We start from the raw sequence: 56169 nt of genomic DNA on the forward strand, positions 1-56169 counted from the left end.
CCGGCGGCCCGGCGGGCCGCTCGCGGTCGGCCAGGGTCAGCCGGGCGCGGCCGGCCAGCGTGGTGATCTCGCTGGTCAGTGGCACCGCGCCGAGCGCCTGGGCCATCTCGTGGGCCTGCCGCAGCAGGGTGCCCGCGGTGGCGCTGCGGCTGCGCCGGGCCAGCAGCGCCTCCGCCTGCCGCAGCCGGGAGTACGCGGCCGGGTAGGGGTGCTGCCGCCGGTCCCACTCCGCGGCCGCGTGCGCCCACAGCTGCGGGTCGCCCCGACCGTCCAACCGGCTCAGCTCCGCGGTGCACAGCGCCAGGAAGCCCTCCGCGACGTACCGCACCGGGCCGGCCGCGGTGACGCTCTTGGTGGCCACCCGGTCCACCGCGTCGCGCAGCCGCCGCACCGCCGCCTCGTCGACCGGGACCACCCGACCGGCGTACGCCTCGGCCTCGGCGCGCAGCCCGTGCCAGGCCAGCGTGGCCAGCAGCACCACGTCGTCGGAGCGGCTCTCGGTGAGGCCGCGCTGCACGGCCTGCCGGGCGACGTCGTGCCGCCCCTCCCACATCGCCAGCCCGGCCCGCAGGATCAGCATCGGCAGCACGTGCCGCGGGGCGCCGCCGCCGGCCAGCATCGTCGCCACCGCCTCCAGGTCCCGGTCGGAGGCGGCCACGTCGCCGTACCCGACCGACAGCCGGCACCGGGCCAGCAGCAGCTCGACCGCGTCCGCGCCGGACGGGCGGTGGCGCAGCGCGGCGGCCACCACCTTCTCCGCCTCCGCCCACTGCCCCACCCGGAACAGCCCGTTGGTGGCGATGGCCAGCAGCCGGGTCTCGTACGTGCGGCCCAGCCCCAGCTGCGCCACCCGCTCGGCGCCCCGGCGGGCCACCACGACCCCCTCCTCCAGGATGTTCAGCGGCCCGGTCAGCAGCTCCGCCAGGTGCAGGTACGCGCAGGCGACGTCCTCCGGCCGGCCGGCCCGCTCGGCCACCTCCAGCGCCCGGCGCACCACCGCCAGGCCGGCGTCCGGGTCCTCCAGGAACGCCTCGCTGAAGCCCAGCGCCGAACTGGCCAGCACCACCTCGGTGGTGCTGCCGTCCACCGCGGCGGCCAGCGCCAGCGCGTCCCGGGCCCGCTCGCCGGCGTCGGCGTACCGGCCCAGGTGCAGCAGCAGCTCGGCCAGGTGCGCCGCCGCGGTGGCCCGCTCCCGGTCGGTGCAGGCGGCGGACTCCAGGGCCCGCCGGTACTCGGCCTCGGCCGGCGCCGACCGGCCGGCGGCCGCGAGGTACCGGGCACGCCGGATCAGCAGCGTGCAGGACGGCTCGCCGCCCTGCAGCGCGGCCAGCTCGGCCAGCAGCTCCAGCGCCCGGGCGTGCTCGCCGCACTGGTGGGCGGTCTCCGCGGCGTGGCCGAGCAGCTCCTCCCGGTCGACCCGCACCGGCGCCGCGTCCGGCGACCCGGCGGCCGGGTCGCCGGCCGGGGCGGCGGCCAGCTGCACGGCCACCGACCAGTGCCGGTGCGCCTCGGCGAAACCGTGCAGGCGCTCCGCCTCCCGGGCCGCCGCCACCGCGGCGGGCAGCGCCCGCCCGGGGTCGCCGGCCAGCCGCCAGTGGTACGCCAGCCGGGCCTGGTGCGGCTCCGCCGGCGCCCGGGTGAGCGCCTCGGCGTAGCGGCGGTGCAGGGCCCGCCGCTCGGCCGGCAGCAGCTCGTCGGCGAGGACCTCGGCGACCAGCCGGTGCCGCAGCCGGTACCCGTCGTCCGCCCCGACCAGCAGCCGGTGGGCCACCGCGGCCCGGACCGCCTCGATCAGCTCCTCCTCGGGCAGGCCGAGCGCCTCGGCGAGCAGCCAGTGCCCGACCGGCTCGACCCCGGCGGCCACCGCGTGCACCACCTGGTGCGCGGGCCGGGGCAGCGCGTCCACCCGGGCGAGGAAGATCTCCCGCAGCGTGTCGGACACCCCGTCGCGGCCGTCGCGCAGGTCCCGGGCCAGCTCCTCCACCACGAACGGGTTGCCCCCGCTGCGCCGCCAGACCTGGTCGGCGGCCTCGCCGGGCAGCGGCGCGCCGACGATCGCGGCGGCCAACCGGTCGGTGTCCGCCCGGTCCAGCGGTGCCAGGTCGAGCACCCTGACCGAGCGCAGCCGGCGCAGCTCGGTGAGCACCCGGCGCAGCGGGTGGGCGCCCTGCAGCGACTCGGCCCGGACCGCCGCCAGCACCGACAACTGCAGGTCGCCGAGGCCGGCCAGCAGGTATAGCAGCAGCTGCCGGGTGCTGCGGTCCACCCACTGCAGGTCGTCCAGGACGAGCACCAGCGGGCGGCCCTCGGCGATCCGGCCCAGGCCCCGGGAGACCCGCTCCAGCAGCGCGCCCGCGCCGTCCGTGGCGGCGGTCTCCTCCGCGAACAACCGCAGCAGGTCGGTCACCGCCGGGGCGGCGCCCGACCGGTTGGCGGCGGCGTCGAACCGGCGCAACGCCTGGCGTACCGGGTGCAGCGGGGAGGCGTCGCCGATGTCCAGGCAGGAGCCGGTGAGCACCACGGCGCCCGCGTCCCGCAGCCGGGCCCCCACCTCGTCGAGCAGGCGGGACTTGCCCACCCCGCTCTCGCCGGTGACGAAGACGGCCGCCGTCTGGCCCGGCCCCAGGTCGTCCAGGAGCGCGGCGCGCAGCATCGTCAGCTGGTCGGCCCGGCCGACGAGCGGTGCGGTGTCCACATCGCTGGCCATGACCGCAGCCTAGTCACCGCGCCCGGCCCCCCTCTACGGGCTTGATCCCCCTGCGGTACCTCTCGCGTCGACATTGCGACTAATGGTTGCGGGCCGCCGACATACGTCGTTCGGCAGATCCCCCGACGGCCCGGTGGTGACAGGGTCGGTGACGTCGTCAGGCACCGCTTCGGGGGGAAAGGGTGGTGGGTCCGATGTCACTGTCCATGCTCCGCACCGGTCACGAGGTCGCCGCCGCGACCGGCTGGCCGGTGCCGGAGGAGCGACGCACGGTCAGCGTGCTCTTCGCCGACATCGTCGGCTCGACCGCGCTGACCGAGGCACTCGACCCGGAGGACGTCCGGGCCCTGCAACGCGCCTACTTCGACACCGTCGGCACGGTGCTGCGCCGGTGGCAGGGCGTGGTGGAGAAGTACGTCGGCGACGCGGTGATGGCGTTGTTCGGCGCCCGCCGCTCGGACGGGCTGGACGAGTACCGCGCGGTGCGGGCGGCGCTGGAGATCCAGGCCGCGCTGGACCGCCGGGCGATGCCGGGGGGCGTCGCGCTGCGGGTCCGGGTGGGGGTCGCCACCGGGGAGGCGATGGTCGACCTGGCCGCCGCGCGCGACGGCGGGCACGGCGCGGCCAGCGGGGCGGTCACCACCACCGCGGCCCGGCTCCAGGAGTACGCGCCGGCCGGCGGCGTGGTGGTCTGCGCGGCCACCCACCGTGCCACCGCCGGGTGGATCGAGCAGCACCCGCTCGCCCCGGCCGCGCTGGCCGGCAAGGCGGCGCCGGTACGGGTCTGGCGGCCCGTCCGTCCCGTCCGGCCGCGGCCGGCGCCGCACGTCGGCCCGCTCGTCGGCCGGCGGCGGGAACTCGCCGTCGCGGCGGACCAGATCGCCCGGGCCACCCGGGAACGGCGGCCGCGCTGGGTGGCGCTGATCGGGCCGGACGGGATCGGGCGCAGCCGGCTGCTGCACGAGCTCCGCCGGTCCACCCGGCTGGTGGACGGCGCTCCGGTGCGCTGGTGCGTGGCCTACTGCCCGCCGTACGCCGAGGACGTGCGCGGGCCGATCGCCGAGCTGCTGCGCGACCTGGCCGGGGTGCCGGACGACGCCGGCGACCCGACCGTGCGCCGCCGGCTGGCCGCCCTGGTCCACGACCTGGTGCCCGCCGACCGGGCCGCCCCGACCGTCGACGCGCTGGCCGCGCTGCTGCGGGCGCCGGACCGGTCGCTGCCGGCGGTGCGCGGCGCCACCGCGTTCCGGCAGGTGCTGCTGGCGTCGGCGGCCCGGCGACCGCTGGTGGTGGCGGTCGACGACCTGGACCGCGCGGCACCGGAGCTGCGCCGGTTCCTGCACACCCTGTTCACCCTGGCCACGGTGCGCGGGCTGCCGCTCACGGTGGTCGGCACGCACCGCCCGGCGCCGACCGACCCGCCGCCCGCCCCGGCCGACCGGTACGCCCCGGTCGTGCTGCCCCCGCTCGGCACGGTGGACAGCGGCCGGCTGCTGCGCGGACTACTCACCCGCGCCGGCCGGCCGGCGGCGGCCGCCGCCCGGCTGCTGCCGCTGGTCGCCGGCGTCCCCGGGTACGCGGCCGCCTACGCCACCACGGTGGACCTCGGCCCGGCGGAGCCGGCGCTGCCCGAGACGCCGCGCCGCGCCGCGGCGGCCCGGCTGGACCGGCGCGACGGCCGGGAGCGCGCGGTGCTGATGGCCACGGCGACGCTCGACCGGGCCACCGGCGCGACGGTGGACCGGCTGCTCGACTGGGCGCCCGGCCAGGCGGCGCCGTTGCTGCGCCGGCTCGCCGCCGACGGGCTGGTGCGCCGCTTCGCGCACGGCGGGTACGCCGTGCCGGACCCGGCCCTGCGCCGGGTCGCCCGGGACCGGCTGCCCCGGGCGGTGCGCGCCGAGTTCGCCCGCCGCGCCGCCGAGCAGCCCCGACCGGGGTCGCCGGCACCCGCCCCGTCGCCGGCACCGGCCGCTGGGCTCGTGCCGTCGGCCGCCGGGGCGACGGTGCCGGCGGTCGCCGTGCTGCGGGCCGCCGCGGCGCGGCCGCACCTGGCGGTCCAGGGCGTGGCACGGGAACCCGTCGGGTGGGCCGGCCAGGCGGACCGCGTCGCGGGCCGGCCGGGGCAGCCCATCACCGGCCGGCCGCGGTCCGGCGACCCGCCGGTGCCGCGGGCCGCCTGAGCACCCGACCACCGACCGTCCCCGGGCAACGCCGAGCGGGCGTGGGTCGGTGGCGGTGGTCAGTCGGCCCGGTCGGCGGGGGCCGGGTCGGCCGTCATCGCCCGGACCGCCGTGCCGGCGTACCAGCAGGCGGCGTGCTGCCCGGGGGACACCTCGGCCAGCGGCGGTTCGGCTTCGGCGCAGTTCGGGCGGGCCTGGGGGCAGCGGGTCCGGAACCGGCAGCCGCTCGGGGGTTCCGCCGGGCTCGGCATGTCACCGGCGAGGACGACCCGCCGGCGCTCCCGCTCGACCCGCGGGTCCGCCACCGGGATCGCCGACAGCAGCGCCGCCGTGTACGGGTGCGCGGGCTGCCGCCAGAGCTGCGTCGGGGTGCCGGTCTCCACGATCCGGCCGAGGTACATCACCGCGATCCGGTCGCTCATGTGCTCCACGGCGGCCAGGTCGTGCGCGATGAACAGGTAGGTCAGGCCCAGCTCCCGTTGCAGCCCGCGCAGCAGGTTCATGATCTGGGCCTGCACGCTGAGGTCGAGCGAGGCGATCGGCTCGTCCAGGACGATCAGGTCCGGCTCGCCGGCCAGCGCCCGGGCGATGCCGACCCGCTGGCGCTGCCCGCCGGAGAGCTCGTGCGGGTGCCGGCCGGCCAGCTCGGCCCGGAGCCCGACCATCTCCAGCAGCTCGGCGACCCGGCGCCGGCGGTCCTCGGCGCTCGCCGCCAGCCGGTGCACCACCAGCGGCTCGGCGATGCTCGCGCCGACCGTGCGGCGGGGGTCCAAGGAGGCCTGCGGGTCCTGGAACACCATGGCCACCCGCCGGCGCAGCGCGCGCAGCCGCCGCCGGGACCAGCCCGTCACGTCCTGGTCGCCGACCCGGATCCGGCCGCCGGTCGGCACGACGAGCCGCAGCAGCGCCAGGCCGGTGGTCGACTTGCCGCTGCCGGACTCGCCGACCAACCCCAGCGTCTCGCCTCGGCGGACGGCCAGCGAGACACCGTCCACGGCGCGCACCGGCGGCCCGCCCGGGCCGGGGAACCAGACCTTGAGGTCGTCCAGTTCGGCGACGGTCGCCGTGGTCACCGGGCCTCCCCGAGCGGATAGAAGGTACGCACCAGGTGCCCCGGCGCGACCGGGGCCAGCGGCGGCAGCTCGTGCTCGCAGCGGGCGTCCCCGCGCACCGGGCAGCGCGGCCAGAAGGCGCAGCCCGGCGGCAGGTCGAGCGGGCTGGGCGGGGCGCCCGGGATGGCCGCCAGGTCGTCACCCCCGCCGCCGGGTGTCGGCCGGGCGGCCAGCAGGGCCCGGGTGTACGGGTGCGATGGCGCCCCGAACACCGCGTCGACCGGGCCCTGCTCGACGATCCGGCCGCCGTACATCACCGCCACGGTGTCCGCGATGCCGGCCACCACGCCGAGGTCGTGGGTGATCCAGACGACGGCGGTGCCGAGCCGGCGGCGCAGGTCGTCGACCAGCTCGACGATCTGCGCCTGGGTGGTGACGTCCAGCGCGGTGGTCGGCTCGTCCGCGATCAGCAGGTCCGGCTCGCAGGCCAGCGCCATCGCGATCACCACCCGCTGCCGCATGCCGCCGGAGAACTGGTGCGGGTAGGCGTCCACCCGCCGGTCCGGGGCGGGGATGCCGACCAGGTCCAGCAGCTCGACCGCCCGCGACCGGGCCTGGCGACGGGTCAGGCCGAGGTGCTCCTCGCCGGCCTCGGCGACCTGCCGGCCCACGGTGAGCACCGGGTTGAGCGAGGTCATCGGGTCCTGGAAGACGAAGCCGACGTGCCGGCCGCGCATCCGGCGCCGGTGGGGCTCGGCCATCGTGGTCAGCTCCTCCCCCAGCAGCCTGACCCGACCGGTCACCCGGGCGGTGCGCGGGGCCAGGCCGGTGGCGGCGAGCACCGACATGCTCTTGCCGCTGCCGGACTCGCCAACCAGGGCGAGGGTCTTCCCGGCGGGCACCGACCAGTCGACGCCGGCGACCGCTCGGACCGGGCCCCGCCGGCTGCCCAGCGTCACGGTCAGCTCCTCGACCGCGAGCACCGGTCGCTCGGTGTCAACGCGGTCGGGGTCGGCGCGGTCGGGGTCGGCGCGGGGCGTGGGTACGAGGTGCTCGCTCATCCGGTGCTCCTTCGCGCCTCGCCGACGGTGAGCTGGCGCGGGTCCAGCACGTCCCGCAACGCGTCGCCCACCAGGTTGAAGGCGAGCACGGTCAGGAAGATCGCGGCGCCCGGGAACACCCCGAGCCACCAGGCGTCGGTGACGAAACCGCGCCCGTCGTAGAGCATCCGCCCCCAGGCCGGCGCGGGCGGCTGCACCCCGAGCCCGAGGAAGGACAGCGCCGCCTCGGAGAGGATGGCGAAGGCCAGCGACAGCGAGGTCTGCACGATCAGCGGCGCGGCGATGTTGGGCAGCACGTGCCGCCGGATGATCCGCAGGTCCGAGGCGCCGATCGAGATGGCCGCCCGGATGAAGACCTGCTCCCGCACCGACAGCACCCCGGCCCGGGTGACCCGGGCGAAGATCGGCGTGTAGACCACCCCGATGGCGACCATCGCGGTGACCAGTCCCGGCCCGAGCACCGCCACGATCGCCACCGCGAGCAGCAGCACCGGGAACGCGAACAACACGTCCATCGCCCGCATCAGCACGTTGTCGGCCCAGCCGCGGTACCAGCCGGCGAGCAGGCCGACCGTGACCCCGACCAGCAGCGCGATCCCGACGCTGACCAGGCCCACCTCCAGCGACACCCGGGCGGCGACGAGCACCCGGCTGAGCACGTCCCGGCCCAGCTCGTCGGTGCCGAACGGGTGGTCGAGGCTGGGCGGGCGCAGCATCCCGTCCACGTCGATGTCGTTGATCCCGGCGGGCGCCAGCCACCGGCCGGCCACCCCGACCACCAGCAGTACGAGCAGCACCAGGGTGCCGACGACGGCGAGCGGGTCGTGGCGCAACGCGGCCAGCGCCCGGCGTACGGTGCTGTCGCTCTCCCGCGCCGGCGCCGCGGCGGGCGGGGTGTCCAGCGCGGTCATCGGACCGTGATCCTCGGGTCGAGCCGGGCGTAGAGGACGTCCACCAGCAGGTTCATCAGCAGGAAGAGGCAGGCCACGAAGAGCACCGCGCCCTGCAGCACCGGGTAGTCGCGGGCCTGCACCGCGTCGTACGTGAGCCGGCCGATGCCCGGCCAGGCGAACAGCACCTCGATCACGATCACCCCACCGATCAGGCTGGCCAGCTGCACGGCCACCACGGTGACCACCGGGATCAGCGCGTTGCGCAGCACGTGCCGGACGACCACCACCCGGGGCCGCAGGCCCTTGGCCTCGGCGGTGCGGACGAAGTCCTCGGCGAGCACCTCCAGCACCGAGGAGCGGATGAAACGGGTGAGGATCGAGGCGGTGACCAGGCCGACCGCCGCGGCGGGCAGCACCACGTGCGAGGCCCAGCGGGCCGGGTCCTCGGTGAGCGCCACGTAGCCCGACGGCGGCAGCCAGCCCAGCACCCCGGCGAAGAGCAGGATGCCCATGATGCCCATCCAGAAGTCGGGGACGGAGACCCCGAACTGGCTGAACACCCGGGCCGCGTGGTCGAACACGGAGCCGTTGCGCACCGCCGAGAGCACGCCGAGCGGGAAGGCGACCAGCAGGGCGAGCAGCACCGCGGTGACCGCCAGCGACAGGGTGGCCGGCAGCCGCTGCAGCACGATCGCGGTGACCGGCTGGCCGCTGCGGAAGCTCACCCCCAGGTCACCGGTGACCGCGTGGGCGACGTAGCTGAGGTACTGCTGCAGCAGCGGCCGCTCCAGGCCGGACCGGGTCCGCAGCGCGTCGTACGTCTGCTGGTCGAAGCGGGTGCCCAGGGAGACCCGGACCGGGTCGCCCGGGACCAGCTGCAGCAGCAGGAAGACGACGAGCGTCACCCCCAGCAGTACGACGACCGACTGCAGCAGTCGCCGCAGGACGAAGCGTCCCATCCGGGCCGCCTCAGCGGGCCAGCGCGACGTCGCGGAACCGGATCGCCCGGTCGGGGCGGGCCTGGTAACCGGTCACCTTCTTGGACCAGCCCTGCACCACGTCCGGGTTGTAGAGGTAGATGTAGCTGGCGTCGTCGACGATCTGCTTGGCGGCCTGCTCGTAGGTGCGCTTGCGGGCGGCCTCGTCGGTCTGGGTGCGGGCCTGGTCGAGCAGCGTGTCCACGGCCGGGTTGCGGTACTTGTGGAAGTTGAACGTGCCGCCGCTGTGGTGCTGGGCGTAGTAGAACTCGTCCGGGTCGAGGTTACCCAGCCAGCCCAGCATGAACGCGTCGAAGCCGCCCTTGCCCTGCTCGTCGAGCCACTGGGCGAAGTCCAGGGTACGGATCTTCGCGGTGATGCCGACCTCCTTGAGCTGGGCGGCGATCACCTGGGCGGCGGTGACCGTCTCCGGGTACTCGCTGGTCACCATCAGGTCCATGGTCAGCCCCTTGACCCCGGCGGAGTCGAGCAGCTGCTTGGCCTGCGCCGGGTCGTGCGTGTACGGCGCGTAGTCGACGTGGAAGGGGCTGCCCTTCGGGATCGCGGTCTGGTTCACCGTGGCCAGGCCGAACTTGGCGGCCTTGGTGATCGCCTCCCGGTCCAGCGCGAAGGCCACCGCCCGGCGCACGGCCGGATTGTCGTACGGCTTGCGGGCCTCGTTGAGGGCGAGGTACCAGTAGTCGGTCGACGGGGTGGTCTCGACGGTCAGCTCACCGCCCTCACGCAGCGACGCGACCTGCTGGGGCGGCAGGTTGTCGGTCCACTGGACCTCGCCGCCGCGCAGGTTCTGCAGGGCCACCGTGGGGTCCTTGACGAAGGTGAAGGTGACCCCGTCGAGCTTCGGCTTCTGCCCCCAGTACGCGTCGTTGCGGACCAACTTGATGCTGTCGCCGGAGGTGTAGCTGGCGACCGAGAACGGCCCGCTGCCGACCGGCTTGGTCTTCACCGCGCCGGATTCCACGTTGGACTTCTCGACGATCGCCACCCCCTTGAAGCCGCCGAGGTTGGCCAGCAGGTTCGGGGTTGGGGCGGTCAGCGCGATCACCACTGTGGTCGGGTCGGGCGCGGTCACCGACTTGACGGTGGTGAACTTGTACGACGAGTTCAGCTTCTGCTTGATGACCCGGTTGTACGAGTAGACGACGTCCTCCGAGGTCAGCGGGGAGCCGTCGGAGAACTTCACCCCGTCGCGCAGGGTGAAGGTCCAGGTGAGCTGGTCGGCGCTGGTGGTCCACTTCGTCGCCAGCGCCGGGCCCATCTTGAGGTCGGGCCCCGGCTCGACCAGGGTGTCGTAGACGTTCTCCAGCACCTCGAAGCTGTAGTAGGCCGAGGTCTTGTGCGGATCGAGCTGGTCCGGCTCGCCACCGATGGCGGCGGCCAGCGTCCCGCCCGCGCCGGCGCCGGCCGACGCCCCGCCGCCGTTCACGTCGACGCCCTCGCCGGTGCTGCAGCCGGCCGCGCCGGCCAGGACCAGCGCGAGCGCCGCGGCGGTCATCCTCGATCCGGACATGGACACGGTCCCCCTCCGTCGCCTGGCAGATCAAAAATGCGAGTCTTCTCGGCTAAGTGGGGCGATGTCAATGAATCGGCGCAAATTTCGGGGAACCTGCGCCGGGCACGCCGGTGACCGCCGGCCCGCGGCGTCCACCCGCGACCGTCTTGCCGCGGCACCGGTCGACCGTCCCACCGTCCCCGCGGCGATCGACCGTCAAACCTCCACGGCGGACGGTGCGGCCGGACCGGCCAGGAAGGCGAGGCTGCGGTCCCAGGTCAACGCGGCCGCCCCCGGATCGGAGTCCCGCGTGCCGGGGTCGGTGAACAGGTGCCCGGCGCCGAGGTAGCGGAACACCTCCAGCCGGGCGCCGGCGGTGGTCATCGCCCGCTGCCAGTCGTCCACGTCCTCCTGCGGCTCGTACTCGTCCGGGTCGGCCAGGTGCAGCTGCACCGGCAGCCCGGGCCGGACCTGGACCGGATCGCCGCCGGTGCCGTGCCAGAGCAGCAGGCCGGCCGCCGCCGGCCGGTCGGCCAGCAGGGCGCCGGCCAGCCCCGCCCCCATCGACCAGCCGGCGAGCACCACGTCGGGCGGCAGCGGCGCGACCGCCGCCCGGGCCCGGCGCAGCACCTCGTCGTGGCCGATCCGGGCCAGCAGCGCGAAGCCGCCCTCGGCGGAGTCGGCCGCCGGTTCGCCGTACAGGTCGGGTGCGGTGACCCGGTGCCCGGCGGCCCGCAGCCGGTCGGCGGCGACCCGCACCGCGGGCCGGAGGCCGAACACCGAGTGGAAGAGCGCGACGTGTGCCATCCGGCCATGCTGCCGCAGCGACCCGACGGTACGCGGGCGCCGCGCGGTCAGCCCCCGGGCCGGTCCGCGAGGGTACGACTGCGACCGCGGAACTCGGCGACCACCTCGTCGCCGCGGGCGACGGTGACGTCGTAGATGCCGCTGCGGCCGTACCGGGTGCGCTCGGTGGCGGTCGCGGTGAGCAGGTCGCCCTCGCGCACCGGGCGCAGGAAGCTGATCTCCCCGCCGGCGGCGACGGTGACCGGCCCGTGGCTGTTGCAGGCCAGCGCGAAGGCCGTGTCGGCGAGCAGGAAGACGAAGCCGCCGTGCCCGATCGCGTGGCCGTTGAGCATCGCGGCGGTCACCCGCATCCGGGCGACCGCGCCGCCGTTCCCGGCGCAGACCAGCTCGATGCCGAGCCCCTTGGACGCGACGTCGGCGTCGAACATGTCGTGGGCCGCGGTGCGGCCGTCGGAGTCGGTCATCTCAGCCCGCCCGGCGCTGGTCGACGATCCGCCGCATCTTGCCCATCGAGCGTTCCACGCCGTCCGGCTCGATCACCTGCACCGTGACGCTCACCCCGACGGTGTTCTTGACCAGCTCGACCAGGGCGGCGCCGGCCCGCTCGGCCGAGACCGGGTCGACGCCGGCCCGGCGCTCCACCTTCACCGTCAGGGTGTCCAGCCGGCCAGCCCGGTCCAGCACGCACTGGAAGTGCGGGGACAGCTGCGGGGTACGCAGGATCAGCTCCTCGATCTGGGTGGGGAAGACGTTCACCCCCCGGACGATCATCATGTCGTCGGTCCGCCCGGTGATCTTCTCGATCCGGCGCATCGGTCGGGCGGTGCCGGGCAGCAGCCGGGTGAGGTCCCTGGTGCGGTAGCGGACCACCGGCATCGCCTCCTTGGTGAGCGAGGTCAGCACCAGCTCACCCCGCTCGCCGTCGGGCAGCACCGCCCCGGTGACCGGGTCGATGATCTCCGGGTAGAAGTGGTCCTCCCACAGGTGCAGCCCGTCCTTGGTCTCCACGCACTCGACGGCCACCCCCGGACCCATCACCTCGGACAGGCCGTAGATGTCCAACGCGTGCATGTCGAGCCGCCGCTCGATCTCCCCGCGCATGTCCTCGGTCCACGGCTCGGCCCCGAAGATGCCCACGGCTAGCGAGGTGGACCGGGGGTCGATCCCCTGCCGTTCCATCTCGTCCACGATGGCCAGCAGGTAGCTCGGGGTGACCATGATGACCTCAGGCTCCAGGTCGCGGATCAGGGTCACCTGCCGCTCGGTCATCCCGCCGGAGACCGGGATGACCGTGCAGCCCAGCTCCTCGGCGCCGTAGTGGGCGCCCAGGCCACCGGTGAACAGGCCATACCCGTACGCCACGTGCACCCGGTCGCCCGGGCGGCCGCCGGCGGCGCGGATCGAGCGGGCCATCAGCCGGGCCCAGGTGCGCAGGTCGTCGGCCGTGTAGCCGACCACCGTGGGCCGGCCGGTGGTGCCGGAGGAGGCGTGCAGCCGGGCGATCCGCTCGCGCGGCACCGCGAACATCCCGTACGGGTAGTTCTGCCGCAGCTCGGCCTTGCCGGTGAACGGGAACCGGGCCAGGTCGGTCAGCTCCCGGCAGTCGTCCGGGTGCACGCCGCGCGCCTCGAACGCGGCCCGGTAGTGCGGGACCTGGTCGTACGCGTGCCGCAGCGACCACCGCAGCCGGTCGAGCTGCACCGCCCGCAGCTCGTCCACCCCGATCCGCTCGACGGGTTCCAGCTCCTCGGCCGACGGGACGCGGTCCTGCACACGGGCCTCCTGTGCTCGCACCGGCGCCGGGGTACGCCGACGGTGCGTACCGTACGCCCGCGCCGGGCCGCCCACCAGCTCAGCGGGTGATCAGCAGGGCCTTGCCGACCACCGTGCGCTGCTCGATCGCGCGGTGTGCGTCGGCGGCCCGTTCCAGTGGGAAGGTACGCCCGATCAGCGGGGTGATCGTGCCGGCGGCGAGCGCGTCCACCGCGCGGACCAGCTGCCGGTGCGCCTGCTCCGGCGCGTACCGCACGTCGCGGATGCCCAGCGTGGTGATCCCGCGCAGCCGGGCGGCGTCGGGGTCCGGCGCGGCGAAGTCGCCCGCCGGTCGGCCGTGCGCGGAGAACCGGCCGCCGGGGACCAGCAGGTCCAGCGCTTCCCGGCCGTAGGATCCGCCCGCGCCGTCCAGCACCACGTCGACGCCGCCGAGGGCCGCCCGCACCGGGTCGGTCCAGTCCGGCGCGCTGTAGTCGACGGCCACGTCGGCGCCGAGACGGCGGACGGCGTCGAGCTTGGCCGCACCCCGGGCGGCGCCCACCACGGTGGCGCCGGCGGCCCGGGCGAGCTGCACCAGCAGCGCCCCCATTCCGCCGGCCGCGGCGGTGACCAGCACCCGATCCCGCGGGCCCGCCTCCAGCAGCTCCATCAGCCCGTACGCGGTGACCCCGTCCCGGGTCACCGCGGCGGCGTCCGGCAGAGCCGCCCCGTCCGGCACCGGCACCAGGCTGTCGACGGGGACGAGCACCTGGTCGGCGTACCCGCCGGCCCGGGTGACCATGCGGCGACCGACCCAGGCCGGGTCGACGCCCGCGCCCACCTCGGCGACGGTGCCGGACACCCCACCCCCCGGCCGGTACGGCGGCCGCTGCGGGAACCAGTCCGTCATCGCCCCGGAGCGGATCGCCGTCTCCACCCAGATCACGTCGACGGCCGCCACGTCGACGAGCGCCTCGCCGGCACCCGGTGGCCCGGCCGGCCCCTCCACCAGCCGCAGCACCTCCGGACCGCCGAACCGGTCCACCTCGATCGCCCGCATCGTGCCTCCCGCCCCCGTCGGTTCGTCAGCGCCGAGCGTCCTAGATGAAGCGGGGTTGAGGTCAACTGTGGCGTGCGCCACGCACGGCTCAGGAGGCCGGGGCGGGCAGCCGGTGCAGGGCGTCAACGAGCGGCGCCAGCTCGGGCGTGCGGTCGGCCTCGGCGAGGGCGTCGGCCAGCACCCGGTCGTGGGTGGGCCGGGCCCGGGCCAGCAGCTGGGAGCCGGCGGGGGTCAGCTCGGTGTAGATGCCCCGCCGGTCGTCGGCGCAGAGGATCCGGGTGAGCAGGCCACGATCCTCCAGGCGGGTGACCAGCCGGGTGGTGGCGCTGCCGGAGAGCGCGGCGGCCCGGGCGAGCTGCCGCATCCGCATGTGCCAGCCGTGCTGCCGGGACAGCGCGTCCAGCACGGTGAACTCGACCACGGACAGGTCGTGCTCGGCCTGCAGGGCGCGCTCGAGAGCCGTCTCGATCAGGCCGTGCAGGGCGGCGAGCGTCCGCCAGCCCTGTGCGCGGATCTCCACCGCGTCGTCGCCGATGCCCATCGGAACCCCTCCCGCTGTGATCCGGCCGACCGCCACGCTACCACGCTTGCGCCGATATGGCGCGTGTGCAACTATCTCATTTCGTGCGCCGGTAATTGCAGGCGCGTTCTATTGTCGCTCGCACGGTTAGGACCGTCATGTCCCTTCCCCTCCGACCCACCCGGAACCGGTCGCTCCCGGCGGGCCTGGTCGCGCTCGCGGTGGGCGCCTTCGGCATCGGGCTCACCGAATTCGTGATCATGGGGCTGCTGCCCCAGGTAGCCGCCGACTTCGCGGTCACCGAGTCGGTCGCCGGCTGGCTGATCTCGGGTTACGCGCTCAGCGTCGCCGTCGGCGGCGTGGCGCTCACCGCCGCGGTGACCCGGCTGCCCCGCAAGTACGTGCTGCTCGCGCTGATGGTGCTGTTCATCGTGGGCAACCTGCTCTCCGCGCTGGCCGACACGTACGCGGTGATGCTGGCCGGGCGGATCGTCGCCGCGCTCTGCCACGGCGCCTTCTTCGGCATCGGCGCGGTGGTCGCGGCCGGCCTGGTCGCCCCGGCCCGCCGGGCCGGCGCGGTGGCGATCATGTTCACCGGGCTGACCGCCGCCAACGTCCTCGGCGTCCCGTTCGGCACCTTCCTCGGCCAGCAGTTCGGCTGGCGGTCGACGTTCTGGGCGATCACCGGCATCGGCGTCGTGGCGCTGGTGGCGTTGGCAGTGCTCGTGCCGGGGCGGGAGACCGCCACCGGCGACGCGCCCGCCGGTGGGCTCAGCGGCGAGCTGCGCGCCTTCGCCCACCCGCAGGTCTGGTTCTCGCTGCTGATCACCGTGCTGGGCTTCGGCGGCATGTTCGGCGCGTTCACCTACATCGCGTACACGCTCACCGAGGTCAGTGGGTTCGCCACCGGAACCGTGCCGTGGCTGCTGATGCTCTTCGGCGCCGGCCTGTTCGCCGGCAACCTGCTCGGCGGCCGGGCCGCCGACCGGTCCGTGCACCGCACCCTGCTCGTCGTCCTCGCGGTGCTCACCGTGGTGCTGGTCGGCTTCGCGCTCACCGCGGCCAATCCGGTGGCGACCGTGCTGTCGCTGGTGCTGATGGGCGCGTTCGGCTTCGCCACCGTGCCGCCGCTGCAGATGCGGATCATGGGGTACGCCCGGCAGGCGCCCACCCTCGCCTCGGGCGCGAACATCGCCGCGTTCAACCTGGGCAACGCGTTCGGCGCCTGGATCGGCGGGGTCACCATCAGCGCCGGCCTGGGCTACACCTCGCCCATCTGGGCCGGGGCGGCGCTCACCCTGGCCGGCCTGGGCGTGCTGCTCGGCGCCGGCCGGCTGGCCCGCCGCGAGCACCCGGCCGCGTCGCCCGACCGGGAGCCGGTCACCGCGGCGGGCTGACGCCCCGCCTCCGCCCCGCCCCGGGCGGGGAAACCACCGGAAGTGGCCGGCGCTCGGGAAGGGCCCGCAGTCGGAAGGCCCGCGGTCGGGAGTGACCGGCGGTCGGAAGGGCCGGCGGTGGAACGGCCGAAGCGTCGGCGCGCTCGCCGGGAGCGGGCCGACGGGCCGGGCTATGCTCGCCGACGCGGCGCAAGCCCGCCGCCTCGCCGCCCGCGGCCCCGCTCGCCGTCGCGGGAACCGGTCCAGGCCGGCGCACGACTGGGAGGACAGGTGACCGGACCGACGCCCCGGCGGATCGACCCGGACGTCGACCTGCGCCTGCCCGCCGACCGGCGGGAACTCGCCCCGCACCCGGCGCCGCTGCTCGGCACGATCGCCGCCGGCGGGGCGCTGGGCGCGCTGGCCCGGGCCGGCGTGCAGGCGGCGCTGCCGCACTCCCCCACCGGCTTCCCCTGGGGCACCTTCGCGGTCAACGTCGTCGGCTGCCTGCTGATCGGCGCGCTGATGGCCACCCTCGCCCGGCGGACCGCCGGCCCGCTGGTCCGTCCGTTCCTGGGCGTCGGCATGCTGGGTGGATTCACCACCTTCTCGGCCTACGTGGTGGACGTGCGGCTCGCTGTGGTGGCCGGGGCGGCGTGGACCGCGCTGGCGTACCTGGTGGCCACCCTGCTGGCCGGGCTGACCGCGGTCGCGGTCGGCGACGCGCTGGCGGCGCGGTTGCTGGGCCGGAACGGAGGCGACGGGTGACGGTGCTGCTGATCGCGCTCGGGGCCGCCGTCGGCGCGCCGCTGCGCTACCTGACCGACCGGGTGGTGCAGGCCCGGCACGACTCGCCCCTGCCCTGGGGCACGCTGAGCGTGAACGTCGCCGGGTCGCTGCTGCTCGGGGTGCTGGTCGCGGTGCCGGCCGGGCCGGCGGTGACCGCGCTGCTGGGCACCGGCTTCTGCGGGGCGTTGACCACCTGGTCCACCTTCGGCTACGAGACGGTACGCCTGGCGCGGGACGGCCGGCGGACGGTCGCGCTGGTCAACGTGCTGGTCAGCGTGGCAGCCGGGCTCGGCGCGGCGGTGTTGGGCGCGGCGCTCACCCGGCTCGCCGTCAGGTGACCGGACGGCTCACCGGCGGTACGGGCGGGCGGCCGGTCAGCGGGCCCGCCGCTCCGGATGGGCCCGGTTCCAGTCCCGCATCCGCTGTGGATACCCGGTCTTCGCCGCCTCGTACAGCGGCACCGAGTGCCGGTGCGCCAGCTTCGCGGCCGCCGCCGGGGTGCCCGTACGGCGGCGGATCCACTCGCCGTCGTGGGCGATCGCCGCGACCGTGGTGTCGGTGGCGGTGGTCTCCGGCTCGAGGTAGAACTCCACCCCGCGCCGGCTGGCCACGAACTCCTCCAGCGCGGCCAGGTCGCTCCGGTCGCCCTCCCGGTCCAGCTTCGTCGGGGTGCCCTGGCCGCCGCGCGGCCGCCGGTTGAACCAACCCATCTGCCCGCTCCCTCCCTCGTCCGTGCCCACCAGTGCACCACCGCTTCCTGGCAACCGGCTGCAAGCCCGGTGCACGGTGGCTGGGCGGGCCCCGGGTCAGCCGAGCGCCGCCAGCTCCGCGGGGGTCAGCCGGAGCGCGCCGGCCGCCACGTTCTGCGCCAGGTGGTCCGGGTCGCCGGTGCCGGGGATGGCCAGCACGTGCGGTCCCCGGTGCAGGGTCCAGGCGAGGCGTACCTGCTGCGGGGTGGCGTCGTGGGCGGCGGCCACCGCGAGGACGGCGTCGCCTTGCCCGGTGCGGGCGCCGCCCTCCCGGTTCGCGCCGGCCAGGGCGAAGAAGGGTACGAAGGCCACGCCCCGCTCGCCGCAGGCGCGCAGCAGGTCGTCCTGGTCGCCACGGTTGTCGATCGCGTAGTTGTTCTGCACGCAGGCCACCGGCGCGATCGCCGTCGCCTCGTCGAGGTGGTCGAGGCGCACGTTGGACAGGCCCAGCTGGCGGATCAGCCCGGCGTCGCGCAGCTCGGCGAGGGCGCCGAACGCCTCAGCCACGGAGTCCCGGCCGGGCCGCTTCACGATCCGCAGGTTGACCAGGTCAAGCTGGTCGCGGCCGAGCCGGCGCAGGTTCTCCTCGACCTGGGCGCGCAGCTGCGCCGGCGCCGCCGCCTCGGTGAGCCCGGTGGCCGGGTCGTACCCGAAGCCGACCTTGGTGGAGATCAGCAGGTCGTCCGGGTACGGGGCGAGCGCGGCGCGGATCAGCTCGGTGGCGTACCGGGCCGGGCCGGTGCCGACGTTCAGTGTCCCGCCCGGCGAGACGTAGAACGCGGCGGTGTCGATGTGGTTGACGCCCAGCTCGACGGCTCGGCGCAGCACCCGGATGGCCCGGTCGGGGTCGGGGTGGGCGGTGATCCGCATCGAGCCGAAACCCATCCGGCGTACGGCCCGGTCGCCCAGCGTCCAGGTGCCCGCGGCGGCCGCGGTGATCTCCTCGGTCGGCATCCGGCGACCCTAGCCAGCGCCGGCTGCCCGGCGCAGTCGGCCGGGCGCCCGATACCGGGAACGGCCCGCCGCGGCTAGGGTTCTAGGTGTCGGAGCGGCCCGCCGGTGGGCGGAGCACCGGCACCAGCGCCAGCGTCGGGATCAGCAGCACCGGCACCACCAGCAGCGCGGGCAGGATGCCGACCCGGTCCCCGAGCAGCCCGAGCACCGGCGGCCCGGCCAGGAACGCCGTGTAGCCGATCGTGGCGACCACGCTCACCCGGGCCGGCGCCCGGTCCTCCTCGTCGGCGGCGGCGCTCATCCCCACCGGGAACCCGAGCGAGGCGCCCAGCCCCCAGAGGACCACGCCGGCGATGGCCACCGGTCCGGAGCCGGCCAGCACCGCCAGGCTCGCGCCGGCCGCGGCGAGCAGGATGGTGCCGAACACCACCCGCACCCGCCCCCAGCGGTCGATGGCCACGGTGCCGGCGGTCCGGCCGAGGGTCATGCCGGCGACGAACACGCCGAACACGGCCGCGCCGGCCGCCTCGCTCACCCCGTACCCGTCGACGAAGGCGACCGCGAGCCAGTCGTTGGCGCTGCCCTCGGTGAACGCCATGACCAGCACCAGCAGGCCGATCAGCAGGGTGCGCGGCTCCCGCCAGGCGGCGACCAACCCGCGCCGCCCCGCGGTGGAGTCGTGGGCCGGCGCCGGCCCGGGCAGGAACGCCCGGGCGCCCAGCACGGTGCCGGCCAGCACCACCGCGGCCACCACCGCCAGGTGGGCGCTGACCGGCACGCCGAAGCGGGCGGCCCCGGCGCCGAGCCCGGCGCCGGCCACCGACCCCAGGCTCCAGGCCGCGTGGAACCGGGGCATCACCGTCCGGCCCAGTCGCCGCTCGACGGCCGCGCCCTCCACGTTCATCGCCACGTCGCAGGTGCCCGAGCCGTAGCCCAGCGCGAACAGGCCGACCGCCACCCCCGGCAGCGAGCCGGCCAGCCCGGCGGAGAGGCCCACCCCGACCAGCCCGAACGCCACCAGGCAGGTGGCGAGCACCACCGTGCGGGCCGGCGCCAGGCGTTGGGTGACCAGGCCGGCGGTGGACAGCGCCAGCACCGCGCCGCCGGACATGGCCAGCAGCAGCAGGCCGAGCCGTCCGGCGCTGAGCCCGAGCGCCTCGCGGACCGCCGGCACCCGGGCGAACCAGGACGCCACGGCGAGGCCGTTGAGGGCGAAGACCAGGGCGACGCCGTTGCGGGCCACCAGCACCGCCCGGGGTACGGCGGTGGCGGCTGGTGCGGTGACCGTCGGGTCGGCTTGCCTCACGGTGGTCCTCTCGTCGGCGGTGGGCTCGACGATCGCACACCTGAGAGCGCTACCAGCGCAAGCCGTACCGCCCCTTACCAGAGGCCGGGACGGCGAGGGATGATGGCTGCTGGAGAGCGCTCCCAGGCCTGGTGGGGCGCACCGCCGGTCGCTGGAGGACGAGATGACGATGTCGCGCCGCCCGGCCACCCTGGACGACGTGGCCCGGCTGGCCGGGGTGTCCCGGTCGACCGCCAGCCGGGTCGTCGCGGGCACCGGCTTCGCCTCCGCGGTGGCCCGGGACCGGGTCCGGGCCGCGGTGGACCACCTCGGGTACGTGCCGGACCCGGCGGCCCGCGCGCTGGTGCGTGGCGCCGGCGTACGCCTGGTGGTGGCGGTCGCCGGGGCCACCGCCGAGGTGCTGGACGACCCGTACGTGGAGCGGGTGGTCGCGGCCGCGGCTCGGGCCGGCGCCGAGTACCCGGCCGGGGTGGTGCTGCACTGGCTGCCGCTGCGCGACCCGGGGGCGCTGCGCCGGCTCGCGCAGGACCGGGGCGTCGCCGGGGTGGTGCTGGTGAACACCACCGGGCCGCTGCTGGACGCGGTGCCCGACGCGCTACGCGGGCGGGTGGCCTCGATCGGGATCGGCTCGCGGTGGGTGCCCTCGTTCGACGTGGACAACGGCGGCGGGGCCGGCCAGGTGCTGCGCCACCTCTACGACTCGGGTCGGCGCCGGATCGCCATGGTCACCGGCCCGGGGTGGCTGCCGTGCGCCGACCGGTCGGTCGACGCGTACCGGCGGCTGGCGGGGGCGGCCGGGCTGCCGGTCCGGCTGCTGCCGGGCGACTTCACCGCCGAGCGGGGACGCGCGGCGGCGCGGGAACTGCTGGCCCGCTGGCCGGACACCGACGCGGTGTTCGCGGTGAACGACCTGACCGCGTTGGGCGTGCTCGCCGTGCTGCGCGAGCGCGGGGTGCGGGTGCCCGGGGACGTGGCGGTGGCCGGCTTCGACGACATCCCGCCCGCCGCCCTGCACTCCCCCGCCCTGACCACCGCCAGCCACCCGGTGGGCCGGATCGCCGCCGCCGCGGCCACCGCCGTGCTGGAGCGCCGGCCCGCGCCGCCGGTGACCGCGTTCCCGTCCACCCTGGTCCGTCGGGCGAGCGCCTGAAACCGGCGTCCGGGCGCGCGGGTCAGACCGGGGGCAGGCCGAGCGCGTCGTCGACCCGGGCCAGCACGGCCGCGTCGTCGTCGGCGCGTACGCCGCGCAGCAGGTCGATGGCGGTGGCCCGGATCTGTCCGACGATCATCACCAGCGGCAGGGTCTGCGCCGGGGCGAAGAGCCGGCCGGCCATCCGGACCGCCGCCAGCGCGGCGGTGTCGGCCCGTTCGGCGTGCCGGTCGCCGACCTCCTCCGCGCCCTCCAGGTCGGCGGCGATGGCGGCGCCGACGGCCCGCACCGCCTCGGCCAGGTGCCGCAGCGCCGCGCCCAGGTCGGGCGGCACGGGGGTGGGCAGCCGGCTGAACGTCACCCCGGCCCGGGCCAGCACCCGCACGTTGCGGACCGCGTAGTCGAGCTGGCCGACCGAGGCGTCCACGGTCCGCAGCCGGCCGAGGTGCCGGCGGCGGCGGACGTTGAGCCGTACCGCCTCGCCGGCGGCGAGCACCGCGCCGCGCAGCCGCTCCACCCCGGCGTCCAGCGCGCGGGCCCGTTCCAACGCCTCGATCGCGGCCGCCTCGTCGTGCCGGTCCAGCCCGTCGGCCACCGCCTCCAGTGCCTCGGCCAGCCCGTCGTACGCGCGGCGGAACTCGGCGACCAGCGGGGCGAGCGGCCGGCGGGCGTCGATCAGCTGGCTGGCGACCACCGCCACGCCGCCGCCGATCAGCGCGTCGACGAACCGGAACGGGATCAGCGACTCGGTCGGTGGGGCGACCACCACCAGGTAGAGCGCGGAGACGGCGGCCTGCACCACGCTGATGGTGCTCGCGCCGATAGCCACGGCCAGCGCGATGGTGAGCAGGATGACGGTGAAGACGGTCCAGGTGCTACGCGGCCCGAGGGCCTGGATCACCAGGTCGGCCACCAGCACACCGGCGGCCACTCCGAGCACCAGCTCGACCGCCCGGCGGACCCGCTGCCCGCGCGCCTGGCCGAGCACGATCAGGGCGGCGGCCGGGGCGAAGAACGGCTGCGGGTGGCCGACCAGCCGGGTGGCCAGCAGCCAGGCGATCGTCGCGGCGAGGGTGGTCTCCACCACCGGCAGCCAGCCCTGCCGCAGCCGAGCGGCGGACTCGGCGAACCAGCTCCACCGGACCATGCCGCCTCCTCCACCCGCCCGGACCGGCCCCCACCGTAGCCCGGGCCGGCGCCCGCCACCCGGGTGCGCCGGTGATCCGTTCCGGTCAGCGCCGCCAGGCGTCGGCGGCGCCCGCGGCGTACCGGGTGAAGTCGCCGGGCGGACGGCCGAGCGCCCGACGCACGCCGTCGGTCGGCGCGGCGTTGCGCCCGTCCAGGACCTCGGTGAACAGGTACGTCAGCAGGCCCGCCACCTCTTCGGGCACCTCGGCGGCGGTCAGCTCGTCGGCGTACTCGTCGACGGAGACCGGGACGAAGCGCACCGGCCGGCCGGCGGCCGCGGCGATCTCGGCGACCGCCTCGGCGAAGGTCAGCGCCCGCGGCCCGGTGAGCTCGTGCACCACGCCGGGCGGCAGGTCGCCGGTGAGCGCGGCGACCGCCACGTCGGCGATGTCGTCGGCGTCGACGAACGGCTCGGGCACGTCGCCGACCGGCAGCGCGACCTCGCCGGCCAGCACCCCGTCCCGCAGGTACCCCTCGCTGAAGTTCTGCGCGAACCAGCTTGCCCGCAACACCGTGCAGTCCGGCCCGGCGGCGGCCACCGCCCGCTCCGCCGCCGCGGCGGCCGGCTCACCGCGCCCGGACAGCAGCACGATCCGCCGGACCCCGTGCCGCCCGGCGAGCTCGGCCAGCGCGCCGACCGTCCCGGCGGCACCGGAGGCGGCGAGGTCCGGCTGGTACGCCAGGTAGAGCGCGCCGACGCTGCGTAGAGCCGGCGCCCAGGTGTCGGGGTCGGTCCAGTCGAACGGTGGGGTGCCGGCGCGGGAGCCGATCCGGACGGGAAGGCCGCGCGCGGTCAGCCGGGACGCGACCCGGCGGCCGGTCTTGCCGGTGCCGCCGAGGACGAGGGTCTTCTCAGGTGCGGTCATGCGCCCAGTCAACCGCCGTACGGCTGGACGCTGAATGGTTCGTCGTCGCCGAAGCATGCGCAGGCGTCTACCCTTCAGGGGTGGACATGCTCACCGGGCTGCTGGACGGGCCGCGGGCGCGGGGCGCGTTCCTGCTCCGCTCGCTGCTGGATCCGCCGTTCGCGCTGCGCATCGAGGACCGGGCGCCGCTGACCGTGGTCGCCGTGGTCCGGGGCGGCGCCTGGGTGGTGCCGGACGACGGGTCGGCCGAGCCGCTGCGCCCGGGGGACGTGGCGGTGCTGCGCGGGCCCGACGCGTACACCGTCGCCGACGACCCGGCCACCCTGCCGCAGGTGGTCATCCATCCCGGCCAGCGCTGCACCACGCTGCGCGGCGAGCCGCTGGCCGCCACCCCGTCGCTCGGGGTGCGCACCTGGGGCACCGGCGCGCCTGGCGACACCGTGCTGCTCACCGGGACGTACCAGCTGCCCGGGGAGATCAGCCGGCGGCTGCTCAACGCGCTGCCGGCGCTGCTGGTGGTCCGGGCGGACGACGGGAACAGTCCGCTGGTCGGGCTGCTCGCCGACGAGGTGGTGCGCGACTCCCCCGGCCAGGAGGCCGTCCTGGACCGACTGCTCGACCTGCTGCTGATCGCCGCCCTGCGCAGCTGGTTCGACCGGCCGGGCACGGCCCCGGCCTGGTACGCGGCCGCCGGCGACCCGGTGGTCGGCCCGGCGCTGCGGCTGCTGCAGAACGACCCGGCCCGCCCGTGGACGGTGGCGTCGCTGGCCGCCGAGGTGGGGGTGTCCCGGGCGGCGCTGGCCCGCCGCTTCACCGACCTGGTCGGCGAGCCGCCGATGGCCTTCCTCACCGGTTGGCGGCTGAGCCTCGCCGCCGACCTGCTCCGCGAGCCGGAGGCCACCCTCGGCGCGGTGGCCCGGCAGGTCGGCTACGGCAGCCCGTTCGCGCTCAGCACCGCATTCCGCCGGGTGCGCGGGCTCAGCCCCCGGGAGCACCGGGCCCGCGTCCCGGTGAGCTGACACCGGGCCTTCACCGGCCGGTGAAGGCGGCGAGCACGGTACGGAAGGAGGCGGGGATGGCCGGACACGCGGTGGTCGTCGGCGGCGGGATCGGCGGCCTCGCCGCCGCGCTCGCCCTGCACCGGACGGGTTGGCGGGTGACCGTGCTGGAACGCGCGCCACAGGCGCGCGAGTTGGGCACCGGCATCACCCTGATGGCCAACGCGCTGCGCGGGCTGGACGCGCTCGGCATCGGTGCGGCGGTGCGGGCGCAGGGCCGGACCGAGGCGCCGGGTGGCCTGCGCACCCGGCGTGGGCGCTGGCTGTCCCGGGTGGACGCCGCGGAGATGACCCGGCTGCTCGGCACCACCGCCCTCGGCGTGCACCGGACCACGCTGCACGGCGTCCTGCGCGCCGCGCTGCCCGCCGGCACGTTGCACACCAGCGCCGAGGCGACCGATGTGACGTCCGGCCCGGACCGGGCCGTGGTCAGCTACCGGCGGCACGGTGAACCCGCCGAGCTGAGCGCCGACCTGGTGGTGGCCGCCGACGGCCTGCGCTCGGTGCTGCGCGCCCGGCTCTGGCCCGACATCCCGGCACCGGTCTACGCCGGCGCCACCACCTGGCGGGCGGCGATCCGCTGGACGGACCCGCTGCCGACGGCGGTGAGCTGGGGACGGGCCGCCGAGTTCGGCATGGTCCCGCTGGGCCCCGGCCAGGTGTACTGGTACGCCGCGATCACCGCCGCGCCGGGCGGTCGCGCCCCGGACGAGCTGGCCGAGGTGCGCGCCCGCTTCGGCGACTGGCACCACCCGATCCCGGCCCTGCTCGCCGCCACTCGACCGGACGAGGTGCTCCGACACGACCTGCACCACCTCGCCACCCCGCTGCCCTGCTACGTGACCGGCCGGGTGGCGCTGCTCGGCGACGCCGCGCACGCCATGACGCCGTACCTGGGTCAGGGCGCCTGCCAGGCGATCGAGGACGCGGTCACGCTCGGCGTGGTCTGCGCGGGCGGCGCGGGCGGCCTCGACACCGCGCTCGCCCGGTACGACCGCGAGCGGCGCCCCCGCAGCCAGGAGGTGGCCCGGGCGTCCGACCGGATCGGACGGTTCGGCCAGCGGCTGCGCAACCCGGTGGCGGTCGCCCTGCGCGACACCATGGTCCGGCTCACCCCGTCGGCGGTGGCGCTGCGGCAGGCGGCCCGCTACGCCGACTGGCACCCGCCCCGACGCTGAGCGGGGCGGCGGAGGCCGGCAAGCGGCAGCCGCCGGCTCACCGGCCGCCCCGGTGCGGACCGCGGCGGCTGGTGAGCCGGCGGCTCAGTGGGCGGCGGCGGTGACCAGGGCGGCGTAGTCGGTCGAGGCGAGGAACCCGGTCAGCACGTCGACCGTGCCCGGGGTGAACGGCCGGCCGTCGAGCACCTGGTCGCCGGGGACGAAGACGATGGCCGCGCCCTCACCGAGCACCACGTCCCCCTGCCCGGCCCGGGTGGGCGCCCAGAAGTAGTGCTTGACCCGGTCGAGCTCGGGCAGCCGCTGCACCGCGTACGGCCGCAGCGGCGCATCGGGAATCAGCCCGGTCTCCTCGTACAGCTCGCGCAGGGCGGTCTGCTCCGGTGTCTCCCCGGGCTCGGCGTGGCCGCCCGGCAGCCCCCAGACGTTCGGGTGATGGGGCGCGTGGTCGTCGCGCAGCTGCAGCAGCAGCCGACCGGCCGGATCGACCAGCAGCACGCAGGAGACGGAGGGCACGCGGTCAGGGTAGTGGCGACGGTCCGCCGGCGTGGTCCCCCGTGGACGGTGCCGCCCCGGCCGGCTCGCCGTACGCCAACGCGCCCAGGTCGGCCAGCAGAGCGCGGGTGGTCGCGTCGCAGAGCGCGCCGGCCAGCCCCGCCCGGTACGCCGACGCGGCGTCCACGCCGAGGCCGGCCGCGACGGCGTACTCGTCGGTGAGGGTGAGGTCGAAGATCGCCGGGTCGTCGGTGGAGACCGAGCAGGCCACCCCGGCCGCGGCCAGCCGGGTCACCGGGTGCGGCCGGTCGGCGATCGCGACGCCCAGGCGAAGGTTCGAGGTGGGTGTCACGTCCAGCACGACACCCCGGTCGACCAACTCGGCGACCAGGTCGCGGTCGTCGACGGCGCGTACCCCGTGGCGGATCCGGACCGCGCCCAGGGCCAGCACCTCGCGGACCGCCTCGGGGCCGGCCGCCTCGCCCGCGTGCGGGACGAACGGCAGCCCGCCGTCGGCGGCGATCCGCACGGCCCGGGCGTGCGGGGCGGTCGGGAAGCGGCCCTCGGCACCGGCCAGCCCGAAGCCGACCACGCCCCGGCCGGCGAAGCGGGTCGCCACCCGGGCGGCCCCCTCGGTGAGGCCCACGTCGTGGCCCCGGCAGATCTGCGGGGTCAGCCCGATCGCCACCCCGAACCGCTCCCGCGCCTCGGCGGCCGCGTCCACGCTCGCGGAGAGCACGTCGGCCCAGCTCAGCCGCGGTTCGAAGTCCAGCGTCGGCTCGAGGTAGACGGCGCCGTGGTCGGCCGCCTCGGCGGCGTACGCCAACAGGCCGCGCCGGTAGTCCTGCGGCGTACGCAGGCAACCGGTGACGGCGTTCCAGGCGGCAATGAAGTCGTACAGGTCGGTGAAGTGCCCGGCCGGTGCCGCGGGCGCGGGCAGGCCGTGGCCCCGGGCGATCTCGGCGAGCAGGCCGGGGCGTACGGCGCCCTCCAGGTGCACGTGGAGTTCGATCTTCGGGGTCTGCCACTGGGCGGGGGTCATCGGATCTCCGTCGGTGCGTGCCGGTCGGGCACCGTCCACCCTGGCGGCCGACGCTCGGCAGGTCATCCCCCGAGCGAGGGAAATGGCGTCGGCCGAATCCTTCAGAATATCCGCCGGAATCGTTTCCGACACTCGGCCGAAAGGGAGCGAGCGCGGGTAAGAAGGGTGACAGCGTAATGACTGATCGCTGACTGCTGACGGTTAGGTGGATCACACACACTGTGCCCATGATGACGGGACACGTACCCGGCAGGGCATTCCGCGTCGCGGTGTGCCTGGCCCTGGTGGCGCTGCTGGCCGGGTGCATGCAACTCAACGTCGGGCTCACGGTCAACGCGGACGACACGGTCGACGGGCAGCTCCTGCTGACCGCCGAGAAGTCCCTGCTCACCAACCGGAATCCCAACGTGGTGGCGGCCTTCGCCGACATGCGGCAGTACATTCCCCCGCTCCCGCCGGGCGAGGAGACCGTCTACCAGGACAGCAGGTACTACGGCACCCAGATCAGCTACCGGCACACCCCGCTGAAGGATTTCACCAGCGGCAGCATAAAATTGTCGCGGGACAATGATCTGTACCGCTTCAGTTTCCCGCTCGACCCCACGAAATACGGCGGAAAGATAGCCGAACAGACGCCGCAGAGTCAGCAGGCCTTCCTCAAGCTGATGTCGTTCGAGATCTCGGTGACCTTTCCCGGTCGGGTGATCGACTCCAACGGCACGGTCAGCGGCCGCTCGGTCACCTGGCAGGTGCCCTCCCAGCGCGACAAGCCGACCGAGCTGCGGGCGGTGGCCGAGGCCCCACCGCGGCCCTCCAACGCCGCCAGCCCGGCGGCGGCCGCCGGCGACGGCGGCGGGTTCCCCTGGCTGATCGTCGGCGGCGGGCTCGTCCTGGTGCTGGTGGCCGGCGGGGTGGTCGCCGTTCTGCTGCTGCGGCGCAGGCGTCGGCCGGGCGCTGCGACCTCCGGCCCGGCCCCCGCGGCGGCCGGTCCCGCCCCGGCGCCGCCGGTCGACCATCCCGGACCGGCCTGACCGGCCGGGCCACCCGCCACCCGCCACCCGCCACCCGCACCAACCCTCACCGCACCCCGCCGACGGGTCGGGCCCAGGCCCGGCCGCCGCGGCGCACCTCACCACCACCACAACCCCCGGTCGCACCACCCGAAGGGAGATCGCCGTGAACGATCTCTTCACCTGGGCCGCCCTCGGCAGCCTCACCGGCGCCAGCGCCGCCACCCTGCTCACCGCCAACGTCGTCGGCGGGTTGATCGGCCCCGGCGGCGACAAGGCTCGCAAGTGGATCGCCCTGGCCGTCGCGCTGCTGCTGTCGTACGGGACGGCGGCCTTCGCCAGCGACGCCGGCGCGCAGAAGTGGGTCATCGCCTTCTTCAACGGGCTGGTCATCTTCTCCGCGGCGCTCGGCGCCAACCAGCTCCCGCCGGGCAACCGCCAGGCGACGAGCGCGTCCCCGACCCAGCTCGCGCAGGGTCGCGAGCCCCGCTACATCCGCTCCTGGGTCTGAGAGAGGCGATCAAGATGATCTTCGGAATCCTCAGCGCCGCCATCAACGTCATCTTCGGCGCCGTGCTGGGCAGCTGGATCGGCGGCACCATCGGCCTGCTCGTCGGCGCCGTCGTGGGGCTGCTCGTCGGCGGCCCGTTCGGCTGGGCGGTCGCCTCCGCCGGGGTGTACGCCCCGGACGCCCGCGGCATCCTGCTCTTCGTGGTGGACCACACCTGGAGCCTGCTGAACACCTTCGCCGGCGCGCTCTACCTGGCCGCGCACCTGGTCGTCGGCCACTCGCTGGACCGGGCCACCTCGGCCGGGAGCTGCCGGGTGAACGTGGTGGAGGGCGTCTCCCCGGTGTACGCCACCACCATCGGCACGGTCTGCGCCGGCGCCAACCCCTCCATCCAGCGGCACGAGGACGTGCACATCCTCCAGGCGCGCCTGCTCGGCCCGCTCTACCTGATCACCGTCGGGCTGAACTACGCGCTGTTCACCATCGCCCCGGTCTGGTTGCTCTGGCACGACCACACCAACGCGCCGATCAACCGGTTCGCCCGGTACTTCGAGATCGGCGTCTACCCGCACGTGTGGAACGAGGCCATCGCGTACCGGATCCAGGGGACCCCGCCGCGATGACCGGTCGCGGACCGATCGAGGCGGCCACCGCCGAGCTGGCGGCCTGGCTGGCCGACGCGGCCGGTGCGGACGTCCCGGTCGGCCCGCCCGTCGACGGTGGACCGGACGCCGGGCTGACCCTGTGGCCGCTGGCCCTGCGGCCGGCCCGGCAGACCCGGGGCACCGGCGCCCCCGAGCCGTACCGGCTCACCGTCCGGTACCTGGTCAGCGCCGGCTCGCCGGCGGCGCTGGCCGGCCTGGACCGGGTGCTCGCCGCGGCCGCCGCGGCCGGCGAGCCGGAGCTGGTGCTGGAGGCCGGCGACCCGGCGCTGTGGCGGGCGTTCGGCGTGCCGCCCCGGCCGGCGGTGCTGGTCGACGTGCCGGCCCAGCTGACCCGGGCGGTGCCGCCGGCGCCGCCGGTGCTGCACCCGCTGCGACTGCGCCAGCTGGCCATGCGCGACCTGACCGGCCGGGTGGTCGGCCCGCAGGAGCAGCCGCTCGCGGCGATGCGGGTCGAGCTGGTCGGCACCCCGTACGCCACCGAGACCGACCCGGCCGGGCGGTTCCGGCTCAGCGGCGTGCCGCACGACCCGGAGCGGCCCGACGTGCTGGTCCGGCTGCGCCTGGTCGGCCGCGGCCGGACCCTCACCGCCGAGGTCGACCCGGCCGACGCCGATCTCGTCATCGTCTGCGAACCCCCGGCCTGACCCGCCCCGCACAGGAGGACCGATGCCCAACTACTTCTCCCCCGGCATCTACGTCGAGGAGGTGCCGAGCGGCGCCCGCCCGATCGGGGCGGTCGGCACCAGCACCGCCGCGTTCGTCGGCGTCGCCCCGGACCGCACCGCGCACGTCGACCAGGCGCTGGCGGTGAACAGCTGGTCGGAGTTCCTGCGGCTGTACGCCGACGGCGACCAACTGGAGAGCACCCCGCTGGCCCGGGCGGTCTTCGGCTTCCTGGACAACGGCGGCACCCGCTGCTGGGTGGTGAACGTCGGCGAGGGCGGCCAGCTCACCGGCGGCGGCCAGCGGCGGACCGGGCTGCAACTGCTGGAGGCCGTGGACGAGGTGGCCATCCTGGCCGCGCCCGGCTTCCACGACCCGGTGTCGCACGAGGCGCTGCTGAGCATGGCCGAGCGGCTGCGCACCATGGTCGCCATCTGCGACCCGCCGCCGGGCATCGAGGACATCTCCGGGCTCACCCGGGTCGCCACCCCCGGCTCGGCCCGCCCGCCCCGCGCAGCCGACGGCAAGCCTGCCGACGGTACGCCGAAGCCGGCGGACGCCCCGACGAAGCCGGCGGACGACGACGCCCCGGTGGCGTACCGGCCCCGGCAGTCGGACTTCGGCGCCTGCTACTTCCCCTGGATCAAGGTCCGCGACCCGCTCAGCGGCGAGCTGGTGCTCACCCCGCCGAGCGGGCACCTGGCCGGCATCTGGGCCCGCACCGACGCCCTGCGCGGCGTGCACAAGGCCCCCGCCAACGAGCCGGTACGCGGCGCCGTCGACCTGGAGTACCTGGTCACCCGGCCGGAGCACGACGTGCTCAACCCCAGGGGGATCAACGTGATCCGCTACTTCGCCGGCGAGGGCATCCGGGTCTGGGGCGCCCGCACGCTGGCCGCCGAGGCGAGCGAGTGGCGCTACCTGAACGTCCGGCGGCTCTCCATCGCCATCGAGCAGGCGATCGCCAACGGCACCCGCTGGATGGTGTTCGAGCCGAACGACTTCTCGCTCTGGCGCTCGATCCGCCGCGACGTCGGCGCGTTCCTGACCCGGGTGTGGCGGGACGGCGCGCTGCTGGGGCGCACCCCCGAGGAGGCGTTCTTCGTCAAGTGCGACGAGGAGACCAACCCGGTCGACGTCCGCGACGCCGGGATGGTGGTCGCGCACATCGGCATCGCCGTGGTCAAGCCCGCGGAGTTCGTGGTGTTCAAGCTGAGCCAGTGGGCCGGCGGCACCGAGACCGAGACGATTGGAGGTTGATCCATGCCGACCACGGCCACACCGCAGCCGGGCGCCCCGGTCGACCCGTACCGGGCGTACAACTTCAAGCTGCTCATCAACGGCATCACCAACGGCCATTTCACCGAGGTGAGCGGCCTCGGCATGACCATCCACCGGGAGCCGTACCGGGAGGCCGGCAACGACCGGATCCGGGCCATTCCCGGGCAGGTCGACTACGAGCCGGTGACCCTGCACTTCGGGCTGACCCCGTCCCGCGACCTGTGGGACTGGGTGAACGCCGCCGCCAAGGGCACGGTGAGCCGGCGCAACGTGTCGGTGGTGCTGCTGGACGCCGCCGGCACCACCGAGGTGCTGCGCTGGAACCTGATCAACGCGTGGCCGATGCGCTGGCGGGGCGCCCACCTGCACACCCTGAGTCAGGAGATCGCCATCGTGGCGCTCACCATCGCGTACGAGGGCCTGGAACTGGAGCCCGGCAGTGCCGCCGCGCCCGCGACCGCGTGACTGGCTGGCCCGCCGGCTGCGCGCCGCGGCCGACGTGATCGAGCGCCACAGCGGCGACGTCGGATACGCGGACGAGCTCCGCGCGGGCCGGGACGACGCGCCGCCGGCGGGGTGGACCGAGCCGGCCGGGTCGCCGCGCCGGCCCGGGCAACCGCCGGAGCACTGGCTGCGCACGGTGGCCGCGCACGCCCCGGGCCTGCTGCACGACCTGGGCCTGGACCCGCCCGACGACGCCCCCGCCCGGCCGGCCTCGGCCGGCGGCCACGACCCTTACTCCGGTCGGCCGGAGCCGGACGGCACCGACACCGACCGGCCGCCGGGCGGCGCGGGCGCGGGATGGGCCCGATCCGACGGTACGGACGGCGCGTGGCCGCCCGCCGACCCGGGCCGGCGCGACGGACGAGCCGGGATGACGCGGGGCGCTGCCGGCGGACGACCGGGACCGGCCCGGGGCGCGGCCGGTGGAGGCCCCGGGGTGGCCCGGCGCGCGACGGAGTGGCACCCGGGGACGACCCCGCGCGGCTCGACGCCCCGCGACGGGGAGGCGCCGTCGGACGGCACGCGACCGGCCCGGCTCAGGCTCAGGCCGGCGATCCCGTACGTCGGCTGGGCGCCCGGTGACCCACCGGCCGCCGGGAGCGAGGCGCCAGGCGCCCACGCCCCCCGCTCCGCCGGCCCTGACGTGGCGGGAGACCGGGTGAGCGTGGCACTGGACACCGCCGGCCACGATCCGGCGTGGACCGCCGGCGCGACACCGGACGGGCACGCCACCCGGGTCCGACCGGCCGGCGGGTCGACCGACCGGAACGAGCGGCACACCGGGACGACGGCTGGTCCCGCGGCCGGTCTCGGAGTTCCGGTCGACGGCCAACCCCCCTGGGCGCGGGGCGGACCCTCCGGGGTGCCGCTCGGCCGGGCCGGCACCCCGCCGACCGGTGCACCGGATGGCGCCTCGGCGAACACCGGACCACACGGCACCTCGGCGGCCGGTGGACCACACGGCACCTCGGCGACCGACCCGACCGGAGATGACGTCATCGCTGGGCGGCCGGCCCCGTGGCACCGCCCCGGCGGATCCGCCGGTGCCGGTCACCGGGCCGACCACGGGTTCCCCGCCCCCGGCTCGGGCACCGACCACCGGCACCCCGACGGCACCCGCCGGCCGTCCGGCCCGCCGTCCCCCGACACCGGTCCGGACCGGAGCGCGCCCACCGCCAGCCCCTGGCCGGATCGGCTGACCCCCGCCGGCGCCCACCCGAGCCTCGGCGGGTGGCCACGCCCCAGCGGATGGGCCTCGCCGGATCCGGCCCGCTCGGCGGCGCGCGTCGGCCGCCCGGACCGGCCGACGGACGCCGACGTCGCCGCCACCCCGACGTCGACCGTCGACCCGTGGCCGGCCCTGCCCGACGAGCCGACGCACCGGGTGGACGCGGTGGTCGTATCCCCGGGGTGGGATCGCACGACGGCCCGGCGGTGGGCGGCGGACCCGTGGCCGGCGCTGCCGGACGACCGGGCGGCGCGGCTGCCGGCCGGCGCCCCGGCGGACCCCGCGCACGTCGAACGGCTCGCCGCCGAACAGCGGGGTGGCTGATGGAACGGGTGGCGTTCCTCGTCGACGAGACCGGCGCCCGGGTGGACTGCCTGCTCAACCCGGAGACCGTACGGGTGACCCGGCTGGCCGGGATACGCCCGCGCGGCGCTGGCGACGGGCAGCTGGTCGGGGCCGGGCTGGCCGACGATCCGCTGGTGTTCACCGGCGGCGGCCGCACCGAGTTGGTGCTCGACCTGCTCTTCGACACCGACCTGGTGGAGGCGCAGACCCGGCCGGAGGACGTCCGCGCGCTGACCCGGCCACTGTGGATGCTGGCCGAGAACTCCGCCGCCGACCAGGGCTGGCTGCGCCCGCCGCTGGTCCGGCTGGTCTGGGGCAAGACCTGGAACGTGCCCGGGGTGATCGTGGCGATCGCCGAACGGTTCGACGCGTTCACCCTGACCGGATCACCCCGCCGGTCCTGGCTGCGGCTGAAGCTGGTGCGGGTGGCCGAGTCCGCGGACGGGGCGCGGGAGGGCTTCGAGGAGGAGCTGTCCGCCGCCGCCACGCCGGTCGCCGCGCCCGGCTCGGCGGTGGTGGCCGCCGGGGACGGCTCGGCCGCGCCGGGCTACTCCGGGGTCCGGTTCGACCTGCTCGCGCACGACGCGCTCGGCTCGCCGCTGCGCTGGCGGCTGCTCGCCGAGCACAACCGGATCACCGATCCGTTCACCGTGCCGGCCGGCGCCGCGCTCGCCGTGCCCCCGGCCACCGCCGTGGGCGGGGCCGCCGACGCGCTGCGGGCCGCCGCCACCGGCGCCGTCGCGACGGGGGGTACGACGCCGTGACCGCCTGGCCGACCGTGCTGCTCGACGGGGTGCCGCTGGCCGGGGCGCTCGCCGCCCGGCTGCGCGCCGTCCGGATCGCCGCCCGGCTGGACCAGCCGACCCAGTGCGAGCTGGTCTACGCCACCGGGCCGGGCGCCGGCGCGCTGGGCCTCGGCCCGGGCCCGGCCGTGCCGACCGGCGCCACCCTGGACGTCCGCCTCGGCGACGACCCGCTCTTCGCCGGCGAGGTGACCTGCGTCGAGGTGGAGTACCCGGCCGACGGTGCGCCGCTGCTGCGGCTGCGCGGCTACGACCCGCTGCACCGGCTGCGCAAGCGGCAGCGGCTGCGGGTCTTCGAGTCGGTCACCGTCGCCGACCTGGTCCGGGAGGTCTGCGCCGAGGTCGGGCTGACCGTCGCCGCCGACGTCGACGGTCCCCGGCTGGACCGGGTCACGCAGCACCGGCACAGCGACCTCGACCTGCTGCTGGAGGTCGCCGGCCGGGCCGGCCTGCACCTGGCCGCCGACGACGACCGGGTCCACCTGATCACCCTCGACGGCTACGGCGAACCGCTCGAGCTGACCCTCGGCGCGACGCTGCACGCGGTGCGGCTGGCCGTCAACCTCGACCGGGCCGCCGGGGACACCGCCGCGCTCGGCTGGCACCCGCAACGCGCCGAGCCGATCAGCCAGCGGGCCGACACCGCGCGCAGCGGTCGGCGCGTCCCGCTGGACCCGGACCCGGCATCGGTCGGCGCGGACGGCACCCGCACCGCGGTCGACCAGCCCGGCCGCAGCGACGACGAGCTGGCCGCGATCGCCCAGGCCGGCCTGGACGCCCGGGTGGCCGCCCTGGTCACCGCCGACGGCGTCGCCGAGGGCGACCCGGCGCTGCGGCCCGGCCGGCGGGTCACCCTGACCGGCGTCGCGGACGAGTTCGCCGGGGTGTACGTGCTCACCGAGGTGGTGCACACCGTGGACGGCAACGGGCACCTCACCCGGTTCGGCACCGCCCCGCCGGCCGCGCCACCCGTCGCGGCGGCGCCCGGCACGGTGGTCACCCTGGGCACGGTGACCGAGGTGGACGACCCGGACCGGCTGGGCCGAATCCGGCTCACCCTGCCCGCGTACGGGGACCTGGACGCCGGCTGGCTCGCCGTGCTGACCCCGGGCGCCGGGAAGGGCAAGGGCATCGTGGCGCTGCCCGACCCGGACGACACCGTGCTGGTCGCGCTGCCCGGCGGCGAGCCGGCCGCCGGCATCGTGCTCGGCTCGCTGTTCGGCACCGTTGAGCCGTACGACGCGGGCATCGCCGACGGGCGGTCCGGCCGCTGGTCGGTGCGCACCGGCAGCGGGCAGACCATCGTGGTCGACGACGCGGCCCGCACCCTGCGGCTGGCCACCGACAACGGCAGCTTCCTGGAGCTGACGCCTGCGCTGACCACCCTGCACGCCGCGACCGACCTGGTGCTCTCCGCGCCGGGGAGGGCGATGGTGGTGCGGGCCCGCAGCGTCGACTTCCTGCACGCCGACGCGACCGAGGACGCCGCGACCGCCCGGGACCAGGCCGGCGCGCTCGCCCGGGCACATTCAGGAGGCGGCTGATGCGCTGGATCCACCTGCGATCGGTGATCACCTGCGCACACGACGGGCGGGTGACCAACCAGGCGGCGCAGACCTGGCTGACCGTCGGCGGGGTGCCGGTGCTGGCCGACGCCGACCCGGAGGGCCGGAGCATCGTGGCCTGCCCCAACTACGGCCCGACCATCAAGCCCTGCGTGAAGACGCTGAAGGTGACCGTCGGCTACAGCGACTGGCTGCGGGTCGACGGGCGCCGGATCGTGCTGTCCAACCTGGACGGGCTCACCGACGGCACCCCGCCCGGGCTGGTCCACCACACCGTCCGGGACCCGGCGCAGGACCTGGTGGAGGCGGACCGATGAGGGCGTTCCGGTTCGTCGGCGCCGGCTTCGACGCCGGCCTCGGCGGCGGCCTGGCGCTGACCGCGGCCGGCGGCCTGGCGATGACCGACGGCGACGAGACGGTACGCCAGGCGCTGTACCTGCTGCTGTCCACCACGCCGGGCGAGCGGCTGATGCGACCCGGGTACGGCTCCCGGCTGCACCGGCTGGTCTTCGCGCCCAACGACGACACCACCGCCGGGCTGGCCATCCACTACGTACGGCAGGCGATCCGCCGGTGGGAGCCGCGGATCGAGGTGCTCGACGTGGACGCCGGCGGAGACCCGGACGACCCGTGGCGGCTGGTGATCCGGCTGGACTACCGGGTACGCGCCAGCCTCTCCCCCGGCCAGCTGGTCTTCTCGGTCGACCTGCTGCCCGACGACGTCGACTCGCCGCCCGACGACGACACCGACCCGGCCCAGGGGGACCCGTCATGACGCTGCCCGTGCCGCACCTGGACGACCGCGGCTTCCTCGACCTCGTCACCGAGGCGCGGGAGCGGATCCGGCAGTCCTGCCCGGCCTGGACCGACCTGTCCGCGCACGACCCGGGCATCGCGCTGGTGGAGGCGTTCGCCCACCTCACCGAGGTGATGATCTACCGGTTGAACCAGCTGCCGGAGAAGGCGTACGTGCAGTTCCTCAACCTGCTCGGGGTGGCCCGGCACGCGCCCACCGCGGCCTGGGCGGACGTCCGGTTCAGCCGTACCGGCGGGGACCGCTCGGCGGTGCGGATCCCGGCCGGCACCCGGGTGGCCGCGGCCCGGGGCGCCGACCCGAAACCGGTCGTCTTCGTCACCACCGAGCCGACGGTGCTGACCGAGGGCGCGACCGAGGTGACCGTCCGGATGCACCACTGCGAGCCGGTGGAGGCCGAGCAGATCGGCGTCGGCACCGGCCAGCCCGGGCAGGTGCTGCGCGCCGCCCGGGCGCCGCTGGCCCGCACCACCGAGCCGCTGGACCTGCTGCTCGGCGTGGAGGTGCCGACCGGGTCGGTGGAGCTGGGCGCGGCCGCCCGGGAGCACGACGGGCGGACGTACGAGATCTGGCGGCCGGTGGACAGCTTCGCCGGGCTCGGCGACCAGGCCAAGGTCTACCTGGTGGACCGCTGCTCCGGGGTGGTCACCTTCGCCCCGGCGCTGGACCTGCGCGCGGCCGACGGGACGCCGCTGGGCGGCGCCGGGCCGGTGACCGTGGCCGCGGTGCCGCCGGCCGGCGCGCGGGTGCTGCTGTGGTACCGGTGCGGCGGCGGGCGCTCGGGCAACGTCGCCGCCGGCGCGCTGACCGGCCTGCGCGACCCGCTGGCCGGGGTGCGGGCGGACAATCCCGAACCGGCCACCGGTGGCCGGGACATGGAGACGCTGGACTCGGCGCTGGTCCGCGGGCCGTACGAGTTCTTCGCCCAGCAGCGCGCGGTCACCGCACGGGACTTCGAGATCCTCGCCGCCGGCTCCGGCGCGGTGGCCCGAGCCCGGGCGTTCACCCGGTCCGCGGTCTACAGCTTCGCCCGGCCGGGCGAGGTCGAGGTGGTGCTGGTGCCGTACGTGCCGGACGAGGCCCGCCCGGGCGGCCGGCTGCCGGTGTCGGTGCTGCGCGAGCACGAGGTGGAGGAGGCCCGTAGCCGGGTGGCGGCGGACCTGGACTCCCGGCGGGCGTTGGGCACCAGCTGCCGGGCCGGCTGGGCGCGCTACAAGGCGGTCTCCATCCGGGCGCGGGTGGTGGTGCGCCGGGAGGAGGACGTCGACGCGGTGCGGCGGCGCATCCACGACCGGCTGCACCAGACGCTCAGCCCGCTGCCGACCGCGCTGAACCCGGCCGGCTGGCCGTTCGGCGAGCCGTTGCGGGCATCCAACGTGTACCGACTGCTGGAGCAGGCCGAGCCCGGGGTGCGCTACGTCGAGTCGGTCCGGTTCGTGGTCGACGAGGCCCCGGACGCGCAGGTGAGCGCGCTCGCCGTCGACCAGTACCAGGCCCGCACCTGGTACGCCGGCCGGGGCGAGGTGTTGTTCCGCTCCACCAACGCGGGCGCCGGCTGGGAGCCGGCCGGCCGGTTCGACGGGGAGAACGTGGTACGGGTCAGCCCCGCCCCCGCCCCGGTACGCCCCGGCGTGACCCCCCGCCCCGGCTCGGTGGCCGTGGTGACCACCCGGGCGGCCGGCGGCTCACGGGTGCACCTGAGCACCGACCTCGGCGAGACCTGGACGCTGCTCACCGACCTGGACGCGCGGATCTTCGACCTGGCCTGGATCGACCGGGACGGCGCGGGTGCCCTGCTGCTGGCCACCGACGCCGGCCTGTACGAGGTGTCCCTGCTGCCCGGCTCGGTGCCGCTGCAGATCCTGGTCGACCCGGCCGACGCGGACCGGGGCTTCTACGCCGTCCGCGCGTTCGTCTCCGAGCGCGGCGCCCCCGGGGTGGCGGTCGCCGCGCAGGCCTCCTTCGGCGTCTACCTGTCCACCAACGCCGGTCGCCCCGGCAGCTTCGCCCACGTGGGCCTGGCCAACGTGGATTCCCGGGTGCTGGCCGTCCAGTACGACGGCCCGGCCACCCTGCTCTGGGCCGGCGCCGGCGAACCGGACCCGAAGAAACCCGGGCAGGGCTGCCACCGCACCCGGCTGTTCGAATCCGACGTGAAGTGGCAGCAGGTGCAGGCCGGCTGGGTCGGCGGCACCTGCCGCGACCTGGCCTTCACCGGCACCCTGGCGGTGGCCGCCACGCAGAGCGGCGGGGTGCTGCGACTGGACACCCTGGCCGCGCAGCCGCAGTGGCAGCCGGTGACGGTCAACTGCGGGCTGCCGCTGCGCGACCGGACCCGGTTCGTGCCGGTGGACGCGGTCGCCGCCACCGGCGGGGCCGGCCCGGCCGAGCGGCTGGTGCTGGCCGGCGGCGAGCGCGGGGTCTACCGCAGCGGCGACGCCGTCGACTGGACGGCCAGCGCCAACCAGGCCACCGCCGACGTGGTCACCGTCCCGGACACCTGGCTGCTCTGCTCCGGCGAGCACGACATAGAGGTGGTGCGGCAGGATGCGCCGAACGGCGATTGAGCGGCTGCTGCCCGCCGCCTACCAGCGGGCGAGCGCGCCGGGCAGCGTGCTGTACGCGCTGCTGGAGGTGATGGAGGCGCTGCACGCCCCGGACGAGGCGGTGCTCGCCGACGTGGACGCGCTGTTCGCCCCGTACCGGACGCCGGACGGGTTCGTGGCGTACCTGACCCGGTGGGTGGCGATGGACCACGTGCTCGCCCCGCCCCGCCCGGACGCCCCGCTGCCGTTGCCGGCGGGCCGGCTGCGGGACCTGGTCGCGCACGGCGCGCTGCTGGCCCGCTGGCGGGGGACGCCGTACGGGATGCGGACCGCGCTGGAGCTGGCCACCGGGGTCACCGGGTTCGTCCTGGACGAGCCGGCCGACCGGCCGTTCCACCTGGTGGTGCGGGTGCCGCCGGCCGCCGTCGGGCTGCTCCCGGTGATCACCCGGATCGTCGAGGCGGAGAAGCCGGCCGCGGTCACCGCCGAGGTCGTCCCGCTCGCCGACCCCGGGCCACCCGCTCCGGACGCCGAGCCGCCCGTCCCGCCCGGGCCACCCGCCCAGGACGCCGAGCCGCCCGGGCCGCCCGCCGCGGACCCCGGGCCGCCCGCCGACCCGGATCCAGCGCCGGCGATCGGTCGGGCCGCCGTCCCGTACCACCCCGCCGCGCCGGCGTCCGCCGGGCCGGCGCAGCCGTTACCGAAGGAGCCGTCATGACCACCGAATGGGCCGTCGTCGCCGCCGCCGAGCAGTTCACCCTGGACGCCGCCAACCGCGGGGAGCTTACCTTCACCGTCTCCAATCCCGGCCTCGCGCCGGACACCGTGGTGTTCGACGTGGCGCCCGGCGACGGCAGCCAGCGCGCCTGGTTCACCGTCGCCGAACCGCAGCGGGTGGTGCCGGCGCAGGGGTCGGTGTCGTTCCTGGTCCGGCTGGTGGTGCCGCCGGGCACCGCCCCCCGCCGGTACGACATGACCGGCTTCGCGTACTCGGCGAACACCGCGCCGGAGGAGAGCTCCCGCTCCAGCGGCCGGGTGACGTACGAGGTCCGGGCGGTCGCCCCGCCGAAGCGGACCCCCTGGCCGTGGATCGCCGCCGCGGTGGCGCTGGTGCTGGTGGTCGGCGGGGTGGTCGGGTACCTGCTGACCCGCCCGGACGGCCCCCCGGCGCCCGGCGCCCCCCGGGTGGTGACCCTGGAGGCCGAGAGCCTGGTCGCCGGGGCCAAGGTGGAGTCGCCGTCCGGCACCGCGGCGAAGGTCGGCGCGCAGGACAACTGCTGCGCGGTGACCTGGTCCGGCGGCAAGCAGCTGTTCTTCCTGGGCTTCGCCCCCGGCGACCAGGTCAGCGTGTCGGTCGACCTGCCCGCCGACGCGGTGTGGGTGTTCGCCGCCGCCCGGACCACCTCGTTCGACTACGCGAACACCATCTGGCAGATCGACGGCGTCCAGGTGGGCGGCACGTTCCTCGGCTTCACGCCCACCGTGGTGCGGCACGATCTGGAGGACGTCGGGGCGCTGCGGCTCGGCGCCGGAAGACACACGCTCACCCTGGTCGCGGTGGGCAAGACCCAGGGCACCAACAACTACTTCGCCGGTGTCGACCAGATCCGGTTCACCGAGCGGCCGGCGGCGGTCGCGCAGCCATGAGCGGCCGGCGCAAGCTGCTGCTGGGCGCGCTGGCGGTGCTGCTGGTGGCGCTGTTCGCGCTGGCCGTGGGCGTCGGCGGCGGGACCGGTCGGGCGGATCGGCCACCCGCGGTGGTGAGCTGGCTGGGCCGGCTCACCGGCGGGGCCGCCACCGTGGACCCGGCCACCGTCGCCGCCGACTGCGGCCGTACCGGGGACGTGCTGACCTTCGTCGGCGAGTGCCCGCTGCGGGTGGCCGACCCGGGCGGGCTGAAGACCCTGGTGTTGCGCAGCCCCGCGGCGTTCGGGGTGACCGCCCCGGCGCCGCGGGGCGCGGATCTCACCGTCCACGACACCGTCGAGCCGGGCGACGACGCCGGCGCGGTGGCGAAGGTCGCCGTCGACCGGCCGGTGACCGTCCTGATCAGCTGCCCGGGGGGTGCCGGATGCGCGGTCACCGTCGCCGCCTCGTGAGCCGCCGGCCGACGCCGCCGCGCGGGGTCCGTCCGCGCCCGTTCGAGGAGGCCCGCCGTGGGTGAGCTGCGCAAACCGTTCCTGCTGCTGGCCCTGGTCGCGGTGCTGCTGGTGGTCGGGCTGGAGCTTGGCTCGTCGCTGCTCACCGGCGGCGGCGACGCGACCGGCGCGCTACGGCTCGGCGCGACGGACCTCGGGGTGGACGTCGGCGACGTGGCCGGGGTCAGCGAACCCGCCGGGCGCGGCACCGGCTACCTGGCGCTGATCGACGTGGTGGCGCTCTGGACCACCGGGCTGTTCTGCCTGAGCCTGGTGCTGCCCGACCGGATCCAGGGCCGAATCCAGGGGGTGGCCACGCTGATCTTCTCGATCCTGCTGATCCTCGCCTCGCTGGTGCTGCTGGTGATCGCGTTCGTCGAGCTGTCCATCATGGTGTCGCTGTTCCTGGCGCCGCCGTTCGGCACCCTGGCGTACCTGGCGCTGTGGGGGTTCTTCCCGGTCGGCGAGGCCGGGCTGCTGCTCGGGCTGATCCTGGTGCTGAAGCTGGTCTGGGTGGCGCTGCTGCTGCTCGCCCAGCCCCGCTTCCTGCAGAACAAGGGCCTGGTGGCGCTGGCCGTGACCAGTCTGCTCTGCACGGTCGTGCTGGCGTTCCTGCAGGGCCTGCTGCCGGTGATCGTGGTCAGCATCCTGGACGACGTCGGCGCGGTGGTGTTCGCGGTGATCGCCATCGTCTGGGCCCTGGTCCTGCTGATCGGCTCCATCCCCGCCATCGTCAAGGCCGTCCGGGTCACCGCCGCCCTGCCCGCCCGCTGAGCGTCGACGCGGTCCGGCCCGGGGTGCGATCGACGCCGCCGACCGTCCGGAATGGGCGGCCGATCGGGTGATTCGTTTCCCTGGGCAACTTCCCTTGATGTTGATCGATGGCTAGCGTGCGAGACGGGCCGGACGCCAACGGGGCTGTCCGCCCACTGTGGGGAGGAGCGCGATGCTCACTGCTCAACACCGTCGGCGGGACCGCCGACGCATGATCGCCGCCGCCGTGACCACCGTGGTCACGGTGCTCGCGACGGTCACCCCCGCCTTCGCCGAGCCGGGCGACGACGAGGGCGAGGAGTCGGGCCCGAAGGGGATCAAGCCGTACGCCGCCCAGGAGGCGTCCGCCCGGGTCGCCCCGTACGGCGCGGTGGCGCCCGGCGAGTACGGCGACGCCCTCGCCGACCTGCGGGGGCTGCCCGGCACGCTGGCCCCCTGGACGGAGGTCACCGACAAGCCGTACGACGCCGACGACCCGAACTACCGCGACCCGAACTTCTCCAACTCCGGCGGCGGCGCCGGGCTGGTGGCCGGCCGGGTGACCGGGCTGGCGTCGGGCCGCGGGCAGGTCTTCGCCGGCGGGGCCAACGGCGGCGTGTTCCGCAAGAAGCTCGTGGGTGGGAAGTGGACGCCGATCTCCGACGGCATCCTCGCCCTGTCCACCGGCGACCTGGTCTACCAGGCCGCGTCCGACACCCTGTGGTACGCCACCGGCGAGGCCAACACCGGCGCCACCAGCTACACCGGGGCCGGCGTCTACCGGCTGCGGAACGCCAGCCGGGCGCGCGGCTTCTCCCAGGCCGACCGGGTCGGCGGGGACGAGCTGGAGTCACGCAGCATCAACCAGCTCAAGTTCGACGGGGCCGGGCACGTCTACGCGGCGACCACCCGGGGCCTGTGGCGGCACTCCACCGACGAGCGGCGGCACGCCGAGCGGTGGGAGCTGCTGTTCCTGCCGAACCCGGCGTCGGACAGCGACGTCACCAAGCCGTACGACAACATCGTCAACGACGTGCTGATCGACCCGGGCAGCCGGGGACGCACCGTCCTGATCAACGCGGCCTGGCGGTCGGGTGCGGCGTACAACGGCTACTACCTGTCCACGGTGGGCGGTAAGGCCGGCAGCTTCACCAAGGTGAACCTGCTCGGCGACATCGACAACGACGACGTCGGCAACGCCGAGTTCGCGGTCTCCGCCGACGGGCACAGCTACTACCTGGTGCAGGAGAGCCCGGAGCAGCTGCTCGACGGGGCGGCGTCGGTGCTCAAGGGCGCCTTCCGCTCGACCGGCGGGATCCTCGGCCCCTGGGTACGCATCGCCGACTCCACCAAGCTGGCCGACTCCGGCTCGGCGCTGAAGTCCCTGCCGGGATACCAGCCCGGCGTGCAGGCCTGGTACAACAACTTCATCGAGGTGGATCCGGGCAACGCGCGGCACGTCTACCTCGGCCTCGAAGAGGTGTACGAGAGCGAGGACGGCGGCGGCAGCTGGAAGACCGTCGGACCGTACTGGAACTTCCCGTTCCCCTGTTTCAAGATCACCGACCCGACCGGCGGCTGCCCGCCCACCACCCACTCCGACCAGCACTCCATCGCGATCAGCGACGGCACCGTGCTGGTCGGCAACGACGGCGGGGTCTACTCCCGGCCGCTGGCCCCCGCGGTCAGCCGGGAGAACGCCGACGGGCACGCGCTGGACTGGACCAACCACAACAACGGGCTGCGCACCCTGCAGTACTACTCGGTGGCCACCGGCCGGGACCCGAACCGCCAGGGCGTCACGGTCTCCGGCGGCCTGCAGGACAACGGCGGCTCGCTGCTGCGGGCCGGGGCGCGCAAGATGGTCAGCCCGTTCGGCGGCGACGGCGGTGACACCGTCGTCAACCCGCGCAACGGCTGCCAGATCCTGGACGAGTACACCAACCTCAACCTGTGGCTGACCAAGAACTGCGGCCGCAGCAACGGCACCACCAACGCCGTCTTCGACGTGACGGTGCCGGACGTGAACTCCCGGTTCACCGCCCCGTTCCGGGCGATCCGCGGCTCGAAGAACACCCGGGACGGCAGCAGCGAGCGCTGGGTGGCCGGCGGCAACTCGGTCTGGCGGCACGACCTGGCGTTCGCGTACACCCCCGAGGAGGCGGCCGCCCAGGAGGACAACGGCTGGCAGAAGCTCTACACCCTCGACTCCGACGGCGGCCGGCTGGTCGTCGGCATCGACGGGGTCGCCGACCCGAAGGCGCCGGCCGACCCGACGAAGGACACCTACCTGGCCGCCTGGTGCGGCGAGTCCAACTGCAACAGCGCCGGCTTCACCCGGGGCGTGGCCACCAACTGGGGCGGCGCCTGGACGGAGCTGGACATGACGGGGCTACCCAACCGGTACCCCAACGCGGTCACCTTCGACCCGACCGACCGCACCAACTCGACCATCTACCTGGTGTTCAACGGCTTCAACCGGCGCTTCATCGAGGGCCCGGGCGCCGGGGTCAAGCACGTGTTCCGGGGCAAGCTGACCAGGACCGCCGGCGGCGTCTCGGTGGCCTGGACGGACCTGTCGGTGGGCTTCCCGGACGTCCCGGCCACCGACGTGGTGGTGGTCGGCAACAAGCTGGTCGTCGCCACCGACCTCGGCGTGCTGGTCGCCGACCGGCGGGCCACCCCGGAGACCATCCGGTGGCGGCGCGTCGGCCGGGAGCCGGGCAGCGGGCCGAAGGCCCTGCCGCTGACCGCCGTGTTCGACCTGCACGTGAGCATCGACGGCAACCTGTACGCCGCCACCCACGGGCGCGGCATCTGGAAGACCCCGCTGTACCTGCTGTGACGGTTCGGGGCGGGCCGGCTCGGGCCGGCCCGCCCCACCCGCCTCGGGCCCTTCCGGAGGAACCGCTGTCGCCGCCCCCGCGTCCCATTGCCATGACGGCCACGCGTACCGCCGCGCTCGTCGTGGCGACCCTGCTCCTGCTCACCGCCTGCGGCGACGGGCCCGATCCGACCCCTGTGGCGTCCGGTGGCGCGCCGCCGACCGGCCCCGCGTCGCCCTCGCCCGAGCGCCCGGCGTCGGCTCCCCCGTCGACCCCTCCCGCGCCGCCCGTCGCCAAGACCGGTGGCGCGCCCACGCCGGGCGGCCGACCCCCGACCGCCTCCCCGGCCCGCGCCACCGCGGCGACGCCGACGGGCGCCGGCGACCCGGACCGCAGGGGCGACCTGGTACGCGGCTACCGCAGCCTCACCGGCACCGTCGACCGCTCCGGCGACTGGGTGCTGCTGCGCTCGGGCGACACGACCTGGGCGCTGCTCGGCGCCCGGGCGGACGCGCTGCCCGAGGGGCGTGGCGCCACGGTCGCCGGGGTGCAGGCCCCGCTGCCTCCGGGCTGCCCCGCCGACCACGCCCTCACCCTCCGCTGACCGCCGCCCTACCTTTGATGCGCCGAGCGCCGGGCACCTTGATCGAATACGGCTCAGCGGCGAGAAGGCGGCGTGTCGAGTCGCTCAGCCGTAGCCGATCAAGGAGCACCAACCGGTCGCGCGGTCAGGGCCCGGGATCCCGACGGGCGGCGCGGCGGTGCCGCCACAGGCGCAGCGCCAGCGCCACCAGCACGACGGCGAGCACCGCCTCCCCGCCCAGCCCGAGCCGCCGCTCCAGCAGCCGGTACGACGCGCCGAAGAGGTAGCCGAGCAGCGCCACGGTCACCGCCCAGAGCGCCCCGCCGGTGAGGTTCGCGGCGGTGAAGGTGCGCTGCGGGATCCCGCTCAGCCCGGCCAGGCCGGGCACCAGCGCCCGCAGCGCCGCCGCCCAGCGCCCCAGCACCACCGCGCTGGCGCCCCGGCGGCGGACCAGGTCCAGGGCCCGGCGCAGCTCGCCGGAGCGGACGAACCGGCGCGGGGTGCGGGCCAGCAGGCGGTGGCCGTACCGGCGGCCGACCAGGTAGCCGGTCTGGTCGCCGAGCGCGGCGCCGGCCAGCGCGGCGACCACCACCGCCCACAGCGGCAGCCGCCCCTCGTGGGCCAGCACCCCGCCCACCAGCACGGCCACCTCGCCCGGCACCAGCAGGCCCAGGAAGGTGGACGCCTCCAGCGCGGGCAGCAGGAAGACCAGCGCCAGGACCAGCGCCGGCGGCAGCGCCACCAGCACCTCCAGCACCCGGTCCATCCCCCGATTCTGGCCCGTCCGGAGCGTCCTCGCGCGGTTCCGCCGGGTGGGCAGCCGGGGTCACACCCGGGCCGAGGTTCGAAGCCGGGCGGGAGCGGGGACAATGGGGGCCCGCGGGTGACGGCCAGGCCGCTCGAACCCGACGTGAGCTGGGAAGGGAGGTGGCCGCGAGGTGACGAGCACACGGGGGGCGGGCGACGCCGCGGCCGATCTCTTCCCCGGCGCCGACCCGACCAGCGCGGCGCACCGCGCCACGGACTGGGCGGCCACCCCGCTCGGGCCGGTGGAGACCTGGCCGGCGGAGCTGCGGGCCGCGGTCCGCACCGTGCTCCCCTCGACGATCCCCATGCTGATCTGGTGGGGTCCCGAGCTGGTGCAGATCTTCAACCACGCCTACACCCCCCATCTGGGCGACAAGTACCCGGCCGGGATCGGCCAGCCCGCGGCCGAGTGCTGGCCGGACGTGTGGGACGCGATGGGTCCGCTGGCCGAGGGCGTCCTCGCCGGGCGGGGCGCGGCGCACGGCGAGAACACCATGCTGTACATGCACCGGCGGGGGTATTGGGAGGAGACGTACTGGACGTTCTCCTACAGCCCGATCCACGACGACCGCAGCGCGGTGACCGGGATCTTCGTGGCCACCTCCGACGTGACGGGTCGGGTGGTCGGCGACCGCCGGCTGGCCCTGCTGCGCGAGCTCGGGGAGCTGTCCATCGCCGAGGCGGACAGCGCCCGGGACGCCGCCCGGGCGGCCGCCGCGGTGCTCGCCCGGGACCGCACCGACCTGCCTGTGGGCCGGTTCTACCTGAACGAGGACCAGATCCTCGGCGACGAGCCGCCGAGCGGCGAGCCGGGGCCGGGCGCGTTGACCCTGGTCGCGGCCTTCGGTGATGCCTCGCCGCAGCAGCTCGACCGCCTGGACGGGCTGCCCGAGCTGGCCGAGGTGCTGCGCACCGGCCGGCCGGCGCCGGTCACCGGGCTCGGCGAGCTGCTGCCCCCGGCCCGACGCCCGGATCTCGAGGCCGGCCCGGTGCCGGTGGTCGAGGGGATGGTGCTGCCGCTGCTGGCGACGGGCCGGAGCACGCCGGTGGGGGTGCTGGTGCTGGGAGTCAGCCCGTTCCTGCCGCTGGACCGGCCGTACCGGCACTTCATGGACCTGGTGGCGAGCCGGGTGTCGACCGCGCTGACCGACGTGCTGGCGTACGACGCGCAGCGCCGCCGGGCCACCGCGCTGGCCGAGCTGGACCGGGCCAAGACGGAGTTCTTCACCGACGTCAGCCACGAGCTGCGCACCCCGCTGACCCTGATCACCGGGCCGGTGCGGGAGAGTCTCGCCGACCGCGGCGAGCCGCTGCCGCCGGCCCAGCGGCATCGGCTGGAGCTGGTGCACCGGCACGCCGGGCGGCTGCGCAAGCTGGTCGACGACATGCTGGACTTCGCCCGGATCGAGGGCGGCCGGCTGGAGCCGGAGCGGGTGCCGACCGACCTGGCCGCGCTCACCAGCGGGGTGGCCGCGTCCTTCGAGCACGCGATGCGGGCGGCCGGGCTGGACTTCCGGGTGGACGTCGCGCCACTGCCGCGCACCCCGCACGTGGACCGGGACATGTGGGAGAAGGTGCTGGTCAACCTGCTGTCCAACGCGGTGAAGTACACCGCGTCGGGCGGCGTCGAGGTGCGGCTGCGCGGCGACGCCCACCAGGTGACGCTGACCGTCACCGACACCGGGGTCGGGGTGCCGGCCGACCAGTTGTCGCTGGTGTTCCGCCGGTTCCACCGGGTGCGCGGCGGGGCCCGCGCCGCGGAGGGCGCCGGCATCGGCCTGGCGCTGGTGCAGGAGCTGGTACGCCTGCACGACGGCGAGGTGACGGTGCACTCGGTCGAGGGCGAGGGCTCCACCTTCACCGTCCGGCTGCCGTACGGGCGGCCCGGGGTGGCCGCGCCGACGACGCCGGTGCGCGCCGGCCGGGCGTACCCGCAGGAGGCCCTGAGCTGGACGACGCCGGCGGCCGGGGTCCCGGTGGTCGCCCCGCCGGCGCCGCCGCCCGGCGCGTCCACCGTGCTGGTGGTGGAGGACAACGCCGACCTGCGGACGTTCCTGGTCGGGCTGCTGGCCCCGCACCACCGGGTGGTCGCCGCCGTGGACGGCCGGGACGGGCTGGAGCGGGCCCTGGCCGACCCGCCCGACCTGGTGCTGACGGACCTGATGATGCCCCGGCTGGACGGCGCCGGCCTGCTGCGCGAGCTGCGCGCCGACCGGCGGACCGCGACCCTCCCGGTGATCGTGCTCTCCGCCCGGGCCGGCGGCGACGCGGCCGTCGAGGGGCTGCGCGCCGGCGCGGACGACTACCTGGCGAAGCCGTTCACCTCCGACGAGCTGCTGGCCCGGGTCGCCGCGCACCTGGAGCTGTCCCGGCTGCGCCGGGACGAGGCCACCTGGCGGACCGCGCTGATCGACTCGCTGCAGGACGCGTTCGCCGTGATCGACCCGGACGGCACCCTGGTCGAGGTGAACGACGCCTTCTGCGAGCTGATCGGCGTGACCGAGGTGGACCTGCCCGGGCCGCCGCCGTTCGGCTGGTGGCCGGACACCGAGCTGGATCCCCGGGAGCGCGCCGACATCACCGCCGCGATGCGGGAGGCGGAGCGGGTCGGCCGCGGCCGGTTGACGCTGCCGCTGCGGCACGCCGACGGCCACCGGCTCTGGGTGGAGGCCGTCTACAACTCGGTGCGCGAGCCGCGGACCGACCGGCTGCTGTTCGTGGCCACCCTGCGCGACGTCACGGCGGAGATGGGGGCGGCGGCCCGCACCGCCGCCCTGGCCGCGCTGACCGCCCGGCTGGCCGGCGCCACCGACCTGAGCGAGGTGCTGGAGGCGGGCCTGGCCGAGCTGCGGGGCATGGTCCGGGCCGACCGCGGCATCGCGGTGGCGGTGGACGGCGCGGGAAACCCGGTGGTGGTGGGCGCCGGCCTGGACCACTCCGCGCGGGTGCGGCGGATCCTCGACGCGCTGCCGGCGGACGGTGAGCCGTACCTGGAACGCGACGCCGAGGGGCGGGCGACCGGGCTGGGCGCGCGGATCGAGCCGGCGGCGCCCGGCGGCGGGCTGTGGTTGGAGCTGGACCCGCCGCGGCCGCTGCCGACGGTGGACCGGCCGCTGGTGCGGCAGCTGTGCGGGGCGCTGGCCCAGGCGCTGGCCCGGGCGCGGGCGTACGAGACGCAGCGGACGGTGGCGCTGGCCATGCAGCGGGCGATGCTCGGCCCGGTGGACCTGCCGGCCGGTTTCGCGGTGCGCTACGAGCCGGCGGTCCGGCCGCTGGAGGTGGGCGGCGACTGGTACGACGTGGTGCCGCTGCCGGGCGACCTGGTCGCGGTGGTGGTCGGCGACTGCGTCGGTCGGGGCCTGTCCGCGGCGACCGTGATGGGCCAGCTGCGCAACGCCTGCCGGGCGCTGCTGTTGCAGGCCAAGGGCCCGGCGGAGGTGCTGGCCGCGCTGGACGACTTCGCCCGGATGGTGCCCGGCGGCGGCAACACCACGGTGTTCTGCGCGATCGTCGACCGGTCGCTCGGGATGCTGCGCTACTCCTCGGCCGGTCACCCGCCGGGCATCCTGATGCACGCCGACGGCACCTCCGAGCTGCTGGACCGGGCCGGCTCGGTGCCGCTGGCCAGCGTCGCGGTCAGCGGCCGGCCGGAGGCGGACGCCCAGCTGCGGCCCGGCTCCACCCTGCTGCTCTACACCGACGGCCTGGTGGAGCGGCGACGCGAGCTGATCGACGCGGGCATCGCCCGGGCGGTGGCCAGCCTGGCCGAGGGCCGGCGGCTGCCGGAGGGCGAGCTGGCCGACGCCATCGTGCGGGACCTGTTGCCGGAGGTCCGCGACGACGACGTGGCGGTGCTGATCTACCGGCACCGGGAGCCGGCGGTGTTCTCCGCCGCGCTGCCGGCCGACCCGGCCCGGCTCTCTCCCACCCGGGACGAGCTGCGTGCCTGGCTGGTCGGCCTGGACGCGGGCGAGGACGACGTGGAGGCGGTGCTGATCGCGGTCGGCGAGGCGTGCGCGAACGCCATCGAGCACGGCTACCGCTTCGCCCCGGGGTCGACCACCACGGTGCGGGGGCGGCTGCGGGCGGACCGGCTGGAGATCGAGATCTCCGACACCGGTGGCTGGCGGGACCCGCGGGCCGAGGGCACCGAGCGTGGGCGCGGACGGTTGATCATGGCGCGGCTGATGGACGAGGCGCGGATCGACGGCGGCCCGGACGGGACCGTGGTGCGGCTGGTGAAGCGGCTGTCCGGCACCGCCTGACCCGCCGCGCGGGGCACCACGGGTTCGTGATGATCGGCTATAAGTGGTGCCATGGATGTCCCGCCGAATCTGGCCACCATGCCGATGCACGCGATCACCGAGATCCACGGCGAGCCCGGCCTGCTGGCCCGGTTCCGGCTGGAGGCCGCCGCGTTCGACCCGACCGACCGCGAACGGCTGACCGAGGCCTTGGACCTCGCCGCCCGGCTGCACCGGGACGACCGCCGCACCCGCGAGCCGTACCTGAACCACCTGCTGCGGGTGGCGATCCGGCTGGTGCACCACTACCAGGTGCGGGACGTCGACGTGATCGTCGCCGGCCTCCTGCACGACGCGGTGGAGGACCACCCCGACGCCCTGGCCGGGCCGGGGGCGGCGGATCCGACGGCGGCGGCGCTGGCCACCCTCGCCGCGCGGTTCGGGCCGCGGGTCGCCCGGCTGGTCGCCGCGGTCACCAACCCGGCGTACGACCCGGAGCGGGACCGCAACGCGCAGTACCGCGAGCATCTCGCGGTGAGCCTGGCCCGGGAGCCGTGGGCCCGGGTGATCAAGGTTTCCGACTTCACCGACAACGGGGTGGGCGTGGTCTACTCGGTCGGCGCGAAGGTGGCCCGGTCGGCGGCGAAGTACCGGCCGCTGGTGCCGATGTTCCGGGACCTGATCGCCCGGCCGGACACCCCGCTGTCGGCGCCGGTCAAGCGGCACATCTTCGCTCAGCTGGACCTGGCCGAGCGGCGATTCGCCGCGATCCTCGACCGACCGGCCTGACCGTCCGCCCCGATCGGCAGCAGCACCAGCAGACCCACCGCCACCAGGGTGTAGCTGCCGCCGCCGAGCAGCCCGGGCAGCCCGTCGATGTCGTTGGCCCACAGCCAGACCAGCCCGCTGACCAGCACCAGGAACGCCCCGCCCGCGGCGTACAGCCGGCGTCGGGCCGAACCGTCCCGGGGCAGCCAGGGCAGGGTCGAGGCGACCAGCGCCACCAGCGCCGGCACCAGCCAGACCAGGTGGTGCACCCAGGTCACCGGGCTGACCAGGCAGCCGACCACGCCGGTGAGCGCGAAGCCGGCCCGCTCGTCGCCGAGCCGGACGGCCCGCCGGGCGCGTACCGCCCAGACGCCGAGCGCCAGGGCGACCAGGGTCAGCCAGGCCAGCCGGCTCGGGTGGGTCGGGTCGAGCCGGGCCACCAGCCCCATCAGCGACTGGTTGGAGATGTACTCCAGCTTGCCGACCCGGCTGGTGTCCCAGAGCGTGTCGAGGAAGTACGTCCGCGAGGCGTCCGGGGCGACCGCGGCCGCGACCAGGGTGGCGCCCGCGGCGGTGCCGGCGGCCACCGCCGCGGCCCGCCAGCGCCGGGTGACCAGCAGGTACCCGATGAAGATCGCCGGGGTCAGCTTGATCGCCGCCGCCAGCCCGATGCCGATCCCCGCCGATCGGCGGCCGCGCTCCAGCAGCCACAGGTCGGCCCAGACCAGCGCCAGCAGCACCAGGTTGACCTGCCCGAAACTGACCGTGTCCCGCACCGGGTTCAGCATGGCCAGCAGGCAGGCGGCGACCGCGAAGGCGAACCAGCGACTCCAGCCGTGCCGGCGGGCCAGCGGGTCCACCAGCAGCCAGAGCAGGAACGCGCCGGCCAGCACCGAGCCCAGCACGCTCACCGTGATCGCCGGGTACCACGGCAGGGTGGCCAGCGGCACCATGCACAGCGCTGCGAACGGCGGGTAGGTGAAGCCGTAGTCGTTCCAGGTCTTCCAGTCGTACAGCTCGCCGCCGGCCAGCCAGTGCCCGACCGCGCCGTGGTAGACGCCCACGTCGAACCAGCCGCGGTGCCCAGGCACCAGCGCCACCGCCACGCCGATCGCCACCGCGACCACGGCCACGCCGAGCGCCCGCCGCTGGTCGAGCGTCAACCGGCGCGTCCGGCGGCTCTGCGCGGGAGCGGGCAGGACGTCCCGGCTCACGACGCGCCCACCCGCACCGGCGTGGCGAGCACCAGCCGCAGGTAGCCGCCCGCGGCCAGGCCGACCAGCACCCCCAGGGTGGCCAGCGCCAGCTGCGCCGGCTGCGGGCCGAACCCGCTGGGCAGCGCCAGGAACGCCAGCACCACCGCGGCCAGCGCCGCCAGCAGCCGGACCCGGGGGTCCCGGGCGCCGGCGGCGAGCGGGACCAGGCCCCACAGGCCGTACCAGGGCCGGGTGACCGGGCCGAGCAGCGCCACCGCGGCCAGCGTCAGACCCAGCGCGTACGCGGGCCCGAGCTGGTGGCGGCGGTGCCAGGCGTATCCGGCCACGGCCAGCACGCCGAGCAGGCCACCCCACACCCAGAAGCGCATCGGTCCCTCGCCGAGATCGAGGCCCAGGCCGCGCAGCGCCCGGTCGGAGGCGCGGCCGAGCGCGCTGGAGATCGACCAGCTGTGCCGGTAGACCGGGGTGCCCAGCGCGGTGATCCAGCCGTACCCGATGCCGGTGGCCCAGCTGACCAGGGCGCCGGTGGCCGCGGCGACGCCGGCGGTGCGGGCCACCGCGGGCCAGCGACCGTGGGCACGCGCGGCGAGCAGCACCACCACCAGCAGCCCGGCGGCGGCCGGCGCCTTGACCAGCGCGGCCAGGGTGATCAGCACGGTGGCGGCGGCGTGCTGGCGGTCGAAGGCCAGGCAGAGCCCGGCGACCAGCAGGCCGAGCATGATCGCCTCGTTGTGCGCGCCGGCGATCAGGTGCAGCGGCACCAGCGGGTTGAGCACGCCGAGCCAGAGCGCGGCGCAGGGATCGACGCCGCACTGCCGGGCCAGCCGGGGCACGCCGAGCACCAGCAGGCCGATGCCGAGCAGCGCGACCAGCCGCAGCCCCAGCACCCCGAGCACCAGCTTGCCGCCGGCGACCGTGCTGACCAGCGCGGCCAGCCCGAGGAACGCCGGCCCGTACGGCGCCGGGGTCTGCTGCCACATGGCCGGCACCTCGGCGGCGAGCCGGCCGCCCAGGTGCGCCACGCCGAACCGGTACACGTCGATGTCGCCGGCGACCATCGCGCCCTGGGCGAGGTAGCTGTAGGCGTCCCGGCTGAACATCGGCGGGCCGAGCAGCAGCGGCGCCGACCAGCAGGCCAGGGTGACCAGCGCGGAGCGCCGGTCGATGCCCGGGCCGCGCAGCTCGCGGCCCGCCCACCACCAGGCCACCACCAGCAACGTCAACCCGGTGTACGCGGCCAGCAGCGCCGACTCCGCGTGGTGGTGCGGCCCGGTGAACCACCCGCCGGCGGGCAGCGCGCCGGCGGCCAGCCCGGCGGCGGCCAGCAGGGTGGCGCCGGCCGCACCGACGATCCGGTACGCCAGGACGGTCGGCGGGGTCAGCACGTCCGCAGCCTGCCGGGGACAGCTGACCGGAAAGCGATCAACCGACGTACCCCAGGTGTCCGGGGGACGAGCGGCGTTCACCTGCCGTCCGGCCGGCCACCCGCCCGGCAGGTGCACCTCGGCAACGCCGCTCCGCGCTGCCCGGACGTCGAGTCGCCACCGTGACCCGGGCGACCGACGGCTGTCCGAATGCCCGGCGCCGACCGGCCCGCGCGGCGACCGCCGCCGCCGGCGCCGCGTTGTTAGCGTGAGCCGGTCGACACCCCTCGCGTCAGCCACCCCGCTGATCCGCGCATCGAGGCGCCCGCCACCGTCCCGGCACACCGGGGCGACCGCTTGCGACGAGGAGGGGTGCCATGACCGACGGGCCGGGCGAGCAGACCTCGCCGGAGGAGCCCCGGCGGCGCTGGACCGACCAGGGCCGCGAGCTCGGCACCCAGGTCGCGCTGGTGCTGCGTACCCTCTGGAGCCGGCAGCTGTCCCCGGTGCTGCAGCGGGTGCTCTCCGCCGCGGCGGCGGATCCGTCGGCGCCGCCGCCCCCGGCGGACGACCTGGTGGAGCGGCACGAGACGGCCGGGGCAGTGGTGGTGCCCGCGCAGGGGCACGTGTTCGCCTTCACCGTGCGGACCACCCTCACCTGGACGTCCACCGGCGTGCACGCCTCGGCGCTGGCCTGGTACGCCCAGCACTTCACCGCCGACGCCCTCGACCGGGTACGCCGGATCGCCGCCGAACGGTCCCCCACCGTCCCCGCGCACCGGGCCGGCGACCTGGAGGCCGCGTTGCGGCGCACGATCGCCGAGCGGGAGCCGCCGCCGTGGCGCTACCGGCGCGGCCCGGTGTCGGTGGACTGCCGCCCCGACCTCTCGGTACGCCTCGACGAGCGGGTCGCCGAGGTGCTCCGCCCACACTGGGAAGGCCTGATCCGGCTGGACTGCGAGAACGAGCTGTTCATCAGGCGGGCCCGGTACGCCGAGCGGCTCAACCGGCACTGGGTGACGATCATGGACGAGTTCGTCGACGGCCCGGGCGACGCGGCGCAGGCGTTGAAGGAGGAGGTCGCCCGCGCCCGCCGGCACATGATGGCCGAGCAGGAGGCGGCGGCGCGGTGGAGCGAGCACCTGCTGCGGGAACGCCGCCGGTACGAGGACCTGAACGCGCCCTTCACCCGGATCGACGTGATCCCCGAACAGCCACACGGCTCGCGGTCGGACGGGGCACAGAACGGCGCCGATCCGGCCTGACCGCCGCACGAGCCGTTCGCGTCAGCGGTCGACCGGCAGGCTCGCGCAGTCGGTTTCGTCGGGCAGCAACGGCCGGAGGGTGATCGCCCAGCGCTTCCCGCCGAAGGTCCACGGCGTCGCCGCGTTGGCCCGGGCGGCCGCGTCGAGCACCGGCCGCACGGCCGCCCCGGTGACCGTCACGCAGCCCAGCTCGGAGCCGGCACCGAGGGCGGCGCCGGGCAACGCGGGACCGGGCCAGGGCACCTCGGGATGGTGTAGACCGTCCTGGCCGGCGACCCACGGTCGCGCGACGGCGACGAGGGCGGTCGGCTGGTAGGGACTCGTCGGGGCGCCCGACGGGTCGGTCAGCGTCTGGGCGAAGGCGCGCAGCTTGGCGCGCGCGGCCAGCTGCGCGGCGGTCAGGCCGGCTTCGGGGCGGGTGGCCTCGCCGAGGGCGTAGACCGCCAACTCCTGCGTGCCGGCCGGGCCGTGGATGGTGAACCGGGTCGTGCGCACGTCGGTGATGGACGGTCGGCCCAGGTCGACGGCGCTGCCCACCCCGGCGGCGCGGGCCCGCTCGACGAGCGCCGACACCTCGTCGGTGCTGATCCCTCCCACCTGGAGGTTCGGCAGGGCCGGACCGGGATAGATCGCGGGGACCGGCCCCTGGGTGATCACCCGGCCGTCGCCGTAGACGCTCACGCCGGGCAGCCGGGTGGCCGCCACGACCGCCGGCACGAAGCCACCCGTGTAGTCGATCCGGAGCACCAGCGCGTCGGCGGGGTACGGGGGCGGGGCGCCGCCGTCGCCGGGGCCGGAGTCGACCCGCTGGGCGCAGGAGGCGATGAGCAGGAGCAGCGGGACGGCTGCCCACCCGAGCCGTGATGTCGTCATGTCCCTTGGACGCGGCCGAAGACCGGACGGCTCCCTCACCGGGCTACCGACCCCTGGGACGCTGGTGTCGTGGATCAATGCGATGTCGAGGTACGAGAGCACGTGGACGCCGACCGGGTCGGGCAGCTGGTGGAGATGTTCGCCGCCGAGTGGTGGACGAACGACAGATCGGCCGACGATGTCGCGGCGATGATCGCGGCCTCCGACCTCGTAGTGACCCTGATCCATCGCGAGAGCGATCGGTTGGTGGGCTTCGCCCGCGTGCTGACCGACTACGCGTACCTCGCCGTCGTTCTCGACGTGATCGTGGCACCCGACATGCGAGGCGTCGGGCTGGGCGGCGTGCTGCTCGGCGCCGTCGTCGGGCATTGCCGTCTGGCTGCGGTACGGAGCATCGAACTCGTCTGCCAACCGGAGATGGTGCCCTTCTACCGGCAGTGGGGATTCAGCACGGACGTGGGTCGGTCGCGACTCATGCGCAGGACGTCGGACCCGCGCCTCGGCGGCGCCGAGGGCGACGGATGGTGAGTAACCCCTGCAAGCCATCGGGGTCGGCGTTCAGGCAGGCGAGGATCATCCGGAAGCCGCAGCCGAAAATTGAGACGTCGCATCGACCCGAGCCGAGGCTCAGGGCTCCCGCATCCAGGTCTTCGGGTCGGTGACGAAGACGCCCTTGCCCTGATGCCGTCGGATCACCCGGAGAGCCTCCAGTCGTACGTAGACCATC

The 56169-nt window shown here is 75.9% G+C and carries 52 protein-coding genes (2 of these 52 cut by a window edge); 29 read left to right on the forward strand and 23 right to left on the reverse strand.

Annotated elements, in window-relative coordinates; translation table 11 throughout:
* Positions 1 to 2707 carry the 5' portion of an AAA family ATPase gene (locus ACFY3U_RS18475; protein WP_387202734.1) on the reverse strand. Its footprint begins 224 nt before the window's first position, so the window shows 2707 of its 2931 coding nt (coding positions 1–2707); its start codon is at positions 2705 to 2707; the stop codon falls past the left edge of the window.
* Between the two features lie 194 nt (positions 2708 to 2901).
* Between ACFY3U_RS18475 and ACFY3U_RS18480 the strand changes: the two genes are divergently transcribed.
* Positions 2902 to 4887 carry an AAA family ATPase gene (locus tag ACFY3U_RS18480; protein ID WP_387202737.1) on the forward strand — a complete coding sequence of 662 codons (1986 nt, stop codon included), beginning with the start codon at positions 2902 to 2904 and terminating at the stop codon, positions 4885 to 4887.
* Between the two features lie 59 nt (positions 4888 to 4946).
* On the opposite strand, the gene ACFY3U_RS18485 is transcribed toward ACFY3U_RS18480, so the two are convergent.
* The 10 genes from ACFY3U_RS18485 to ACFY3U_RS18530 all read right to left on the reverse strand — a co-directional run bounded on the left by ACFY3U_RS18485 (position 4947) and on the right by ACFY3U_RS18530 (position 14543).
* A complete protein-coding gene (locus tag ACFY3U_RS18485) occupies positions 4947 to 5960 on the reverse strand; it encodes an ABC transporter ATP-binding protein (protein WP_387202740.1) in 1014 nt (337 codons plus the stop codon).
* Positions 5957 to 7000 (reverse strand): ABC transporter ATP-binding protein, encoded by a 1044-nt coding sequence (locus ACFY3U_RS18490; RefSeq protein WP_387202743.1) that lies wholly within the window; start codon positions 6998 to 7000, stop codon positions 5957 to 5959. Before ACFY3U_RS18490 ends, ACFY3U_RS18485 begins: the two co-directional genes overlap by 4 nt.
* Positions 6997 to 7911, reverse strand: coding sequence for an ABC transporter permease (locus ACFY3U_RS18495; protein ID WP_387202746.1), 915 nt, complete (start codon positions 7909 to 7911; stop codon positions 6997 to 6999). The genes ACFY3U_RS18490 and ACFY3U_RS18495 overlap by 4 nt, the downstream gene beginning before the upstream one ends.
* Entirely contained in the window at positions 7908 to 8852 is a 945-nt protein-coding gene (locus ACFY3U_RS18500; protein WP_387202749.1) for an ABC transporter permease, read from the reverse strand. Before ACFY3U_RS18500 ends, ACFY3U_RS18495 begins: the two co-directional genes overlap by 4 nt.
* A gap of 10 nt (positions 8853 to 8862) precedes the next feature.
* Positions 8863 to 10401 carry an ABC transporter substrate-binding protein gene (locus ACFY3U_RS18505; protein WP_387202751.1) on the reverse strand — a complete coding sequence of 513 codons (1539 nt, stop codon included), beginning with the start codon at positions 10399 to 10401 and terminating at the stop codon, positions 8863 to 8865.
* Positions 10402 to 10599: 198 nt separating this feature from the next.
* The gene (locus ACFY3U_RS18510; RefSeq protein WP_387202753.1) at positions 10600 to 11190 is read right to left on the reverse strand and encodes a dienelactone hydrolase family protein; all 591 of its coding nucleotides are present in this window, start codon (positions 11188 to 11190) and stop codon (positions 10600 to 10602) included.
* A 47-nt stretch (positions 11191 to 11237) separates the two neighbouring features.
* The gene (gene paaI / locus ACFY3U_RS18515) at positions 11238 to 11654 is read right to left on the reverse strand and encodes a hydroxyphenylacetyl-CoA thioesterase PaaI (protein WP_387202756.1); all 417 of its coding nucleotides are present in this window, start codon (positions 11652 to 11654) and stop codon (positions 11238 to 11240) included.
* A gap of 1 nt (position 11655) precedes the next feature.
* Positions 11656 to 12963 (reverse strand): phenylacetate--CoA ligase PaaK, encoded by a 1308-nt coding sequence (gene paaK / locus ACFY3U_RS18520; protein WP_387202759.1) that lies wholly within the window; start codon positions 12961 to 12963, stop codon positions 11656 to 11658.
* Between the two features lie 79 nt (positions 12964 to 13042).
* Positions 13043 to 14002: a zinc-binding dehydrogenase gene (locus tag ACFY3U_RS18525; protein ID WP_387202762.1), complete on the reverse strand. Its 960-nt coding sequence runs from the start codon at positions 14000 to 14002 to the stop codon at positions 13043 to 13045.
* Positions 14003 to 14090: 88 nt separating this feature from the next.
* Positions 14091 to 14543: a MarR family winged helix-turn-helix transcriptional regulator gene (locus tag ACFY3U_RS18530; RefSeq protein ID WP_387202765.1), complete on the reverse strand. Its 453-nt coding sequence runs from the start codon at positions 14541 to 14543 to the stop codon at positions 14091 to 14093.
* Positions 14544 to 14680: 137 nt separating this feature from the next.
* Between ACFY3U_RS18530 and ACFY3U_RS18535 the strand changes: the two genes are divergently transcribed.
* The 3 genes from ACFY3U_RS18535 (at position 14681) to crcB (ending at position 17025) form a co-directional block, all read left to right on the forward strand.
* Positions 14681 to 15919, forward strand: a complete 1239-nt coding sequence (locus tag ACFY3U_RS18535) for an MFS transporter (protein WP_387202768.1) — start codon at positions 14681 to 14683, stop codon at positions 15917 to 15919.
* Between the two features lie 258 nt (positions 15920 to 16177).
* Entirely contained in the window at positions 16178 to 16666 is a 489-nt protein-coding gene (locus ACFY3U_RS18540; protein WP_387203030.1) for a fluoride efflux transporter FluC, read from the forward strand.
* A complete protein-coding gene (gene crcB, locus ACFY3U_RS18545) occupies positions 16663 to 17025 on the forward strand; it encodes a fluoride efflux transporter CrcB (protein ID WP_387202771.1) in 363 nt (120 codons plus the stop codon). Before ACFY3U_RS18540 ends, crcB begins: the two co-directional genes overlap by 4 nt.
* 36 nt (positions 17026 to 17061) lie before the next feature.
* On the opposite strand, the gene ACFY3U_RS18550 is transcribed toward crcB, so the two are convergent.
* From ACFY3U_RS18550 to ACFY3U_RS18560, 3 genes are all read right to left on the reverse strand, one after another.
* Positions 17062 to 17397: a hypothetical protein gene (locus ACFY3U_RS18550; protein ID WP_387202774.1), complete on the reverse strand. Its 336-nt coding sequence runs from the start codon at positions 17395 to 17397 to the stop codon at positions 17062 to 17064.
* Between the two features lie 96 nt (positions 17398 to 17493).
* On the reverse strand, positions 17494 to 18390 hold the full coding sequence (locus ACFY3U_RS18555; protein ID WP_387202777.1) for an aldo/keto reductase: 897 nt from the start codon (positions 18388 to 18390) through the stop codon (positions 17494 to 17496).
* An 82-nt stretch (positions 18391 to 18472) separates the two neighbouring features.
* On the reverse strand, positions 18473 to 19696 hold the full coding sequence (locus tag ACFY3U_RS18560) for an MFS transporter (protein WP_387202780.1): 1224 nt from the start codon (positions 19694 to 19696) through the stop codon (positions 18473 to 18475).
* Between the two features lie 163 nt (positions 19697 to 19859).
* Here ACFY3U_RS18560 and ACFY3U_RS18565 point away from each other — a divergent pair, with 163 nt between their 5' ends.
* Positions 19860 to 20846 carry a LacI family DNA-binding transcriptional regulator gene (locus ACFY3U_RS18565; protein WP_387202783.1) on the forward strand — a complete coding sequence of 329 codons (987 nt, stop codon included), beginning with the start codon at positions 19860 to 19862 and terminating at the stop codon, positions 20844 to 20846.
* Between the two features lie 22 nt (positions 20847 to 20868).
* Here the strand turns inward: ACFY3U_RS18565 and ACFY3U_RS18570 are convergent, their stop codons facing one another.
* The gene (locus ACFY3U_RS18570; RefSeq protein ID WP_387202786.1) at positions 20869 to 21993 is read right to left on the reverse strand and encodes an aromatic acid exporter family protein; all 1125 of its coding nucleotides are present in this window, start codon (positions 21991 to 21993) and stop codon (positions 20869 to 20871) included.
* An 85-nt stretch (positions 21994 to 22078) separates the two neighbouring features.
* Positions 22079 to 22900, reverse strand: a complete 822-nt coding sequence (locus ACFY3U_RS18575; protein ID WP_387202789.1) for an NmrA family transcriptional regulator — start codon at positions 22898 to 22900, stop codon at positions 22079 to 22081.
* A gap of 86 nt (positions 22901 to 22986) precedes the next feature.
* Between ACFY3U_RS18575 and ACFY3U_RS18580 the strand changes: the two genes are divergently transcribed.
* Together ACFY3U_RS18580 and ACFY3U_RS18585 are read left to right on the forward strand one after the other, a co-directional pair.
* Complete coding sequence (locus ACFY3U_RS18580; protein WP_387203033.1) at positions 22987 to 23919, forward strand: AraC family transcriptional regulator; 933 nt, start codon at positions 22987 to 22989, stop codon at positions 23917 to 23919.
* 56 nt (positions 23920 to 23975) lie between these two features.
* Positions 23976 to 25136 carry an FAD-dependent monooxygenase gene (locus ACFY3U_RS18585; RefSeq protein WP_387202792.1) on the forward strand — a complete coding sequence of 387 codons (1161 nt, stop codon included), beginning with the start codon at positions 23976 to 23978 and terminating at the stop codon, positions 25134 to 25136.
* Positions 25137 to 25220: 84 nt separating this feature from the next.
* Here the strand turns inward: ACFY3U_RS18585 and ACFY3U_RS18590 are convergent, their stop codons facing one another.
* Both ACFY3U_RS18590 and ACFY3U_RS18595 read right to left on the reverse strand, forming a co-directional pair.
* On the reverse strand, positions 25221 to 25649 hold the full coding sequence (locus tag ACFY3U_RS18590) for an NUDIX domain-containing protein (RefSeq protein WP_387202795.1): 429 nt from the start codon (positions 25647 to 25649) through the stop codon (positions 25221 to 25223).
* A gap of 4 nt (positions 25650 to 25653) precedes the next feature.
* Positions 25654 to 26670 (reverse strand): adenosine deaminase, encoded by a 1017-nt coding sequence (locus tag ACFY3U_RS18595; RefSeq protein ID WP_387202797.1) that lies wholly within the window; start codon positions 26668 to 26670, stop codon positions 25654 to 25656.
* Positions 26671 to 26897: 227 nt separating this feature from the next.
* Here ACFY3U_RS18595 and ACFY3U_RS18600 point away from each other — a divergent pair, with 227 nt between their 5' ends.
* From ACFY3U_RS18600 to ACFY3U_RS18685, 18 genes are all read left to right on the forward strand, one after another.
* Complete coding sequence (locus tag ACFY3U_RS18600) at positions 26898 to 27701, forward strand: LppM family (lipo)protein (RefSeq protein WP_387202800.1); 804 nt, start codon at positions 26898 to 26900, stop codon at positions 27699 to 27701.
* A gap of 145 nt (positions 27702 to 27846) precedes the next feature.
* Positions 27847 to 28191 (forward strand): hypothetical protein, encoded by a 345-nt coding sequence (locus ACFY3U_RS18605; protein WP_387202803.1) that lies wholly within the window; start codon positions 27847 to 27849, stop codon positions 28189 to 28191.
* A 14-nt stretch (positions 28192 to 28205) separates the two neighbouring features.
* Positions 28206 to 28814: a glycine zipper family protein gene (locus ACFY3U_RS18610; protein ID WP_387202806.1), complete on the forward strand. Its 609-nt coding sequence runs from the start codon at positions 28206 to 28208 to the stop codon at positions 28812 to 28814.
* Positions 28811 to 29500, forward strand: coding sequence for a carboxypeptidase-like regulatory domain-containing protein (locus ACFY3U_RS18615; RefSeq protein WP_387202810.1), 690 nt, complete (start codon positions 28811 to 28813; stop codon positions 29498 to 29500). The genes ACFY3U_RS18610 and ACFY3U_RS18615 overlap by 4 nt, the downstream gene beginning before the upstream one ends.
* 22 nt (positions 29501 to 29522) lie before the next feature.
* On the forward strand, positions 29523 to 30779 hold the full coding sequence (locus tag ACFY3U_RS18620; RefSeq protein WP_387202813.1) for a phage tail sheath family protein: 1257 nt from the start codon (positions 29523 to 29525) through the stop codon (positions 30777 to 30779).
* Between the two features lie 3 nt (positions 30780 to 30782).
* Entirely contained in the window at positions 30783 to 31265 is a 483-nt protein-coding gene (locus ACFY3U_RS18625; protein ID WP_387202816.1) for a phage tail protein, read from the forward strand.
* Positions 31240 to 32856, forward strand: coding sequence for a hypothetical protein (locus tag ACFY3U_RS18630; protein WP_387202820.1), 1617 nt, complete (start codon positions 31240 to 31242; stop codon positions 32854 to 32856). The genes ACFY3U_RS18625 and ACFY3U_RS18630 overlap by 26 nt, the downstream gene beginning before the upstream one ends.
* Complete coding sequence (locus tag ACFY3U_RS18635; protein ID WP_387202823.1) at positions 32856 to 33641, forward strand: hypothetical protein; 786 nt, start codon at positions 32856 to 32858, stop codon at positions 33639 to 33641. Before ACFY3U_RS18630 ends, ACFY3U_RS18635 begins: the two co-directional genes overlap by 1 nt.
* Positions 33638 to 35224, forward strand: coding sequence for a phage baseplate assembly protein V (locus tag ACFY3U_RS18640; protein WP_387202826.1), 1587 nt, complete (start codon positions 33638 to 33640; stop codon positions 35222 to 35224). The genes ACFY3U_RS18635 and ACFY3U_RS18640 overlap by 4 nt, the downstream gene beginning before the upstream one ends.
* Entirely contained in the window at positions 35224 to 35562 is a 339-nt protein-coding gene (locus tag ACFY3U_RS18645; protein WP_387202829.1) for a hypothetical protein, read from the forward strand. The genes ACFY3U_RS18640 and ACFY3U_RS18645 overlap by 1 nt, the downstream gene beginning before the upstream one ends.
* The gene (locus ACFY3U_RS18650) at positions 35559 to 36020 is read left to right on the forward strand and encodes a GPW/gp25 family protein (RefSeq protein ID WP_387202832.1); all 462 of its coding nucleotides are present in this window, start codon (positions 35559 to 35561) and stop codon (positions 36018 to 36020) included. Before ACFY3U_RS18645 ends, ACFY3U_RS18650 begins: the two co-directional genes overlap by 4 nt.
* Entirely contained in the window at positions 36017 to 38626 is a 2610-nt protein-coding gene (locus ACFY3U_RS18655; protein ID WP_387202835.1) for a baseplate J/gp47 family protein, read from the forward strand. Before ACFY3U_RS18650 ends, ACFY3U_RS18655 begins: the two co-directional genes overlap by 4 nt.
* The gene (locus ACFY3U_RS18660; RefSeq protein WP_387202838.1) at positions 38607 to 39323 is read left to right on the forward strand and encodes a phage tail protein; all 717 of its coding nucleotides are present in this window, start codon (positions 38607 to 38609) and stop codon (positions 39321 to 39323) included. The genes ACFY3U_RS18655 and ACFY3U_RS18660 overlap by 20 nt, the downstream gene beginning before the upstream one ends.
* Positions 39320 to 40252, forward strand: a complete 933-nt coding sequence (locus ACFY3U_RS18665) for a hypothetical protein (protein WP_387202841.1) — start codon at positions 39320 to 39322, stop codon at positions 40250 to 40252. Before ACFY3U_RS18660 ends, ACFY3U_RS18665 begins: the two co-directional genes overlap by 4 nt.
* A complete protein-coding gene (locus ACFY3U_RS18670; protein WP_387202844.1) occupies positions 40249 to 40704 on the forward strand; it encodes a hypothetical protein in 456 nt (151 codons plus the stop codon). Before ACFY3U_RS18665 ends, ACFY3U_RS18670 begins: the two co-directional genes overlap by 4 nt.
* Before the next feature lie 57 nt (positions 40705 to 40761).
* The gene (locus ACFY3U_RS18675) at positions 40762 to 41517 is read left to right on the forward strand and encodes a hypothetical protein (RefSeq protein WP_387202846.1); all 756 of its coding nucleotides are present in this window, start codon (positions 40762 to 40764) and stop codon (positions 41515 to 41517) included.
* 172 nt (positions 41518 to 41689) lie between these two features.
* The gene (locus tag ACFY3U_RS18680; protein WP_387202849.1) at positions 41690 to 44341 is read left to right on the forward strand and encodes a glycosyl hydrolase; all 2652 of its coding nucleotides are present in this window, start codon (positions 41690 to 41692) and stop codon (positions 44339 to 44341) included.
* 92 nt (positions 44342 to 44433) lie between these two features.
* Entirely contained in the window at positions 44434 to 44925 is a 492-nt protein-coding gene (locus ACFY3U_RS18685; RefSeq protein WP_387202852.1) for a hypothetical protein, read from the forward strand.
* A 124-nt stretch (positions 44926 to 45049) separates the two neighbouring features.
* Here ACFY3U_RS18685 and ACFY3U_RS18690 read toward each other — a convergent pair whose 3' ends face one another.
* Positions 45050 to 45670 carry a DedA family protein gene (locus ACFY3U_RS18690; RefSeq protein WP_387202856.1) on the reverse strand — a complete coding sequence of 207 codons (621 nt, stop codon included), beginning with the start codon at positions 45668 to 45670 and terminating at the stop codon, positions 45050 to 45052.
* 172 nt (positions 45671 to 45842) lie between these two features.
* Between ACFY3U_RS18690 and ACFY3U_RS18695 the strand changes: the two genes are divergently transcribed.
* Both ACFY3U_RS18695 and ACFY3U_RS18700 read left to right on the forward strand, forming a co-directional pair.
* Complete coding sequence (locus ACFY3U_RS18695; RefSeq protein ID WP_387202859.1) at positions 45843 to 49976, forward strand: SpoIIE family protein phosphatase; 4134 nt, start codon at positions 45843 to 45845, stop codon at positions 49974 to 49976.
* A gap of 51 nt (positions 49977 to 50027) precedes the next feature.
* Positions 50028 to 50744, forward strand: a complete 717-nt coding sequence (locus ACFY3U_RS18700) for an HD domain-containing protein (protein ID WP_387202862.1) — start codon at positions 50028 to 50030, stop codon at positions 50742 to 50744.
* On the opposite strand, the gene ACFY3U_RS18705 is transcribed toward ACFY3U_RS18700, so the two are convergent.
* Positions 50690 to 51937, reverse strand: a complete 1248-nt coding sequence (locus ACFY3U_RS18705) for a glycosyltransferase family 87 protein (RefSeq protein ID WP_387202864.1) — start codon at positions 51935 to 51937, stop codon at positions 50690 to 50692. The two genes, ACFY3U_RS18700 and ACFY3U_RS18705, sit on opposite strands and share 55 nt — an antisense overlap.
* Complete coding sequence (mptB, locus tag ACFY3U_RS18710) at positions 51934 to 53325, reverse strand: polyprenol phosphomannose-dependent alpha 1,6 mannosyltransferase MptB (protein WP_387202867.1); 1392 nt, start codon at positions 53323 to 53325, stop codon at positions 51934 to 51936. The genes ACFY3U_RS18705 and mptB overlap by 4 nt, the downstream gene beginning before the upstream one ends.
* 356 nt (positions 53326 to 53681) lie before the next feature.
* Here mptB and ACFY3U_RS18715 point away from each other — a divergent pair, with 356 nt between their 5' ends.
* Positions 53682 to 54569: a hypothetical protein gene (locus ACFY3U_RS18715; protein ID WP_387202870.1), complete on the forward strand. Its 888-nt coding sequence runs from the start codon at positions 53682 to 53684 to the stop codon at positions 54567 to 54569.
* A gap of 21 nt (positions 54570 to 54590) precedes the next feature.
* Here the strand turns inward: ACFY3U_RS18715 and ACFY3U_RS18720 are convergent, their stop codons facing one another.
* On the reverse strand, positions 54591 to 55442 hold the full coding sequence (locus tag ACFY3U_RS18720; protein WP_387202873.1) for a hypothetical protein: 852 nt from the start codon (positions 55440 to 55442) through the stop codon (positions 54591 to 54593).
* A 102-nt stretch (positions 55443 to 55544) separates the two neighbouring features.
* Here ACFY3U_RS18720 and ACFY3U_RS18725 point away from each other — a divergent pair, with 102 nt between their 5' ends.
* Positions 55545 to 55970, forward strand: a complete 426-nt coding sequence (locus ACFY3U_RS18725) for a GNAT family N-acetyltransferase (protein WP_387202876.1) — start codon at positions 55545 to 55547, stop codon at positions 55968 to 55970.
* Positions 55971 to 56069: 99 nt separating this feature from the next.
* Here the strand turns inward: ACFY3U_RS18725 and ACFY3U_RS18730 are convergent, their stop codons facing one another.
* Positions 56070 to 56169 carry the end of a winged helix-turn-helix domain-containing protein gene (locus tag ACFY3U_RS18730; RefSeq protein WP_387202879.1) on the reverse strand. It continues 140 nt past the right edge of the window, so the window shows 100 of its 240 coding nt (coding positions 141–240); the start codon falls outside the window, past its right edge; it ends in the stop codon at positions 56070 to 56072.

It is taken from the genome of Micromonospora sp. NPDC000089 (assembly GCF_042899365.1).
In the GTDB taxonomy this organism is placed as follows: domain Bacteria; phylum Actinomycetota; class Actinomycetes; order Mycobacteriales; family Micromonosporaceae; genus Micromonospora.

Bases quoted from the DNA above. Each gene is read 5' to 3' on its own strand.
- ACFY3U_RS18480 (WP_387202737.1), top strand. From the start codon at position 2,902: ATGTCACTGTCCATGCTCCGCACCGGTCACGAGGTCGCCGCCGCGACC.
- ACFY3U_RS18490 (WP_387202743.1), bottom strand. From the start codon at position 7,000: ATGAGCGAGCACCTCGTACCCACGCCCCGCGCCGACCCCGACCGCGCC.
- ACFY3U_RS18495 (WP_387202746.1), bottom strand. From the start codon at position 7,911: ATGACCGCGCTGGACACCCCGCCCGCCGCGGCGCCGGCGCGGGAGAGC.
- ACFY3U_RS18500 (WP_387202749.1), bottom strand. From the start codon at position 8,852: ATGGGACGCTTCGTCCTGCGGCGACTGCTGCAGTCGGTCGTCGTACTG.
- ACFY3U_RS18505 (WP_387202751.1), bottom strand. From the start codon at position 10,401: ATGTCCGGATCGAGGATGACCGCCGCGGCGCTCGCGCTGGTCCTGGCC.
- ACFY3U_RS18510 (WP_387202753.1), bottom strand. From the start codon at position 11,190: ATGGCACACGTCGCGCTCTTCCACTCGGTGTTCGGCCTCCGGCCCGCG.
- paaI (WP_387202756.1), bottom strand. From the start codon at position 11,654: ATGACCGACTCCGACGGCCGCACCGCGGCCCACGACATGTTCGACGCC.
- ACFY3U_RS18525 (WP_387202762.1), bottom strand. From the start codon at position 14,002: ATGCGGGCGATCGAGGTGGACCGGTTCGGCGGTCCGGAGGTGCTGCGG.
- ACFY3U_RS18530 (WP_387202765.1), bottom strand. From the start codon at position 14,543: ATGGGCATCGGCGACGACGCGGTGGAGATCCGCGCACAGGGCTGGCGG.
- ACFY3U_RS18535 (WP_387202768.1), top strand. From the start codon at position 14,681: ATGTCCCTTCCCCTCCGACCCACCCGGAACCGGTCGCTCCCGGCGGGC.
- ACFY3U_RS18550 (WP_387202774.1), bottom strand. From the start codon at position 17,397: ATGGGTTGGTTCAACCGGCGGCCGCGCGGCGGCCAGGGCACCCCGACG.
- ACFY3U_RS18555 (WP_387202777.1), bottom strand. From the start codon at position 18,390: ATGCCGACCGAGGAGATCACCGCGGCCGCCGCGGGCACCTGGACGCTG.
- ACFY3U_RS18565 (WP_387202783.1), top strand. From the start codon at position 19,860: ATGACGATGTCGCGCCGCCCGGCCACCCTGGACGACGTGGCCCGGCTG.
- ACFY3U_RS18570 (WP_387202786.1), bottom strand. From the start codon at position 21,993: ATGGTCCGGTGGAGCTGGTTCGCCGAGTCCGCCGCTCGGCTGCGGCAG.
- ACFY3U_RS18575 (WP_387202789.1), bottom strand. From the start codon at position 22,900: ATGACCGCACCTGAGAAGACCCTCGTCCTCGGCGGCACCGGCAAGACC.
- ACFY3U_RS18580 (WP_387203033.1), top strand. From the start codon at position 22,987: ATGCTCACCGGGCTGCTGGACGGGCCGCGGGCGCGGGGCGCGTTCCTG.
- ACFY3U_RS18585 (WP_387202792.1), top strand. From the start codon at position 23,976: ATGGCCGGACACGCGGTGGTCGTCGGCGGCGGGATCGGCGGCCTCGCC.
- ACFY3U_RS18595 (WP_387202797.1), bottom strand. From the start codon at position 26,670: ATGACCCCCGCCCAGTGGCAGACCCCGAAGATCGAACTCCACGTGCAC.
- ACFY3U_RS18600 (WP_387202800.1), top strand. From the start codon at position 26,898: ATGATGACGGGACACGTACCCGGCAGGGCATTCCGCGTCGCGGTGTGC.
- ACFY3U_RS18610 (WP_387202806.1), top strand. From the start codon at position 28,206: ATGATCTTCGGAATCCTCAGCGCCGCCATCAACGTCATCTTCGGCGCC.
- ACFY3U_RS18615 (WP_387202810.1), top strand. From the start codon at position 28,811: ATGACCGGTCGCGGACCGATCGAGGCGGCCACCGCCGAGCTGGCGGCC.
- ACFY3U_RS18620 (WP_387202813.1), top strand. From the start codon at position 29,523: ATGCCCAACTACTTCTCCCCCGGCATCTACGTCGAGGAGGTGCCGAGC.
- ACFY3U_RS18625 (WP_387202816.1), top strand. From the start codon at position 30,783: ATGCCGACCACGGCCACACCGCAGCCGGGCGCCCCGGTCGACCCGTAC.
- ACFY3U_RS18635 (WP_387202823.1), top strand. From the start codon at position 32,856: ATGGAACGGGTGGCGTTCCTCGTCGACGAGACCGGCGCCCGGGTGGAC.
- ACFY3U_RS18645 (WP_387202829.1), top strand. From the start codon at position 35,224: ATGCGCTGGATCCACCTGCGATCGGTGATCACCTGCGCACACGACGGG.
- ACFY3U_RS18650 (WP_387202832.1), top strand. From the start codon at position 35,559: ATGAGGGCGTTCCGGTTCGTCGGCGCCGGCTTCGACGCCGGCCTCGGC.
- ACFY3U_RS18655 (WP_387202835.1), top strand. From the start codon at position 36,017: ATGACGCTGCCCGTGCCGCACCTGGACGACCGCGGCTTCCTCGACCTC.
- ACFY3U_RS18660 (WP_387202838.1), top strand. From the start codon at position 38,607: ATGCGCCGAACGGCGATTGAGCGGCTGCTGCCCGCCGCCTACCAGCGG.
- ACFY3U_RS18665 (WP_387202841.1), top strand. From the start codon at position 39,320: ATGACCACCGAATGGGCCGTCGTCGCCGCCGCCGAGCAGTTCACCCTG.
- ACFY3U_RS18670 (WP_387202844.1), top strand. From the start codon at position 40,249: ATGAGCGGCCGGCGCAAGCTGCTGCTGGGCGCGCTGGCGGTGCTGCTG.
- ACFY3U_RS18680 (WP_387202849.1), top strand. From the start codon at position 41,690: ATGCTCACTGCTCAACACCGTCGGCGGGACCGCCGACGCATGATCGCC.
- ACFY3U_RS18685 (WP_387202852.1), top strand. From the start codon at position 44,434: ATGACGGCCACGCGTACCGCCGCGCTCGTCGTGGCGACCCTGCTCCTG.
- ACFY3U_RS18690 (WP_387202856.1), bottom strand. From the start codon at position 45,670: ATGGACCGGGTGCTGGAGGTGCTGGTGGCGCTGCCGCCGGCGCTGGTC.
- ACFY3U_RS18700 (WP_387202862.1), top strand. From the start codon at position 50,028: ATGGATGTCCCGCCGAATCTGGCCACCATGCCGATGCACGCGATCACC.
- ACFY3U_RS18715 (WP_387202870.1), top strand. From the start codon at position 53,682: ATGACCGACGGGCCGGGCGAGCAGACCTCGCCGGAGGAGCCCCGGCGG.
- ACFY3U_RS18720 (WP_387202873.1), bottom strand. From the start codon at position 55,442: ATGACGACATCACGGCTCGGGTGGGCAGCCGTCCCGCTGCTCCTGCTC.